Source organism: Paenibacillus pasadenensis, from assembly GCF_002864175.1.
Classification (GTDB): domain Bacteria; phylum Bacillota; class Bacilli; order Paenibacillales; family Paenibacillaceae; genus Paenibacillus_O; species Paenibacillus_O pasadenensis.
The window spans coordinates 1,744,045-1,801,715 of sequence record NZ_NFEZ01000004.1 but is presented as its reverse complement, the minus strand read 5'-3'; the positions used below and the strand labels follow the sequence as shown (position 1 = coordinate 1,801,715).

General features: G+C 69.6%; 36 protein-coding genes (2 of these 36 only partly in view). 3 read left to right on the top strand and 33 right to left on the bottom strand.

What is annotated here, in order from left to right:
- The 14 genes from hprK to B8V81_RS17285 form a co-directional block, all read right to left on the bottom strand.
- Nucleotides 1-205, bottom strand: the 5' portion of a protein-coding gene (hprK, locus tag B8V81_RS17350) for an HPr(Ser) kinase/phosphatase (RefSeq protein WP_028598153.1). It extends 710 nt beyond the left edge of the window; only the first 205 of its 915 coding nucleotides appear in the window; it begins with the start codon at nt 203-205; its stop codon lies off the left edge, out of view.
- Between the two features lie 2 nt (nt 206-207).
- Nucleotides 208-723, bottom strand: a complete 516-nt coding sequence (locus B8V81_RS17345) for a GNAT family N-acetyltransferase (RefSeq protein WP_084136888.1) — start codon at nt 721-723, stop codon at nt 208-210.
- 176 nt (nt 724-899) lie between these two features.
- On the bottom strand, nt 900-1,397 hold the full coding sequence (locus tag B8V81_RS17340; protein WP_028598155.1) for a hypothetical protein: 498 nt from the start codon (nt 1,395-1,397) through the stop codon (nt 900-902).
- Nucleotides 1,398-1,443: 46 nt separating this feature from the next.
- Nucleotides 1,444-2,373: a 5'-3' exonuclease gene (locus B8V81_RS17335; RefSeq protein ID WP_084136890.1), complete on the bottom strand. Its 930-nt coding sequence runs from the start codon at nt 2,371-2,373 to the stop codon at nt 1,444-1,446.
- Between the two features lie 3 nt (nt 2,374-2,376).
- Nucleotides 2,377-3,585: an aminotransferase class I/II-fold pyridoxal phosphate-dependent enzyme gene (locus B8V81_RS17330; RefSeq protein ID WP_028598157.1), complete on the bottom strand. Its 1,209-nt coding sequence runs from the start codon at nt 3,583-3,585 to the stop codon at nt 2,377-2,379.
- Entirely contained in the window at nt 3,578-3,952 is a 375-nt protein-coding gene (locus B8V81_RS17325) for an arsenate reductase family protein (protein WP_028598158.1), read from the bottom strand. The genes B8V81_RS17330 and B8V81_RS17325 overlap by 8 nt, the downstream gene beginning before the upstream one ends.
- 28 nt (nt 3,953-3,980) lie before the next feature.
- The gene (locus tag B8V81_RS17320; RefSeq protein ID WP_240478972.1) at nt 3,981-4,982 is read right to left on the bottom strand and encodes an RluA family pseudouridine synthase; all 1,002 of its coding nucleotides are present in this window, start codon (nt 4,980-4,982) and stop codon (nt 3,981-3,983) included.
- Nucleotides 4,969-5,541 carry a cob(I)yrinic acid a,c-diamide adenosyltransferase gene (locus B8V81_RS17315; protein WP_101808834.1) on the bottom strand — a complete coding sequence of 191 codons (573 nt, stop codon included), beginning with the start codon at nt 5,539-5,541 and terminating at the stop codon, nt 4,969-4,971. The genes B8V81_RS17320 and B8V81_RS17315 overlap by 14 nt, the downstream gene beginning before the upstream one ends.
- Before the next feature lie 1,846 nt (nt 5,542-7,387).
- The gene (locus B8V81_RS17310; protein ID WP_084137438.1) at nt 7,388-7,618 is read right to left on the bottom strand and encodes an aspartyl-phosphate phosphatase Spo0E family protein; all 231 of its coding nucleotides are present in this window, start codon (nt 7,616-7,618) and stop codon (nt 7,388-7,390) included.
- A 151-nt stretch (nt 7,619-7,769) separates the two neighbouring features.
- Complete coding sequence (locus tag B8V81_RS17305) at nt 7,770-8,984, bottom strand: aminotransferase class I/II-fold pyridoxal phosphate-dependent enzyme (RefSeq protein WP_028599882.1); 1,215 nt, start codon at nt 8,982-8,984, stop codon at nt 7,770-7,772.
- Nucleotides 8,985-8,999: 15 nt separating this feature from the next.
- Complete coding sequence (locus B8V81_RS17300; protein WP_028599883.1) at nt 9,000-9,491, bottom strand: Lrp/AsnC family transcriptional regulator; 492 nt, start codon at nt 9,489-9,491, stop codon at nt 9,000-9,002.
- A 204-nt stretch (nt 9,492-9,695) separates the two neighbouring features.
- Nucleotides 9,696-10,073 carry a spore coat protein gene (locus B8V81_RS17295; RefSeq protein WP_028599884.1) on the bottom strand — a complete coding sequence of 126 codons (378 nt, stop codon included), beginning with the start codon at nt 10,071-10,073 and terminating at the stop codon, nt 9,696-9,698.
- 28 nt (nt 10,074-10,101) lie between these two features.
- Nucleotides 10,102-10,326, bottom strand: coding sequence for a hypothetical protein (locus B8V81_RS17290; RefSeq protein ID WP_028599885.1), 225 nt, complete (start codon nt 10,324-10,326; stop codon nt 10,102-10,104).
- 101 nt (nt 10,327-10,427) lie between these two features.
- Nucleotides 10,428-11,117 (bottom strand): hypothetical protein, encoded by a 690-nt coding sequence (locus tag B8V81_RS17285; RefSeq protein WP_028599886.1) that lies wholly within the window; start codon nt 11,115-11,117, stop codon nt 10,428-10,430.
- Between the two features lie 223 nt (nt 11,118-11,340).
- Between B8V81_RS17285 and B8V81_RS17280 the strand changes: the two genes are divergently transcribed.
- Nucleotides 11,341-12,462 carry a CotH kinase family protein gene (locus B8V81_RS17280; RefSeq protein WP_052333442.1) on the top strand — a complete coding sequence of 374 codons (1,122 nt, stop codon included), beginning with the start codon at nt 11,341-11,343 and terminating at the stop codon, nt 12,460-12,462.
- Here the strand turns inward: B8V81_RS17280 and B8V81_RS17275 are convergent.
- The 4 genes from B8V81_RS17275 to B8V81_RS17260 all read right to left on the bottom strand — a co-directional run bounded on the left by B8V81_RS17275 (nt 12,412) and on the right by B8V81_RS17260 (nt 17,347).
- A complete protein-coding gene (locus B8V81_RS17275; RefSeq protein WP_164820154.1) occupies nt 12,412-13,689 on the bottom strand; it encodes an MFS transporter in 1,278 nt (425 codons plus the stop codon). The two genes, B8V81_RS17280 and B8V81_RS17275, sit on opposite strands and share 51 nt — an antisense overlap.
- Before the next feature lie 132 nt (nt 13,690-13,821).
- Nucleotides 13,822-14,412: a hypothetical protein gene (locus tag B8V81_RS17270; protein WP_052333444.1), complete on the bottom strand. Its 591-nt coding sequence runs from the start codon at nt 14,410-14,412 to the stop codon at nt 13,822-13,824.
- A gap of 133 nt (nt 14,413-14,545) precedes the next feature.
- Nucleotides 14,546-14,962, bottom strand: a complete 417-nt coding sequence (locus B8V81_RS17265; protein WP_028599888.1) for a DUF350 domain-containing protein — start codon at nt 14,960-14,962, stop codon at nt 14,546-14,548.
- A 21-nt stretch (nt 14,963-14,983) separates the two neighbouring features.
- A complete protein-coding gene (locus B8V81_RS17260) occupies nt 14,984-17,347 on the bottom strand; it encodes an endonuclease MutS2 (protein WP_028599889.1) in 2,364 nt (787 codons plus the stop codon).
- Between the two features lie 180 nt (nt 17,348-17,527).
- On the opposite strand from B8V81_RS17260, the gene B8V81_RS17255 reads away from it, so the two are divergent.
- Both B8V81_RS17255 and B8V81_RS17250 read left to right on the top strand, forming a co-directional pair.
- Nucleotides 17,528-17,884: a phage holin family protein gene (locus B8V81_RS17255; RefSeq protein WP_028599890.1), complete on the top strand. Its 357-nt coding sequence runs from the start codon at nt 17,528-17,530 to the stop codon at nt 17,882-17,884.
- 165 nt (nt 17,885-18,049) lie between these two features.
- On the top strand, nt 18,050-18,445 hold the full coding sequence (locus tag B8V81_RS17250; protein ID WP_052333445.1) for a cupredoxin domain-containing protein: 396 nt from the start codon (nt 18,050-18,052) through the stop codon (nt 18,443-18,445).
- Nucleotides 18,446-18,577: 132 nt separating this feature from the next.
- Here the strand turns inward: B8V81_RS17250 and B8V81_RS17245 are convergent, their stop codons facing one another.
- The 15 genes from B8V81_RS17245 to B8V81_RS17175 all read right to left on the bottom strand — a co-directional run.
- Nucleotides 18,578-19,294: a 4'-phosphopantetheinyl transferase family protein gene (locus B8V81_RS17245; RefSeq protein ID WP_101808833.1), complete on the bottom strand. Its 717-nt coding sequence runs from the start codon at nt 19,292-19,294 to the stop codon at nt 18,578-18,580.
- A complete protein-coding gene (locus B8V81_RS17240) occupies nt 19,291-20,544 on the bottom strand; it encodes an ACP S-malonyltransferase (RefSeq protein WP_052333447.1) in 1,254 nt (417 codons plus the stop codon). Before B8V81_RS17240 ends, B8V81_RS17245 begins: the two co-directional genes overlap by 4 nt.
- Nucleotides 20,541-21,362 (bottom strand): thioesterase II family protein, encoded by an 822-nt coding sequence (locus B8V81_RS17235; protein ID WP_052333448.1) that lies wholly within the window; start codon nt 21,360-21,362, stop codon nt 20,541-20,543. Before B8V81_RS17235 ends, B8V81_RS17240 begins: the two co-directional genes overlap by 4 nt.
- A complete protein-coding gene (locus tag B8V81_RS17230) occupies nt 21,335-22,315 on the bottom strand; it encodes a cysteine peptidase family C39 domain-containing protein (RefSeq protein ID WP_028599892.1) in 981 nt (326 codons plus the stop codon). Before B8V81_RS17230 ends, B8V81_RS17235 begins: the two co-directional genes overlap by 28 nt.
- A complete protein-coding gene (locus B8V81_RS17225) occupies nt 22,312-33,237 on the bottom strand; it encodes a non-ribosomal peptide synthetase (RefSeq protein WP_146000524.1) in 10,926 nt (3,641 codons plus the stop codon). The genes B8V81_RS17230 and B8V81_RS17225 overlap by 4 nt, the downstream gene beginning before the upstream one ends.
- A gap of 58 nt (nt 33,238-33,295) precedes the next feature.
- Nucleotides 33,296-34,084, bottom strand: a complete 789-nt coding sequence (locus tag B8V81_RS17220; protein WP_028599893.1) for a CPBP family intramembrane glutamic endopeptidase — start codon at nt 34,082-34,084, stop codon at nt 33,296-33,298.
- Nucleotides 34,081-34,884, bottom strand: a complete 804-nt coding sequence (locus B8V81_RS17215) for a CPBP family intramembrane glutamic endopeptidase (protein WP_028599894.1) — start codon at nt 34,882-34,884, stop codon at nt 34,081-34,083. Before B8V81_RS17215 ends, B8V81_RS17220 begins: the two co-directional genes overlap by 4 nt.
- Nucleotides 34,881-35,747: a CPBP family glutamic-type intramembrane protease gene (locus B8V81_RS17210; RefSeq protein WP_052333450.1), complete on the bottom strand. Its 867-nt coding sequence runs from the start codon at nt 35,745-35,747 to the stop codon at nt 34,881-34,883. The genes B8V81_RS17215 and B8V81_RS17210 overlap by 4 nt, the downstream gene beginning before the upstream one ends.
- Nucleotides 35,744-48,265 (bottom strand): non-ribosomal peptide synthetase, encoded by a 12,522-nt coding sequence (locus B8V81_RS17205; protein WP_101808831.1) that lies wholly within the window; start codon nt 48,263-48,265, stop codon nt 35,744-35,746. The genes B8V81_RS17210 and B8V81_RS17205 overlap by 4 nt, the downstream gene beginning before the upstream one ends.
- Nucleotides 48,266-48,279: 14 nt before the next feature.
- Nucleotides 48,280-48,663 (bottom strand): aspartate 1-decarboxylase, encoded by a 384-nt coding sequence (gene panD, locus B8V81_RS17200; protein ID WP_028599895.1) that lies wholly within the window; start codon nt 48,661-48,663, stop codon nt 48,280-48,282.
- 479 nt (nt 48,664-49,142) lie between these two features.
- Nucleotides 49,143-52,175 (bottom strand): cell division protein ZapA, encoded by a 3,033-nt coding sequence (gene zapA / locus B8V81_RS17195; RefSeq protein ID WP_146000523.1) that lies wholly within the window; start codon nt 52,173-52,175, stop codon nt 49,143-49,145.
- A gap of 200 nt (nt 52,176-52,375) precedes the next feature.
- On the bottom strand, nt 52,376-54,811 hold the full coding sequence (pheT, locus tag B8V81_RS17190; RefSeq protein WP_028599896.1) for a phenylalanine--tRNA ligase subunit beta: 2,436 nt from the start codon (nt 54,809-54,811) through the stop codon (nt 52,376-52,378).
- A gap of 22 nt (nt 54,812-54,833) precedes the next feature.
- Nucleotides 54,834-55,868: a phenylalanine--tRNA ligase subunit alpha gene (gene pheS / locus B8V81_RS17185; protein WP_028599897.1), complete on the bottom strand. Its 1,035-nt coding sequence runs from the start codon at nt 55,866-55,868 to the stop codon at nt 54,834-54,836.
- Between the two features lie 440 nt (nt 55,869-56,308).
- On the bottom strand, nt 56,309-57,055 hold the full coding sequence (locus B8V81_RS17180) for a YcnI family copper-binding membrane protein (protein ID WP_101808830.1): 747 nt from the start codon (nt 57,053-57,055) through the stop codon (nt 56,309-56,311).
- Between the two features lie 181 nt (nt 57,056-57,236).
- Nucleotides 57,237-57,671 carry the 3' portion of a response regulator gene (locus B8V81_RS17175; RefSeq protein WP_101808829.1) on the bottom strand. It continues 294 nt past the right edge of the window, so 435 of the gene's 729 nt are visible here — the last part of the coding sequence; its start codon lies off the right edge, out of view — the gene reads right to left on this strand; the stop codon is at nt 57,237-57,239.

Sequence of the window (57,671 nt, the reverse complement as noted above, 5' to 3'; positions counted from 1 at the left end):
GCTCGGTCAGCTTGTGCAGGTAGGTGATCTCCTTGATGCCGAGCACCTGCACCCTTTCCATCGGAAAATAATCGAAATAACCGACGAACTCAAGTCCCGGACGATGGCCGCCGGGCTTGGTCACCTGACGATCGAGCCGCTCCTCGGCCGCCAGCACCTCGAGCTTGAAATGCTCGGCCAGCGCGCGGACCGTCACCGCTCCCATGCTCATGTCCCGTCCTCCTTTGCGGCAGCCCCGTCCCGTCCGGCGGGCGGATCGAGGGGCTGCTTGCCGATGATGCGTTCATATACGGCGAATTGCCGTTCTTCCTCGTAGCCCTCGGATTCGTACAGGCTGCGCGCCGCCGCGTTGCCATGGGCGGTCGACAGCTGGATGTACGCCGCGCCGGTTTCCATGCCTAGCCGCTCGGCCTCCCGCAGCAGCCTGCGGGCGACGCCTCGGCCTCTCCAGTCCGGATCGACGAACAGATCGTTGAGGATCCAAGCCCGCTTCAGCGAGATCGAGGAGAAGACCGGATAAAGCTGCATGAAGCCGACTGCGGCGCCGTCGGCCAGAGCGGCGAACACAGCCGACTCGCCGCGCCGGAGCCGGTCGTCGAGAAAGGCTTCGGCAAGCGCGAGCTCCGTCTCCTGATCGGGATGGCCGTAAAACACCCGGTACCGGTGGAACAAAGGCGCAAGCTCCTTCGCCTGACCGGCGCCCGCCCTCGTGATTTCGATCATGGATGATCCCTCCTGCCGTTTTCCCCACTGTACTTCAAGCTCCCTTGGAAGCTCCATGGACAATCCGGCGAAAAGGATGGACGGCGGCGCGGCCATTTACTCTAGGCCCCTGCTCGATCCGCAGCCTGAACGCGGACAGACGTCCGCCATGCCGCGGACGCCTCTGGCCGGCAAGCTCAGCCCTCGGGGCGGAAGCCTTCCTCGCGCAGGTACTCCTCCGCCTCGTCGAACGACTCGAACGCCATCTCCAGGTTGAGGCCGGCGTACAGATACCACAGGTCGTCCTCGCTGCGCAGCTCGAGCGCGTTGCCGTCGCCGTCGAGCCAACGGCTCTTGGCCATCCGGCGGCGGCGCGCCGCGCGGCTCTGCCCCGGCTCGGCCGCCGGTCCGGACGGCGGGCGGGAAAGCGAGGCGATCGAGGCCGCCGTCAGCCGCCGCAGCTCGTCTTCGTCCAGGTCGCGGATGCTGACGTAGCCCTTCTCATCCGTTTCGTACCCGTCCAGCAGCGCCGCATAAACATATCCTCCGCCATTGGGATGCAGCCGGAAGACGACGTTTTTCTTCTCATGCAGGCTGCCCTCGAACTGGAAGTTGACGCGTCCCATCGACACGTCGCTGCGCGTCAGCTCGGGAAAGCTCTTGAACAGCTCTAGCTTTTCTTCAAACGATAACATAGGATCCTCCGTATCGGTCGCGTCGCCGCGTTAGTGGCTGGCCGGGTCAGCCGATCAGGCTCATCAGGCTGCGGAACTCGAGCTCCTCGAACTTGCGCTCGACCGCGTGGCGGTCGACCGCCCAGCAGCATTCGTGCATCGCCAGCAGCACCGGCGCCTCGCAGTGAATCGTCGCCAAGCGGCGGGACAGATGCAGCATGTCGAGATCGGCCTCGATCTTGGTCCGCACCGACGCCGACAGCGAGCCGAGATTGGCCAGGATGCCGTCGATCGAGCCGTGCTCCTGCACGAGCTTCAGCGCCGTCTTCTCGCCGATGCCCTTGACGCCGGGATAGTTGTCGCTCGCGTCGCCCATCAGCCCCTTGACGTCGATGATTTGCGGCGGCGTCAGTCCGCGCTCCTCCATGAGGCTTTCCGGCGTGTACACCATGTAGTTGCCGTGGCCCTTCTTCATGATGATGACGGAAACACGCTCGTCGACGAGCTGCAGCAGGTCATGGTCGCCGGTCAGCACGAGCACCTCGTGCTCCCGGCCATGCAGCCGCGCCAGCGTGCCGATGCAGTCGTCCGCCTCGTAGCCCGGCGCGCCGATGTTCGGCACGCCGAAGCTCGCGACGACCTCCTTGACGAGGTCGAACTGCGGGATCAGGTCGTCCGGCGCGTCCGGACGGTTCGCCTTGTACAGGGTGAACTCCTGCGTGCGGAACGTGCTGCTCCCGAGATCCCAGCAGACGGCCACATGCGTCGGCTCGAAGCGCCGCACCGCGTCCATGAAGTAGCGGACGAAGCCGTGCACCGCGTTCACTGGCAGCCCGAAGCTCGTGCGCCGCACGCTGCCGCCGTAAGCGGTCGCGAAGTAGGCGCGGAACAGGATCGCCATCCCGTCCACAAGCAGCAGCCGCGAGCGCTCCGGCAGCTCCGCCTCTCCCGCCGCCTCCGGCCGCGGCTTGTCCTCGTTCCATGTAAACAGATCCATCTCTCAGCCTCCCTCTTGCAAATAGTCCGGCAGCCAGCGCGCGATGCGCGCCGCCGCCTCGATCAGCCGCGCCTCGTCCTCGACGAGCGCGATCCGCACATAGCCCTCGCCTTCGCCGCCGAACGCGTCGCCCGGCACGACGGCGACGCCCGTCTCGGCGAGCAGCCGCTCGGCGAAGCGGCGGCTGCTCGTCCGCGCGCCATCGGCCGGCTGCGGCACGGCCGCCCACAGGAACATCGTCGCCTCCGGCGGCTCGACCGGCCAGCCCGCCTCGCCGAGCGCGCGCACGAGCGCGTCCCGGCGGCTTTCATAGATATGGCGGAAGCCGGAGTAGCCCGGCTCCATCGCTTCGTCCAGCGCCTCCGCGGCCGCCCGCTGCACGGCGCCGAACACGCCGTAGTCGATGTTCGCCTTCAGGCGGCGCAGCGCTCCGACCGCTTCCCGGCTGCCCGCGAGGAAGCCGAGCCGGCAGCCGGCCATGTGGAAGCTTTTGGACATGGAGTGGAACTCGACCGCCACGTCGAGCGCGCCGGGCACCGACAGCACGCTGATCGGCCGGTAGCCGCCGTAGCCCATTTCCGAATAGGCCAGATCATGCACGAGCACGACGCCGTGGCGGCGGCACTTGGCGACGAGCGCCTCCAGCAGCTCGCGGCTCGACGCCGCGCCGATCGGGTTGCCGGGCAGTCCGAGCAGGACGAAGCGCGCCCGCTCCCACGCCTCGTCCGGCACGAGGTCCGGATCGGGCAGGAAGCCGTTGCCCGCCTTCAGCGGCAGCAGGATCGGCTCCGCGCCGGCCAGCGCCAGCGAGGCCGCATAGACCGGATACCCCGGATCGGGCACGATCGCGGCGTCGCCCGGCTCGCACAGCGCCAGCGCCAGATGCGCGAGGCCGTCCTGCGAGCCCATGAGCGCAAGCAGCTCCTCGTCCGGATCGAGCTCGACGCCGAACCGATGCCGCATCCACTCAGCCGCCTTGCGGCGGAAAAGCTCGCTCCCATGCGAGGACGGATAGCGGTAGGAGGCCGGATCGAGCGCCGCCTCGCTCAGCGCCCGCATGACCCGCTCGCTTGGAGGAAGGTCCGGGCTGCCGATGCTCAGGTCGATGACGTCGATTCCGGACGCCTCCGCGCGGCTGCGCCACGAAGCGACCTCCGCGAACACGGAGGAGCCGAGGCGGCCGAGCTTGGCCGCTCCGACCGGCTTACTCATGATGCCAGACCGCCTTGTAGTCGTCCGGCTTGTAGCCGACGGTGGCGCGGCTGCCGTCCGTGACGATCGGCCGCTTGAGCAGCATGCCGTTCGAGGCGAGCAGCTCCAGCTGCTCGCGCTCGCTCATGCCGGCCAGCTTGTCCTTCAGGCCGAGCTCCTTGTACACCTCGCCGGAGGTGTTGAAAAACTTCTTCAGCGGCAGGCCGCTGCGCTTCACCAGCTCGGCGAGCTCGTCCGCCGTCGGCGGCTGCTCGCGGATCGGCAACCGCTCGAGCTCCCGGCCCGCCTGCTCCAGATCCTTGACCGCCAGCCGGCAGGTGCCGCATTTGCTGTATTCATAGATGGTCAATTTCTTCTTGTCGCCCATAAGTTCGATTCACGCCTTTCGTCGTTCGTCAGCCCGTCAAGTCGGCAGCAAGCAGCTCCCGCTCCAGCGCTTGCAGCTCCGGCGGGAGCGGAGCCTCGAAGCCCATCTCCCGCCCCGTCATCGGATGCACGAAGCTCAGCTCCGCCGCATGCAGCGCCTGCCTGCCGGCCGCCTCCTCCCAGGAGCCGTCTCCGCCGCCGTCCGCGGCCGGTCCGTACATCCGGTCGCCGATCAGCGGGCAGCCGATCCAGCCCAGATGGACGCGAATCTGGTGGGTGCGGCCGGTTTCCAGCCTCAGCCGCAGCTTGCAGGCCCGTCCACCGCCATAGGTCCGCTCCGTCTCGTAACGCGTCGCCGAGGCATAGCCCGCCGGCGTGACGATGCGATAATGCGGCGCGGCCGGATCGCGGTCGATCGGCGCGTCGATCCGGCCGAGCGCGATCGCCGGGCTTCCGTACGCGTAAGCGACATAGCCCTTGCGGATGCGGCCGTCGCCATGCTGCTCGGACAGCTGCTGGTGCACATACGGATTTTTGGCGATCAGCACGAGTCCGGACGTATCCTCGTCGAGCCGATGCACCGGTCGGAAGCGCACGTTCTCTCCGCGCTGCTGCCAGTGATGGACGGCCGCGTTGGCGAGCGTGCCCGTATAATGCCCGTGCGTCGGATGCACGACCATGCCGGCCGGCTTGGAGGCGAGCAGCAGCCAGTCGTCCTCGTAGACGATCTCCAGCGGCAGCGGCTGAGCCAGGATGTCCTCGGAGCGCTCCTGCTCCATGCGGATCTCGCAGACGTCGCCGGCCGCGACAGGATCGCCGGAGTAGGCCCGCGCGCCGTTGATCATGAGCCCTTTTTCCGTCAGCTTGAGGCGGGAGAGCAGCTTGCGCGAGACGCCGAGGCGGCGCTCCAGCAGCTTGGACAGGCGCCAGCCATGCTCGGCCTCGCCGGCGACGACGGCGATCGGCTCGTAATAGCCGTGCGGGGGGACAGACCCCTGCACGTAGCGCGGATCGGTCCTAGCGGTCGCCACGAAACACGTCCGCTCCCCGCGCATATTCCGCATCCGGCTGTCCGGCGCGGAAGTTGGCCGCTCTCGCAGCCGCGAAATAGTAGTCCGAGAGGCGGTTCAAGTAAGCTTGCACCGGCGGATGGACCGCCCTCTCCCCGGCCAGCGTCACGACTCGCCGCTCCGCCCTCCGGCAGACGGTGCGGCATACATGCAGCGCCGCCGCGAGCGGCGTTCCGCCCGGCAGGACGAAGCGCCGCAGCGGCGGGCACTCGCCGTCCAGCTCGTCGATCCACCGCTCCAGCCGCGCGGCCATCTCCTCGTTCGTCTTGAGCTGCTCCGGCCGCGGAGCGGCATAGCTCAGATCGGAGCCGCAGTCGAACAGCTCGTGCTGGATCTCCTCCAGCATGTCCGCCAGCCGCCGCATGGCGGGCTCGGCGAGCGCCGCCGCGCGGGCGGCTCCCGTGAAGGCGTTCAATTCGTCGATCGTTCCGTACGCCTCCACCTGGGCGTCGTCCTTGCCGACGCGGCCGCCGATCAGCGACGTCGATCCGTCGTCGCCGGTTCTCGTATACAGCTTCATCCGATCGTCCCTTTCTTCTCTTGTCGATAGGCACCATTATACCATACCGCAGCCTTCCGCCGATTCCCCTCCTCCTACCGCCGCATCAAAAAAACGGGACCGGATTGCCCAGCATGGAACGGCAATGGCTTTGGACCGAACCGCTTCGCGCGGTGATGAGGCCCGGGACCGGGCCGCTTCGCGTGGCGGTGAGGCCCAGGACCGCACCGCTTTGCGTGACGGTGAAGCCCGGGACCGGGCCGCTTCGCGCGGCGGTGAGGCCCAGGACCGCACCGCTTCGCGTGACGGGGACTCGTTCCGATCTCCCTGGAGCCCAGATTCCTTCGATTCCATTCCCCAGCAGGGGTGGAATCCGGCCTCCAAGGGAACCGCTGCCGCTTCTCCACGAGCTCCCCGCCCCGCTTCGCTTCGGGTCCCTGCATGATGCGCCGCTTCGCTGGCAGCTCAGCCAAGCCGTCGCTTCGCGGTCAGGTAACGTATCCAAGGAGAGTTGCAGGCCAGGGACGACACAGCCTGTTCGATTTGAAATGAAGTGTGACCACATCCCACACGCCAATGGCAACGAGACGAATTTACGCTCCCAAGGGCGTGGACTCATGCATGCTCGCTGCTTGGCCGCGCAACCGATCTCGTTCCACCTTACCCACGCCAGAGTTGCTCGGTTTTTCCGCGTAACTCCTCTTGTTCCACCGTACTCGTACCAGAGTTACTCGGTTTTTCCGCGTAGCTCCTCTCGCTCCACCGTCTACATGCCAGAGTTACTCGGTTTTTCCGCGCAACTCCTCTCGTTCCACCGTCTACATGCCAGAGTTACTCGGTTTTTCCGCGTAACTCCCCTCGTTCCACCGTACCCATGCCAGAGTTGCTCGGTTTTTCCGCGTAACTCCTCTTGTTCCACCGTCCACATGTCAGAGTTGCTCGGTTTTTCCGCGTAACTCCTCTTGTTCCACCTTACCCGTACCAGAGTTACTCGGTTTTTCCGCGTAACTCCCCTCTTTCCACCGTACCCATGCCAGAGCTGCTCGGTTTTTCCGCGTAACTCCCCTCTTTCCACCGTACCCATGCCAGAGTTGCTCGGTTTTTCCGCGTAACTCCCCTCGTTTCGCTGCCCCCACTTCAGAGTTACTCGGTTTTTCCGCGTAACTCCTCCTGCATGTCCTTCAAGTAACCTTCAACTCGATTTTTTCGACTTATGCCTTCACCCTGCAGCCTTGTCCAAGTGGCGGTACCAGCTAGCCAGCTAGCTGGAGTAGTCCCTTCGCTGTGTTGGCCTGCTATCCTGCTTGCTGGATCAGCCTGCTTGCTCGCTCCCTGCGTACGGTCGAGATGGATCGAACCGTACTCAGCACTGTCGTCTCCCAGGTATGCGGGAGACGGCCTCCTCCCCCCAAAAAAGGGGGAGGAGGAGAGCGGCGACAAGGCAAAGCGGAGCGAGACGATGCCTTTCGGAGAAGCGGCAGCGGTCCTCTTGGAAGACGGATGGCCTCCGCCTAAGAGGTCAAAAAATCAGGGCATCCGGCTTCCAGTGGAATCGGAGAAAGGCTCGGCTCGCGCAGCGGGCTTCTTGTCCATTGGACTTGCCGGCTCCCGCCGAGAAAGGCTCGGCTCGCGCAGCGGGCTTCTTGTCCATTGGACTTCCCGGCTCCTGCCGTGAAAGGCTCGGCTCGCGCAGCGGGCTTCTTGTCCATTGGACTTCCCGGCTCCCGCCGCGCAGCGGGCTTCTTGCCCCACTGATCCGGCTCGTTCCGGAGAAGAAAAGCATTGAAAAAAGCTTCCGGCCCGTTTCCGCCCGAAGGGGCGGGAAAACGGTCCGAAAGCCTTGTGCGCGCATCTGCCCGGATCGAGCTCAGCTCGGCCGGCAATGCAGGAACTCATTGATCTTGACGTCGAGCTTCTGGCTGATCGCGAGAAGATGCTCCGACTGGAAGCCGATCCCTTGCTCGTAGGTCTGCTCCATCTCGCGGCGCAACGCATCGATCTCGTCCGCAAGATCTCGCATCGTAGGGGTCCAGCTGCCGGGCGGCAATGGCTTCAGGCGTGCCTGGGACCATGCTCCGGTATCCGTTCCTGTCGTCATCCGGCATCCCTCCCGTTAAAACTCGGCTGCAGCCGCGTTCCAAACTTGCTCTTGCAGGAAATAACTATCAAATAATGGCAATCTAGTCAGCTTATTATAGCAAAGCTTGCCGTTATTGCCTACAAGAAAAGACGATTCACCATGAATAACGTTATGTTTTCAAGGTTTGAACGAACGCGCCAATGCGTTCGATCGCCTCCGTCAGCTGGGCGACGCTCGTCGCGTACGAGCAGCGCAGATGTCCCTCGCCGCCGAGGCCGAACACGTTGCCCGGCACGGCGGCGACGCCATGCTCCTGCACGAGCCGCTCGGCGAACGCCTCGGATGTGAGCCCGGTCGAGGCGATCGACGGGAACGCGTAGAACGCGCCTTGCGGCTCATGGCAGTCGAGGCCGATCTCGCGCAGCCCGCTGACGACGAGCCGGCGGCGCTGGTTGTACGACTCCATCATGCGGAGCATCTCGTCCATGCCGTTCGTCAGCGCCTCGTACGCCGCTACCTGCGCCATGTTGGAGGCGCACATGACCGTATACTGATGGATCTTGAGCATCGCGCCGATCAGCTCGTGATGGCCGCAGGCGTAGCCGATGCGCCAGCCGGTCATGGCGAACGCCTTGGAGAAGCCGCTGACGAGGATCGTCCGATCCTTCATGCCCGGCATCGAGGCGAAGCTCACATGGCGGCTGCCGTACGTCAGCTCGGCGTAGATCTCGTCGGAGATGACGATCAGGTCGCGCTCCTCCACCAGCTTGGCGATCGGCAGCCAGTCCTCGTAGGTCATGATGCCGCCGGTCGGATTGCTCGGATAGCTGAGCACGAGCACCTTGGAGCGCGGCGTGAGCGCGGCGCGCAGCGACTCGGCCTTGAGCTTGAAGGCGTCGCGGGCGAACGTCTCGATGCCGACGGAGACGCCGCCGGAGAGCGCCGTGATCGGCGAATACGAGATGTAGCTCGGCTCCGGGATCAGGATCTCGTCTCCGGGGCTGATGAGCGCGCGCAGCGCCAGGTCGATCGCCTCGCTGCCGCCGACCGTCACGAGAATCTCGCGGCCCGGGTCGTAGTCGAGGCCGAAGCCGTCGCTCAAATACTGTCCGATCGCGCCGCGCAGCTCCGGCGTGCCGGCGTTGGACGTGTACTGCGTCTTGCCCGCCTCGAGCGCCGCCACGCAAGCGTCGCGCACATGCCAGGGCGTGACGAAGTCGGGCTCGCCGACGCCGAGCGTGATGACATCCTTGCGGCTGCTCGCCAGATCGAAGAAGCGGCGGATGCCGGAAGGCTTGATCGCTCTCGCCTGCGGCGAGAGGTAGTCCGCCATGCTGCGGACGGCCGTGCGTTCGGGGCTAACGGATTCCTTGGATACGCTCATCTCGGACCACCCTCGTCACGGCGTGACCAGCAGCCGCTGATCGCCTTCGTTTTCTTCGAAAATGATGCCGTCCTGCTTGTATTTCTTGAGGATGAAAAACGTCTTGGTCGACAGCACCGAGTCGATCGTCGACAGCTTGCTCGAGACGAACGAGGCGACGTCGTTGAGCGTCCGGCCCTCGACCTCGACGAGCAGGTCGTAGGCGCCCGACATCAGGTACACCGTCTTGACCTCCGGGTACAGGTAGATGCGCTCGGCGATGCCCTCGAAGCCGCGTCCGCGCTCCGGCGTGATCTGCACTTCGATCAGGGCGGTCACTTTCTGGTCGTCCACTTTGCTCCAGTTGATGACGGGCGCGTATTTGACGATGACGTGCTCCTGTTCCATCTCCGCGATCGCCTGCTCCACCTCGTTCAGCGGTTGTCCAAGCATCGTCGCGATCAGCTGCGGGCTCCTGCGAGCGTCTTCCTTGAGCAGCTCGAGCACCTTGAGTTTCCTATCATCCATCGTCGTTTTTAACTCCCTTCCTGAAGCGGTATGATGAACATTTTACAACGTGAACAAGTCGTTTGGAAAGGAAAAAGGGAATCGTCCCCCTCTTTCCGCAAAAAGCGCCGGCGGCATCGATCCAGTATTTTCCAGAAAGCTCCGCAGGGCCGGCAAAGCAAAAAAGGCCGGATAGAGGCATCCGGCCTTTTTCGCGTTGCTCGATCAGCTGTAGGCAGGAGCGCCCTGCTGCTGGGCCTGCTGCATGAACGGAGCGGCCTGGCCGGCCATCCGCTGCTGGATGAACTGCTGCGTCTGCTGCTGCGTCTGCTGGTACGTCTGCAGCTGCTTCTGGATGTCCTGGCGCAGCGCCGGCGAGGACGTGTCGTACATGTTCGCCGCCTGCATCGCGTTGTACAGCTCGCCCTGCATCTGCAGGGTGCTGTTCGTCAGGTCGGTGAACAGCTTGCGGATTTCCGGACAGGTCGACTCCGTGGCGGCTGTCGCGTATTCGCGGACGACGCGCTTCAGGTCGGCGAGCACCGTGTACGCCCAGTCGGCGTCGGGCAGCTTCGGCTGCTGCATCTGGTTCTGCTGGTTCATCGTCAAGACCTCCCTGGTGAGATTCGGCTCAGTTCGTCTGCGGACTCGTCGGCGCCAGCTGCTGATGCTGCTGGAGCGTGCTCAGCAGCATCGCGTAGTTTTGCTGATGCGCGGACGCCATGCCGCTCAGCACCTGGCTGACGCCCGGCACGCTGATGCTCGTCGCGGCGCAGGCGCATTGCTTGGCGAGCAGGTCTTCATTGGACATGGAATCGGCGATGTATTCCATTTCCTTTCCGGTAATCGGCTGCATCGGATACCTCCATCGGTGAACAGGATGAGTTGCCCTGCCATAGAATGCCCTCCGCCGCGCGAGTTATGTATGCGGAGCGGGCTGCAAGCCCCTCCGCGCCCTTACAGGAACACGGCCCGCAGCGCCGAGACCGGCAGCAGCAGCCTGCCTCCGTCCGCTTCCGTGACCGGAACGAAGCCGTCCCGGACCGGGCCGAGCACGCCCGCCACATCCGGCAGGAAGCCCCGGCAGAGCACCGTCATCTCGCCCTCCAGCCGCTCCAGCTGCTGCTCGAAATGACGGGAGAGGCCGAGCGAGAGCGGGCGGATCGGAAACTGCTCCGGCTCCAGCCGGTACGGGGCCAGCCCCGCCGGATACGGCGAGAGCGCCTGCACATGCTGCAGCGGCAGCAGCACCGCCCCGTGCAGCGGCGTGCAGAACAGCGCGAAATCGTTCATCACGCCGGCGAGATAGCCGTGCAGCGCCTGCCGGGCGGACAGCCTCACCTCGGCGAACGTCCCCTTCGCCTCCAGCAGCATCGCCCGATAGCCCGTCGGCAGCGCCTCCGCTCCGTCCCCGTCGTCGTCCGGCTTCCCTCCGTCCGCCTGCGCCGACGGAACCGCGCCGCTCGCCCGGCTGCCTCCGGCCGGAACGGCCGGCTCCGCCGCAAACGCTCCCTTGAACCCCTTCACTTGATGCAGGGGGATGTAGATCCGCCTGCCGCGCAGCGGGTCGTCCGCGACAAGCAGATCCCTGCGCCTCGCCCGCACGAGCGCTTCGATCGCGCCATCCTCCAGCTGCACCGTCGTCAACCCGTTCCCTTCCAGCTCGATCCCCTCCCGCAGCGGGGCGTTGCCTCTGCCTTCGCCGCCGCCTTCCGCTCTGCTCTATCCTATGCGGCCTGTCTGCCACCCGCATGGGGACTCGCCGGGCTGTCCCGCCCGAAAGCCGCCCCGAACCAACCCGGCCGGATCGGAATACGGTATCCCATGGGCAAGAGCGGAGACGGAGCGGACAAAAAGGAGGCGGTGCGCGATGAGAGCCGGATTGGCGGTCCGATCCATTCGGATCAGCGCCCAGGCGCAAGCGGATCTCGCCAGCGACGTATGGAGCCGGAAGCATGTGCCGGTCCAGCTGACCACGGGCGGGAGGACGGACGGCGCCAGGCTTCGCTATCGGGGAGGGCATACGAGAGAGTATCCGAAGAAATCGTACGAGATTCGCCTCGACAGCGGGCTGGTGCTGCACTGGAACGCGGAAGCGGACGATCCGTCGATGATCCGCAACGCCCTCTCGTTCCGCTTCATGGAAGGCATCGGCGTGCCGGCGCCGCGCACCCGCCATGTATGGCTGGACGTGAACGGCGAATGCCGCGGCCTGTATCTGGAGATCGAGGCGGTCAATTCCCGCTTCTTCGCGCTCCGCGGCATCCCTTACCGGTCGCTTCTGTACGCCGCCAACGACTCCGCGAACTTCGAGCGCTCGCTCTCCGAGAGCGGACGCCGCAAGCGCGACCTGGCGGAGGGCTACGAATTCATCGAGGGCGACGGCGAGACGCTGCCCCGCCTCTGCTCCTTCATCCGCGGCATCCACCGGCTGAAAAACGCCAAGCTGCGGGAGCTGCTGGAGGAGCGCCTCGACGTGCCCGCTTATTTCCGCTGGCTGTCCGGCGCGGTGCTGACCGGAAACTTCGACGGCTTCGAGCAGAACTACGCGTTGTACGAGGAAGCGACCCGGCAGCAGTACGGCATCCTGCCCTGGGATTACGAGGGCACCTGGGGACGGAACTGCTACGGCAAGCTATGCCCCGCCGGCATGGTGCGGGTGCAGGGCTACAACGGGCTGACGCGCCGGCTGCTGCAGTTCGACGAGTGGAAGCGGGCGTACGCCGAAGGGCTCGAACGCATCCTTGAGGAAGACTTCACCGAGGAGCGGATCGGACGTCTCGTGGAGGAGCTGCACGGCGGCATCGCCGCGGCCGTCCGGCATGATGCCAGCCGCGCCGCCAATCGCGGGCTGTTCGGCGGAGAGCCCGAGGTCATCCTCCAGTACGTCCGGCAGCGCCGAGCGAGCGCGGCGAAGGAGCTTCGGCGCTGGACGCGCGGTTCATCCGCGCCTGCGGGCATGCCCGTCCGGATCCGCGGCACGGACGGCTGAGTCCTCCGGACGGAGCCGGTCGCGGATGAAGGCCCAGCCGGCGATCGGGGCGGCTCCGAGCGCCAGCAGCAGCCAGGCGAACGCCGGCGAGTCCGGGGCCGAGCGGCCGGCGATGTAGATGAAGGCCAGCACGCCGACGAGCCGGCCTGCGGTCAGCGCAAGCTCGCGCAGCACGGTCAGCTCGACGCGGCTGGCCGCCGCTTCCTCGCTGCGGCCCATCAGATCGAACACCGACGAGGTGATCGGGATGAGATAAAGCGGCGAGAACAGCGCCGTGCCGATGCCGACAAGCAGCAGGCTCGAGTAAGTCATGCCGCCGAGCAGAGGCAGCAGCACCGCGGCGAGCGCCAGCGTGCCGACGAGCATCCCCGCGCGGCGGCGCTCCGGTCCGAGCTTGCGGCCGCAAAGCCAAAAGGCGGCCATGCCGACAAGCGAGGTGACGAGATAATAAGTGCCGACCTTCTGCTCCGCTCCCGTCGAGGCGTAGATGGCGAGTCCAAGCACGAACAGGAATACGCCGTCGCGCAGCCCCTGCAGCACGATCGCCGGCGCGAAGCGCCGCCAAGGACTCGCCCGCTGACGCAGCTCGGCGGCCGGAAAGCTCCAGCGGTAGCGACCTTGCGGAGGCCGCTTCCGGATTTTGGCGCTGAGCAGGGCAGCCGCGCCGAACAGCGCGAGCGACACGCTGAAGATGACCGTGTAGCCCTTGTTGCCGCCGCTGCCTGCGATGACGAGTCCCGACAGGAACGGCGCCGCCATGCCGACCGCGGAGCCGAGCAGGCCCGCCATGCCGTTGTAGGCGTCGCGATTGTCCTTTTCCGTAATCTCGAAATAAAGCACGTTGTAGGCGAGCCAGTAGAAGCCTCCCGCCGTCCCGTTCAGCAGGCCGAGCGGAGCGGCCCAGGCCGCCGCTTTGCCGCCGAGCAGCAGCACGGCCATGTAGAAGCCGCCGGAGAGGGCGATTCCCGTGCGCAGGGAAGCGACGAGGCCCTTGCGCTTCACCCACGAGCCGGCCAGATAGACGCAGAGCCCGCCGGCGGCGTATTGGAGCAGCGAGAACCAGCCGACGAGCGCGTAGGATTGGTTGGCCTTGAACAGATAGACGGGCACGAAAACGCCGGACAGCGCGTTTGCGCCGTTGTACAGGGTCAGCACGGCGAGCAGCAGCAGCGGCTGGCCGTGCAGCGCTCCCTCGCGCGAGGGACGGAGCGCGCTTTCGCTTTTCACGGACATCACCTCCATGCGGAAATGGTTCCCTGCCGCGGAGGAGATGATTCGCAAGCGGCCGTCACGTCGGCCTGCTGGCGCCGAACGCAAACAGCCCTCCGCAAGACGGAGAGCTGTTCGCGTATCGCCGGATCAATCTTCCTGGTCGAGCCTTTCCGCCAGGAACGTCCGCGAGCCGAGGTCCAGCTTCGTGGATACCTCATGGCAATTCGGACAGACATACAGCTGCAGCCGGATCGAATCCGGGAGCAGCGGCTTTTTGAGCGAAGGCGGCTCGACCGGCGAGAACGAGCCCGCTCCGAGCGTGTTCGTGCCCGCATGCAGCATATACTCGCGGCAGGACGGGCATTCCGGCATCTCCTCCTGATCGTCGAGGATGCGCTGCACCTTTTCGTCGGCGCGCAGCCACGACTGCGGACGTCCCGCTCCGGCCCAGCCGGTATCGTCGCCCGCCTCCCAGTCGGCCTCCTCGTCCAAGCCTTCGACGCTGCGCGAGGCCGCTCCGGCCGTCCTAGCGGCAGCGCCGGCATGGCCGGCCGCCAAGCCGGCGCCCTCGTCCTCCTCTTCCGCCTGCGCCCCGCCTACGCTGAGCGTCCGGTACCCGCCCAGCTCATTGCTGCAATGCGGGCAGACTTCCTCGGGACCGATCTCCTCGTCCCAAACCAATTCGGAGTCGCACCACGGACAGATGTCCGCCGCGCCCTCCTGCTGCTGATGCTCCATCGCTGCAGCTCCTTTCCCAATCCTGCTGTCCGAACCCGATCATACCAGATATAAAATGCCGAGCACAAAGAACAGGACGGCCAGCACGGCCAAAGTGCCCCAAAGGTACTTCATGTCTACCTCCCCCAAGCCGTCAGATCGTCGCTCCGATGACATACGAGATCGACACCGAGATGATCAGCGCGATCAGGCCGACCGCGCGGTTGTCGCGCTGAATCTCGTCGTCGATGCGGAAAACGGGCGTCATGAACTCGAACAGGAAGTAAGCGAGCAGCAGCACGACGAAGCCGAACGCCCCCCAGATCAAGCTCCCGTAGATGGAATCGCCCGCATCGGCCGAGAACCGAAAAATGTTGCAGATGCCGAAAATCTTGCCGCCGGTAGCCATCGCCACCGCCACGTTGCCCTTGCGGATCTCGTCCCAGCACTTGTACTTGGCGACCCATTCGAACAAGGTCAGGAACAAGATGAGCGCCATGATCGTCACGGCGACATAAATCAGGGAAGAGGCATAGGCATTGCCCAACAGCCCGTCGATGATTCCGCTCACGCCAATCCCTTCCTCTCGGAATTACTTGAGCTCCGCGACCGTGACGCCCGCTCCCCCCTCGCCGTAGTTGCCAAGCCGATAGCTCTTCACATGGGAGTGGCGGCGGAGGAAATCCTGGATGCCGGCGCGCAGCACGCCGGTCCCCTTGCCGTGGATGATGTACACTTGCCCCATGCCGGCCAGGAAGGATTCGTCCAGGAAACGGTCCACCTCGATGATCGATTCGTCCAGGTTCGAGCCGCGAAGATCCAATTCCATCTTTACGTTGTCGTCGCGCGTGCGTTTCAACGTGGATGAAGCCGCTTTGGGAGCGGCCTTCGGCGCCGGCGCCGGCTTCAGCAGCTCGAGGTCGGCCAGCTTGACCTTCATCTTGAGGATGCCGAGCTGCACGGTCGCCTCCGAGCCGGACAGCTCGACGACGTGGCCGCGCTGGCCGAGGCTGTGCACCTTGACCTCGTCGCCGGGCTCGATCGCCCGCTCGGCCGCCGCCGGCCGCGCGCCCTGGCGTCCTTTGACCAGCTGCGGCGAAGCCTCCTCCAGCCGCTTGCGCGCCTCGGTCAGCTTATGGTCCTTGACCGCCGCGCCTTCCTCGCGCTGCAGCTGCCTCAGCTCCTGGATGATCTCGTCGGCCTCGCGGCGGGCTTTTTGCACCGCCTGCCGCGCTTCTTCCTGAGCCTTGGCGAGCAGCCGCTCGCGCTGCTCCTCGAAGCGGCGCAGCTCCTCCTCGTACAGGCTGCGCTCCTCCTCCAGCTCGCGGCGCAGCTGCTCGGCGCTGTCCCGCTCCTGCTCCGCGCGTTGGCGGTCGCGCTCGAGCGACTCGATCATGTTCTCGACGCGCAGGTCCTCCTCGCTGACTTCGCCGCGCGCCTGCTGGATGATCGCCTTGCTCAGTCCGAGCCGCTCGGCGATCGCGAACGCGTTGCTTCGTCCCGGCACGCCGACGAGCAGCCGGTACGTCGGACTGAGCGTCGCCACGTCGAACTCCATGCTGGCGTTGATCAGCCCGGGACGGTTGTAGGCATAGGCCTTGAGCTCGCTGTAGTGGGTCGTCGCCAGCAGCCGGCAGCCCGTGCGATGGATATGGTCGAGGATCGCGATCGCCAGCGCCGAGCCCTCCGCCGGATCGGTGCCCGCGCCGAGCTCGTCGAGCAGCACGAGGCTGCTCGGCGTCATGTCGCGCAGGATGCGGATGATGTTGGTCATATGGCTGGAGAACGTGCTGAGGCTCTGCTCGATGCTCTGCTCGTCGCCGATGTCCGCATAGATCGCGTCGAACACGCACAGCTCCGTGCCGTCGTCGGCGGGCACGAACAGGCCGGACATCGCCATCAGGCTGAGCAGGCCGACCGTCTTGAGCGCGACCGTCTTGCCGCCGGTGTTCGGGCCGGTGACGATGATGCCGCTATGCGACGAGCCGAGCTCGAGATGCAGCGGCACGGCCTTGGTCCGGTCGAGCAGCGGGTGGAAGCCGCGCTTCAGCACGATCCGGCCCTCGTCGTTCATGAGCGGCAGCTCGGCCTTCATCGCATGCGCGAGCTGCGCCTTGGCGAAGGCGAAATCGAGCTGGGCGAGGCCGTCATGGTTGATCGCCAGATCCTCGGCCGCCTCGGCCGCCAGCGCCGTCAGCTTCTGGAGGATGCGCTCGATCTCGCGCGCCTCGGCCGCCTTGACCTCGCGCAGCTTGTTGTTGAGCGCCACGACCGCCTCCGGCTCGATGAACAGCGTCGCCCCGGAATTCGACTGGTCGTGCACGATGCCGCCGAAATGGCTGCGGTACTCCTGCTTGACCGGGATGACGTACCGGTCGCCGCGCAGCGTGACGAGCGTATCCTGGAGCATCTTCTGCACGGACGAGGAGCGGAGCATCTGCTCCAGCTTCTCCCGCACGCGGCCTTCGCCTTGACGCAGCTCGCGGCGGATGCGGCCCAGCTCCACGCTGGCGCCGTCGAGCACCTCCGCGCTCTCGTCGATGCAGGCCAGAATCTCGTCCTCCAGCTCGCGCCGAGGATACATGCCCTCCGCCAGCAGCGCCAGCAGCGGCATCGGATGCTCTTCATGCAGGTGCAGCACATGGCTGCGCACCCGCCGCGCTCCGCGCGCCGTCAGCGCGACCTCGAGCAGCTCGCCGGGGCTCAGCGTGCCGCCGATCGCAGCCCGCTTCAGATGGGCGCGGATGTCCGCCACGCCGCGGAAGGGCGGATTCCCTTTGAGCCGGTAGGCGTTCGCCGCCTCGGCCGTCGCCTGCAGCGAGCGGACGACGTCCTCGAGCGCGGACGAAGGGGCGAGCTCCTCGGCCATCCGCAGGCCCATCGGAGTCGCTGTATGTTGAATCAATTGATGAATGATCTTGGAATATTCAAGCGTGCTTAAAATTTTGCTGTCCACGAACGGTCCACAGCTCCTCTCTAGGGCCATTATAACGGATGGGCACGGCAGGCGCACGGGTCGAGAACTCTTCCTACATGAAATGGCCCGATTCCGGCCATGCTAATGCCGTGCACCCGGCGAAACCGACGGCCTCGCGCCGCGCGGAAGACGGGAACAACTCGATTGGAGGGAACTTGCATGAACTTTCTCGGACATGTCGTCCGCTTCATCGTATCGGCGATCGTGCTGATGCTCGTCGGCTTCATCGTGCCCCAGTTCACGGTCGGCGGCTTCTGGAGCGCGCTGATGCTCGCGCTCGTCATCGCGCTGCTCGGCTGGGTGGTCGAAGGCATCTTCGGCAAGCGGGTGAGCCCGTTCGGCCGCGGCATCGTCGGCTTCGTCGCCAGCGTGATCGTCCTCTACATCGCCCAGTTCATCGTCGGCGGAGTCGCCGTCACCTGGCTCGGCGCCATTCTCGCCGCGCTCGTCATCGGGATCATCGACCTCTTCATCCCGACTCCGTTCGATGCGGCCAAGCGGAAGGAAAAGCACTGAGACCGGCGCCGTCAAGCTTCCCCTCGAAGCCTGGCGGCTTACATAGATTGTCATCATTTGTTCAACCCTTCCGCCGCCCGCCTCATTCCGATCGCAGCCGGGATTGGGGTATGATAGGGACAGCATGTCCGACCGGCTTCGCCCCCATTTGAAAGGAGACTGACTATGAACCGTTCCCTTTTCCGCCGCCTCCCGCTGATCGCCGCCGCAGCCGGCTTCCTGCTGATCTCCGCCGCATGCGGCAGCAGCTCCGCTCCGGCCTCGAACGGGCCTTCCGCAGCCGTCGAGACGACGGCCGAGCCGACGCAGGATCTCGTCATCAAGGCGACCAACTACAAGTTCGACCAAGAAAGCTACACGATCAAGAAAGGCGAGCCGCTGCGCATCAAGCTGGAAAGCGACGGCATCCACGGCATCCGCGTCGCCAACACCTCGGTCAAGATGAACGCCGGCGACGAGAAGGTGTATTCCTTCAGCGAGGCTGGCGAGTATCAGATCGAGTGCAGCATTCCTTGCGGTCCCGGCCATGAGAAGATGATCTCGGTGCTGAAGGTCGTCTAGCCAAAGTCCGAAACGAGCAAGGCCGTCCCCAGCCGCGCGCAAGCGGCGGGGGACGGCCTTTTTGTCGAGCTCGGTCGCGGAGACGGCCGATTCGGCCGGGACAGCCGGACCGGCGTCGCCGCCCGGAGCGGGTCAGCGCCTCGGCGCAGCGCGCTCGAGCAGCTGCTCGAACGTCCAGAATTCCGGACTCGACGGCAGGCTGCCGTCGATGGCGCAGCCGGCGAGGCGCATGTCCTCCGCCAGCGGATAGAGCCGCAGGCGGCAGTCCCCGTCCGGCGGAGCGAGAGCCGCTCCGCCTCCCTCCAGCGGCTGCACCGCGAACGAATGCAGCGGCAACGACAGCCCCATTCCTTTCGCCTTCACATAGCTTTCCTTGAGCGTCCACAGCTCGTAAAATGCCGCCAGCCGCTCCGGCTCGGGCAGGCGACGCCACCACCGGGCCTCGGCCGGATGCAGGCAGTCGACCGGGAACGGGGGCTGCAGCGGCTTGATCTGCTCGACGTCGACCCCGACCTCTCCTCCGCCGAGCAGCACCGCGACCCAGCGGCCGGCATGCGACACATTGAACCGCAGTCCGCCGCCGTCCGAGCGGCCATCCGCCCAGCAGGGCTTGCCGAATCGGTTCTCCGCCAGCCGCAGCTCGGCGCCGGGCCTGCCGGTCCGCCGCGACAGCGCGGCCCGCAGCAGCGCTTCGCCGGCCAGCGAGCGCAGCGCGTCCTCCCGCCGCCGAAAGCGCGAGCAGCGCTCCCGCCGCTCCGGCGACACGGCCGCCTCCAGCCGCTCGCAGGCGAGGCTGCCGGGGCTTTCCGGCAGGCGCAGCACGAGCAGCTCCGCCCGCACGCCCTTCATCGCGCCTCGGCCTCGACCGGCCGGCGGCCATGCGCGGCGGCGAGCCGGGACAGACGCTCCCGCCGTTCAGCCTCGGGCAGCCCTTTGCCCGCGAGCAGGCGGCCGAGCAGACTTTCGGCCTGCTCCAGCCGGGCTGCGTCGACAGGCGCGGACGGCTCCGCCTCGGCCGCCTGCAGCAGCTGCTCCAGCTCGCGGTACGGAGCCTCCACCTCCCGCCGGTAGACGAGCAGGTCGTCCTCCTCGCTGCGGGTGCCGACGGCGACGGCGAGGCAGCCTTCGAGATAGGAGATGCAGCGGCCGCGCCGCAGCGTCTCCTCCAGCTCTCCGAACGCCGCCTCCTCGTCCATCGCCAGCACGCGGATGCCGGAGCCAGCGGCGAGCCGCTGCAGCACGGCGCCCGGTCCGGCCTCGACCGCCGCTCGAGCTCCGAGCTCCGCCAGCTTCGCCATGACCGCCGTCCAACGCACCGGAGCGGTCAGCTGGCGCTGCAGCAGCTCCGCCAGCGCGGCCGCTGAGCCGGGCATGCGCCGGCCCGTGACGCCGGAGAGCACGGGCAGCAGCGGCGAGCCGAGCCGAGCCGCGCTCAGCTCCTCGCCGAACGCCGCGGCGGCCGAAGCCATGAGCGGGCTGTGGAACGCGCCTCCGACGGCGAGGCGGACCGTGCTGCCTCCCGCCTCGCGGACGAGGCGCGCCGCCTCCTCCAGCGCCGGGAAATGGCCGGACAGCACCGTCTGCGCGGCGGCGTTGTAGTTCGCCGGGACGACGACGCCGAACCGTCCGTCCGCCGCGATCTCGCGGCAGATCGCCTCGGCCCGCTCCGGCGCGATGCCGAGCGCGGCGGCCATGCCGCCCGGCTGCCGCCGCGCCGCCTCGGCCATGAGCCGGCCGCGCGCCTGCACGAGCCGGGCCGCGTCGCCGAGCGGCAGCGCGCCGGCGCAAGCCAAGGCGCTGAACTCGCCGAGGCTGTGCCCCGCCAGCCAGCCAGGCGGCGGCCCGCCGAGGCTGCCGCGGTAGACGCGGTACATCGCGACCGATACGGCGAGGATCGCCGGCTGCGCGATCTCGGTGCGCGTCAGCTCCTCCATCGAGCCGTCCCGCAGCAGACGGGCGAGGTCGGCTCCGATCGCGTCGCCGGCCTCCTCGACGGCCGCGCGGGCTTCGGCATGCCGCTCCAGCAGCGCCCGTCCCATGCCGGGACGCTGGGAGCCCTGGCCGGGAAACAGCAGCGCAGGCGCCGGTCTTTTTCTCATCGAGAATTCCTCCCTTCCTCTATGCCCCCAAGGCCGAGCCTGCCTCCGCCCGCGCCGGATGCCAGCGGCGCGAGCGCGGCTCCTCCCCTCTCCGGTGCGAGCCCGAGGATGTCCGCGATCCGCCGCAGCAGCTCGGGATGGCGCTCCTGCGCGTAGAAATGTCCGCCCTCAAACAGCTCCAGTCGGCAAGGAGCGGCGAACCAGCGCCGCCACTCGCCCAAAGACCCCGACAGCGTCCCGTCCGCGCGGCCGCCCATCACGACGCCCGGCGTCTCCAGCAGCGGCGCGTCCTGATGGCGGTACGTCTCCACGAGCCGAAAATCCGCGCGCAGCACGGGCAGGAACAGCCGCAGCAGCTCCGGCTGCTCGAACAGCTCGTCCGGGCAGCCGCCGAGACGGCGGATCCGCTCGATGAACAGGGCTTCGGGCAAGCCGTGAATCGGCGCTTCCCGGCGCTCCACCTGCGGAGCGTCCTTGGCCGACAGGAACGCCGCCTCCGGCTGCGGCCCGCCCGCGCGCTGCAGCAGCACGGCCAGCTCATAGGCGATCAGCGCGCCCATGCTGTGGCCGAACAGCGCGAAGCGGCCCTCCTCCCGCCGCTCCAGCACCTCGCCGAGCAGATCCTCCGCCGCCTCGCGGATGCCGAGATAAAACGGCTCGCCGAGCCGGACTCCCCGTCCGGCCAGCTCCAGCGGCGCCAGCTCCAGTCCCGGCGGAGCGGCGGCCGCCCAGCGCCGGTACAGCTGAGCCGAGCCGCCGGCATGCGGCAGGCAGAACAGCCGCAGCGGCCTCATGCCTCGGCCGCGAGCCGGCTCCACAGCTCGCGCTCCCGCGCCAGCAGGCGCTCGGCCAGCTCGGCGTCGCGCTCGCGCCGGAAGCTGCCGTCGGCGAAGCGCTGCTTGAGCGCCGCCCAGCCCTCGCGGATGCGGCCGAGCTGCTCGTCCAGCTCGTCCAGCAGCTCGTCCTCCAGCAGCTTTTTCAGGCGCAGCCGCTCGAGCAGTCCCGCGTTCGCCTCCTGGCGGTTGACGATGATGTTGATGCCGACGAGGCCGTACGTCAGCTGCTGCTCCCGCTTCTCCCCCTCCGCCTCGTCGACCCGCCACATGCCGTCCATGCCGAAGGCCTCCAGCTCCTGCGACAGCCGGTCCGCGTGCGCCGCGACCTCCTCCAGCCTCAGCTCGAACGGGACGATGTCCGGCTGCAGCTCATAGACGTAGCAGGCCGGGCCGGCATAGCCCGGATCGAGCTTGTATTCCGACTGCGCGAACGCCTCCCGCACCCGCTCCTCCGGCACCTCATGCTCCCCGTAGCCCGCCAGCGTGTCGTCGATGACGTAAAAGACGCCCTTCTCCTCGTCGAAGCCGTTGAACAGCGAGTAATGGTACCAATGGAACTTCTGCCACGCCATGCTGTCCGGCAGCCAGCCGAACAGATCGACGTTCAGGCTCAGATTGCGCCCGCTCCGCAGCACGTCGCGGATCTCGTCCAGCATGCGGCTCTCGTCGCGGAAATGCATCGGCACGATCCGGCGGATGACGCCGGTCAGCGGAAACTTCTCCCACTCCGTGTCGCTCAAATAATAGAGCGAGTCGATCGTCGGATAGCGGAACTCGCGGTCGGTCGCCGCCTCCCAGCGGAAATAGCGGTACAGATTGAGATACGCCGCATCGCGGTAGCTCGGATGGACCGACTGCGCGATGCTGAACGCCTGGTTCAGCATGCAGTTCATCCAGAAGTCGCCGAAAGGCTTGCGCTCCAGCGTCAGCTTCATCCCCATGCCTCCTCCGTCTCGACTTCGAAATCTTCGATGGCGCGCGCGCCATCGGCATCCGCGCACAGCTGGCGCAAGATCTCCTCGTAATGCCGGGCCAGCCGCTCGATCGTGTCCGGCTCGAACAGGTCGGCCGCATATTCGAACGTGACCGACAGCTCGCCGTCTCTCGCCGCCGCCTCCAGCGTCAGATCGAACTTGCTGACTCCCGGATCGAACGGCAGCGGCTCCAGCGCGAGTCCGCCGGCGCGGAACTCCGGATGCTCCATGTTCTGCAGGATGAACATCGTATCGAACAGCGGGTTGCGGCCGGCCTCCGCCTGCAGCCCCAGCCGCTCGACGAGCCGCTCGAACGGATAGTCCTGACGGTCGAGCGCGTCGACGAGATCGCGCTGCACGCCGCGCATGTAGTCGCCGCTCGCCAGCTCGCCCGCCGGCCGCAGCCGCAGCGCGACCGTGTTGACGAACATGCCGATCAGCGGCTCGACGTCGGGATGGCCGCGCCCGGCGACCGGCGTGCCGACGACGATGTCCTCTTCCCCGGCGTACTTCGCCAGCAGGATGCCGTAGGCGCCGAGCAGCACGGCGAACAGCGTCGCCCCTCGCGCCGCCGCCAGCCGCTCGGCGGCCGCCGTCAGCTCCCGGCCGAGGCGCCGCTCCAGCGTCGCCCCGCGGAAGCTCGGCGCGGCCGGACGCGGCCGGTCGAGCGGCAGCTCGAGCGCCGGCGGCAGCTCCTCGTAGAGGGCAAGCCAGTACGCCTCCTTTTCGCGCATCGCTTCCGACTCGAGCCGCTCCAGCTGCCAGACGGCGAAGTCGCGGCAGCCGATCGGCGGCTCCGGCAGCTCCTCGCCGGCATAGAGGGCGCCAAGCTCGCGAACGAGCAGCGACGTCGATACGCCGTCGGTCGCGATATGATGCAGGTCGAGCAGCAGCAGATGGCGCTCCGGACCGAGCTGCAGCAGCGCGGCTCGCGCCGGCGGCTCGCGATCGAGCGAGAACGGGCGGATGAACGCCTTCATCAGCCTCTGCACCGGCAGCCCGCCGCCGGACGCCAGCTCCTCCGCCGCGAGCCTGCCGAGCTCGGAAGCCTGCTCGAGCGCGAAGCCCGACGGCGGATGGATCTTCTGCCGGAACTCGCCGTCCTCGTAATGGAACGTCGTGCGCAGGCTCTCCTGACGCCGGGCCAGCTCCCCGAACGCCCGCTCGAGCCGCTCCGCGTCCAGAGCGCCGCGGATGTCGACCGCGAACGGCACATGGTACATCGCCGCCTCGCCGGCCATCCACTGCATCAGGTACAAGCGGCGCTGCGCGGGGGACATCGGATATCCCTCCTCCCGCTCCGGCTGGCGCGGGATCGGCTCGAACGCCGCGGCGGACATTCCGATCCGCTCCGCCATCGCGCTCAGCGTGGAATGCTGGAACAGCTCCCGCAGCGGGACGTCGGCTCCGAACTCGCGGGCGATGCGGCTCGCCAGCGTCGCCGCTTTGAGCGAGTGGCCGCCAAGCTCGAAAAATCCGTCCCGGCGGCCGATGCGCTCCTGGCCGAGCACGTCCCGCCACAGCCCGGCCAGCCGCCGCTCCAGCTCTCCCGCCGGCGGCTCGAACGCCGCCGCGCCGCGCGCCTGCGGCTTCGGCAGCGACTTGCGGTCGATCTTGCCGGTCGGCGTCAGCGGAATCCGCTCCAGCAGCATGAGATACGCGGGAATCATGTAGCCTGGCAGCCGCGCCGCCAAATACGTCCTCGTCCGCTCGTCCGCGCCGTCCTCCAGGCCGGGCTCCGCCACCGCATACAGGCACAGCGCCTGCTCTCCGTCCTCCTCGTCGAAGGCCGTCACGACCGCCTCGCGGATGCCGGGAGCCTCCTGCGCCAGCCGCTCCACCTCGCCGAGCTCGACCCGATGGCCGCGGATCTTCACCTGATGGTCGCGGCGACCGGCGTAGACGAACTGGCCGCTCGCGAGCCGCCGCCCGAGGTCGCCGGTCCGGTACAGGCGCTCGCCCGGCCGATAGGGATGCTCGGCAAATGCGCCCTCGCTCCACTCCGGATGGCCGAGATAGCCGCGCCCGACGCCTTCGCCGCCGATGCAGATCTCGCCGATGACCCCTGTCGGCGCGAGCTTGAGCTTGGCGCTGAGCACGACCATGTGGGCGCCTTCGATCGGCGTTCCGATCGTAATCGCCTCGTCCGCGGCCAGCTCCGTCACCTCCTGCACGGACGTCCATACCGTCGTCTCGGTTGGCCCGTACAGGTTGAAGATGCGCGCGTCCGTCGCCGCCTTGACCCGCTGCAGCAGCGACGGCGCGAGCGGCTCGGCTCCGATCAACAGCACGGACAGCCGCCGGAACGCGGCGGTCGCGCCTTGCTGCGCCGCCCACCACTTGAAGCGGCTCGGCGTCAGCTGCAGCACGTCGACTTCATGCCTTTCGACGAGCCGGCTCAGCGAATCGGCGTCGCCGCGCTCCTCCTCCCGGGCGAGCGCGACGCGCATGCCGAGCGTCAGCGGCAGCAGCGTCTCCACGAGGAAAATATCGAACGACACGGCGGCCATCGCCAGCACGCCCTGCCCGGCGGCGAACGGGAACCGCGCGGCGAACTGCCGCAGGAAGCTCGCCAGTCCGCGATGCTCGATCATCGCGCCCTTCGGACGGCCGGTCGAGCCGGACGTGTACAGCACATAGGCGAGATGCTCCGGCCGGCTGACCGGCTCCGGATCGCTCGCCGGCAGAAGCGCGGACGTCGCCTCCAGCTCCTCGAGCCGCCATTCCTCGGCGGCGCCGGCCGCGCGGCCGGCATAGGCGGCTTCGACGAGCGCCGGCGCCGCTCCGGCGTCCTCCAGCATCCAGCGGATCCGCTCCTCCGGATACGACGGATCGACCGCGAGGAACGCGCCGCCCGCCTTGAGCACGGCAAGCAGCGCCGCGAGCAGCCGCGGCGAGCGCGCCGCCATGACGACGACGAGCCTTTCCGGCCCGACGCCCTTCTCCCTCAGCGCATGGGCGAGCCGGTTCGCCCGCGCGTTCAGCTCCGCGTACGTCCACGTCTCCTCCCCGGCGTGCACGGCGGGAGCGTCCGGCCGCAGCCGGACCTGCTCCTCGAACTGCCGCATCATGCTGCACCAGCCGCTTTCCGTCCCGGCGCGCTCCGGTTCTGCCGCGCCCTCTATCTTGTTCATCGTCGCCTCTCCCTTCCGTTGACGGACCTCGCCGAGCAGCTCGCGCCGCTCCTCGCCGTCGATCAAGCCCAGCTCCTCCAGCGGCCGCGAAGCCGCGCCGGGCCGGAGCCATTCCTTCCACAGCTGCGCATAATGCCGGGCGATCCATGACGCGGTCGCGTCCGCGAACAGCTCCGTATCATATTCCAGCTGAAAATGCAGCCGCCCGTCCCGCTCCGCCGCCTCCAGCAGCAGATCGCACTTGGCCGTGCCGGCATCGAGCGGCAGCGTCTCGGCGGTCAGCCCGCCTCCCTCCAGAGCCGGCAGCTCCATGTTCTGCAGCGCGAACATGCAGTCGAACAGCGGCTGCCGTCCGTCCGCCGGCTGCGCTCCGAGCGCTTCGAGCAGCTCCTCGAACGGACGCTCCTGATGCTCCAGCGCCTCCAGCGCGTCCTGCTGCAGCGACTGCAGGAACTCGCCGAGCGGACGCTCGGCGGCCGGATAGCCGCGCAGGACGAGCGTATGGACGAACAGGCCGACGAGCCCGTCGGCGTCCGGATGCGAGCGGCCGGCCGCCGGCGACCCGACGCGAACCTCGGCCGCTCCGCCGTAGACGGCGAGCAGCCTCATATAAGCGCCGAGCAGCGCGGTGTAGAGCGTCACGCCCTCGCCGCGCGCGAAGCCGGCGATCGCGGCGCTCGTCGCCTCGTCGAAAACGAACTCCAGCCGCCTTCCCCGTCCGGAGCGCGCAGCCGGACGCGGACGGTCGAGCGGCAGCTCGAGCGGCGGCAGCTCGCCCGCTAGCCGCTCCAGCCAGCGCCCGGGCGGCGGCTCCGCCAGCCTCCGCTCCTGCCACAGCGCATAGTCCCGGTAGCGGATCGGCAGCGGCGGCAGCTCCCGGCCGTCGTACAGCGCGAGCAGCTCCCGCAGGACGATGGGCATGGACAGCCCGTCCGTCACGAGATGGTGGAAATCCAGCAGCAGCACATGGCGGTCGGCATCGCCTTCCAGCAGCCGCGCCCGCAGCAGCGGAGGAGCATCGAGCCGGAACGGACGGAGCAGCTCCGCCATCCGCCGGCGGACCGCTTGCGCGGCAGCCGCCCCTTGCGGACCGGAGCGCAGCCCCCGCCTCTCCTCCTCGTCGAGACGGCCAAGCTCCAGCTTGAACTCCGCCTCCGGCCGGATGATCTGCCGGAACTCCTCCCGCTCGTGGACGAACGCCGTGCGCAGCGTCTCATGACGGGCGATCAGGCCGTGGAACGCGCCTTCCAGCCGCGCCGCGTCCAGCGGACCGCGGATGAGCAGCGCGAGCGGCACATGGTAGGCGGCGCTGCCGCCGCCGAGCCACTCCAGCACATAGTGCCGCCGCTGCGTCCGCGACATCGGATAATAGGGACGCTCCTCCGCGCGCGGAATCGAATGGGCCGATCCGAGCGCTCGCTCCCCGGCGCGGCCGGCCTCCGCCGCCATGCCCCGCTCCGTGCCGGCGCCCGGCAGGCTCGCGGCCTGCGGCTCGATGCCCCAGGTCGCGGCGCTGCCTCCGCTTGCCGCCGTCTCCAGCCATGCCGCCATGCCCGCGACGGTCGGATGCTCGAATACTGCCCGCAGCGGCATTTCCGTTCCGAACGACTGGCGGATGCGGCCGGCCAGCGCGGCTGCCTTGAGCGAATGGCCGCCGAGCTCGAAAAAGCCGTCCGTGCGGCCGACCCGCTCGACTCCGAGCGTCTCCCGCCAAAGCGCGGCGATCCGCCGCTCGGTCTCGGTCGACGGAGCGGCGCTCGCGTCCGGCACGCCGCCGTGCGCCTGCGAGAGCGGCTCCGGGAGCGCCTGGCGGTCGACCTTGCCGCTGCGCGTCAGCGGGATGCGCGGCAGCTCGATCAGGAAGGAGGGCAGCATCGCCTCCGGCAGCAGCCGCTTCAGCTCGTCGCGCAGCCCGCTCGTCCCGCCCTCGCGGGAGAGCACGACATAAGCGCAGAGCTGCTTGTCTCCGTCCGGGAGGACGCGGGCGTCGACGACCGCCTCGCGCACGCCGTCCAGCTGCAGCAGCCTCGCCTCGATCTCGGCCGGCTCGATCCGCACCCCGCGGATCTTGAGCTGCCGGTCGATGCGGCCGGCGTACATCGCCTGGCCGTCCGGAAGCCAGCGCGCCAGGTCGCCGGTCCGGTACAGCAGCCGGTCCGGCCGGCGCGGGTCGGGCACGAAGCGCTCGGCGGTCAGCTCCGGCCGGCCGAGATAGCCGAGCGCCAGATGGCTGCCGGCGATGCACAGCTCGCCGAGCGCGCCCGGCGGCACCGGCGCGTTTCCGTAGCCGAGCAGCATGATGTCGGTCTCGTGCATCGGGCCGCCGATCGGCACGATCGCCTCCGGCGGGCCGCCGGGACGGAACACATGGGCGGTCGCGCAGACGGCCGCCTCGGTCGGCCCGTAGCCGTTGACGATCGCCATGCCCGGACGCAGCGCCGCGAAGCGCTCCAGCACGCCGCTGCGGATCGGCTCGACGCCGACGAGCAGCCGGGACAGCGCCAGCTCCGCCCCGGCTGCGGCGAGCCGCTCCAGCTCGCCGGCAACGTCGCCGAGCAGCGTCGGAGGCAGATAGGCGAACGTGACGCCCTCCTCGGCGATGACCCGGGCCATGCGCGGCGGATCGAGCAGCCGGTCGTCCGGATAGAGCACGATCGCCGCCCCCGCATGCAGCGGCAGGAACAGCTCGCAGACGCTGACGTCGAAGCCGAGGCTCGTCAGGCTGAGGCAGCGGTCGTCCGGACCGACGCCGCCGAGCAGCCGGCTCATCGAGGCGGCGAAGGCGTGGAACGCCCGATGCGGGACGACGACGCCCTTCGGCCGCCCGGTCGAGCCGGATGTGTAGATGACATACATCGGGTCCTCCGGCGAGAGCAGGCCGCCGTCCGCAGAGGCTTGCGGCAAGTGTTGCGGCAAGGCTTGCGGCAAGGCTTGCGGTAAGGCTTGCGGTAAGGCTTGCGGTAAGGCTTGCGGCAAAGCCTGCGGACTCGCCGATGCGGACGGGGAGAAGCGGTCCGCCGCCGGGGCTGGGCCTGCCTGATCCGCCCGGCTGCCGACGCCGCCGGCGCTCCAGCTGCTGGCTGCGCTCCTGCCGCTGGCTGCGCTCCTGCCGGCTGCGCCCGTCCCGCTGGCTGCGCTCCAGGCGCTGCCTGCATCTGCTTCCAGCAGCGCTGCGGACAGCCTCAGCTCCCTGGCTCCGGCAAGCGCCGCGCGCGCCGGCGCCTCCTCCGGCAGGTCCGTCAGCACGAGGCAGGCGCCGCTGTCCTGGAGCATGGAGGCGATCCGCTCCGGCGGCGCGGCGGGATCGAGCGGCAGGTAGGCGGCGCCGGCTTTGAGCGCGCCGACCATCGCCGCGACCATGGCAGGCGAGCGCTCGGCGAGCACGGCGACGATCGAGCCGCGTTCCGCTCCCTCGCGCCGCAGCAGCTCAGCCACCTGCTCCGCCTGCTCGTTCAGCTCGCGATACGTGAGCGCGCCATCCTTGCCGATGACGGCAACGCCGTCGGGCCGCTCCGCCGCCCAAGCCTCGACCAGCCGCTCGGCTCTTACGGGCGGCAGCCCGAGCTCCGGCCCCCGGCCGAAGCGCTCCAGCTGCTCCCGCTCCGCGGCGGACAGCATGTCAGCCTCGCCGAGCGTCCGCTCCGGATCGGCGAGGAAGGCGCCGAGCAGGCGGACATAACGGTCGAGCAGCGTGCGCGCGGTCTGCTCGCGGAACAGCGAGACCGCGTATTCGACGACGAGCCGCAGCCCGTCCGGCCGCTCGACCGCCTGGACCATCAGGTCGTACTTGGCCGTGCCATGCTCGTAGCGTCGATGAGTATAGGAAAGTCCCTTTTCGCCGCGATCCGGGATGCGCAGGTTCTGCATGATGAACATCGTGTCGAACAGCGGGCTGCGGCTCGGATCGCGGCGCCCGTCCATGCGGACCAGCTCCTCGAACGGCACGTCGCCGTGCGCGAACGCCTCGAGCACCGTCTCCCGCACTTCGGCGAGGAACGCCGCGAACGTCTTGGCGGCAGCCGGCTTCGCCCGCAGCGGCAGCGTGCCGACGAACATGCCGGCCAGCCGCTCCAGCTGCGGCGACGGCCGGCCAGCGGCGGGCGTGCCGACGACGATATCCTCGGCGCCCGCATGCTTGGCCAGCAGCGCCTGATAGGCGGCCAGCAGGACGACGAACGGCGTGCAGCCGCTCGCCGCCGCGAACCGCTTGACCGCCGCCGCCAGGCCGGGCTCGAGGTCGAGCTCGAACGTCGCCCCTTTGCCGTCCTTGATCGGCGGTCGGGGAAAATCGGCGGGCAGCTCCAGCAGCGGCCAGTCGTCCGCGATCCGCTCCCGCCAGTACCGGCGCTGCCCCTCCAGCCGCTCCGAGCCGAGGGTCCGCTGCTGCCAATCGGCATAATCGCGATAGCGCAGCGGCAGCGGCGGCAGCATGCCCCCGCCGTACAGCGTCAGCAGCTCCTCGAGCAGAATGCCCGCCGACATGCCGTCGGAGGCGATATGATGCAGGTCGAGGAACAGCAGCGGCGAATTCGAGCCGGTCGCGACGAGCGCCGCCCGCAGCAGCGGGACCTGCGAGAGCCGGAACGGCTGCGACAGCGCGCGGAGCGTCTCGTCCAGCCTTTCCGGCTCCGCCTCCAGCCGGCCGAGCCGAAACGGCGCGTCCGCATGGACGAACTGGCGGAGCTCGCCGTCGACGATCGCGAACGAGGAGCGCAGCGGCTCATGCCTGCGGATCAAGGCGCGGATCGCCTCCTCGAGCCGGTCCGCGTCGACCTCGCCGGACAGCTGGAGCAGCTCCGGCAGGTTGTAGCTGCGGTCCTCCGGCTGCGCCTGCTGCTGCAGGTACATCTGGCGCTGCGACGAGGACACCGCGTAATGCGGCTGCTCGGCGACGAGCGGAATCGGCGCCGCGGCGCCTTCCGCAGCGCCGGCCTCCAACTGCGGCAAAGGTTCGGCCGGCAGCGGGAAGCCCGGAAGCGGCGCTTCGCCCCCTGGCGGCGATCCGAGCGTCTGCGACGGATCGGACGACGCCGACGATGGCCTCTGCGGCGATCCGGCCGTCTGCGATGGATCGGACGACGCCGACGATGGCCTCTGCGGCGATCCGGCAGCCTGCGGCGGCTCTTGCCGCGAAGAACCGTCCGGCTCCGCGCTCGCCGGCGCTTCCAGCGCCGCCGCGGCCAGGCCGCCGCTGCCGGCTTCCCGCCGCGCCGCGCGGACCGCGTCCAGCCTCGCTTGCAGCATCGCCGCGAAGTCGCCGAGCACCGGCTGCCCCAGCAGCTCGTGCACGGCCACCTCGATTCCGAGACGCTTCGACAGCCGTCCGACCGTGCGCAGCGCGAGAATCGAGTCGCCTCCGAGCTCATAGTAGCTGGAGCGCACGCTCAGCTCCCCATAGCCGAGCGCCTCGCCCCAGGCGTCGGCAGCCGCCTGCAGCGCCTCCAGGCGAGAGCTGCCTGCGATGCCGGCCTCCGCTTCTCCATCAGCCGCGGCATCTGTCAGCCGGACCGCAGCGGCGGCTTGTTCCGTCATCTCCCTCCTTTCCATTTCTCGCGCATCCTGTCTCTCATTCCATCTATCATTCCATCTATCATTCCGTCTCTCATCCCGGCTCTCCTCCGAGCGGGCGCTCGGCGCGGGCTGCAGCCAGCAGCGGCGCAGCTCCAGCGGCGGACTCGGCAGCGGAGCCCGGCGCAGCGAGCCCGGCGGATGCAGGCGCGCCCAGCGCGGCATCCCCCCTTCGGCGTAATGCCGCGCGAGCTCGGCCGCCTCCTCGGCGTCGACAGCGGAGCCGGACGAGCGCCGCTCCGCTGGCCCCGCAGCCGCCTCGCCTCCGCTCCAAAGCGGCGATCCAGACGAGCTCGCATCCAAGCTCCGTCCGGCTGGAGGCAGCGCGCCGCAGAACACGGCCGTAGCGGCCTCCAGCCTCGACGAGCGCAGCCGCAGCGCCATGCCGTCGGCTTCCCAGCGGGCTTCGCCATTCGCGCCGAGCCGCGCGCCGCTTCCGTCAGCGCGCTCGGCGGCTTGCTCATCAGCTTGCTCGACAGCGCGCTCTGCCTCATTCCCGGCGTCGCCCTCGACGCCTGCCGCCGCGCCATCCAGCCCCGCCGCCAGCGCTTCCGCCAAGGCGAGCGCGAGCTGCTCCGCAGAGGCGCAGGCGATCGCCAGCCGATAGCGCTCATGGCTGCGGCCGAGCGCCGCCGTGCCGCAGATCGCATCCAGCCCGGCCGCCTGCGCGTCGTCCGTCGCCAGCCAGGCGAGCATCCGCTCCGCATAACCGGATAGCCCGGCGGCGGAGCGGGCCGAGAGGACGAGCAGGCCGGGCCTGCCGTCTCCCTCCGCAGACCGGACGGGCGCAGGCGCAGGGGCTTCCTCCAGCACGACATGGGCATTCGTGCCGCTCATGCCGAAGGCGCTGACGCCCATGCGGCGCGGACCGCCGCGGCGAGGCCACGGCGCCGGCTCGGCATTGACGTACAGCGGCGAGCCGATGAAGCCGATGCTGCGGTTCGGGCGCCGGAAATGCGCGTTCGGCGGCAGCTCGCCCCGCTTCATCGCCAGCAGTCCGCGCAGCAGGCCGGCGATGCCGGCCGCATGGTCGAGATGGCCGAGCTGGCTTTTGACGGAGGCGACCGCGCAGAACTGCCGCCTGTCGGTATAGCGCCGGAACGCCCTCGTCAAGCCTTCGATCTCGATCGGATCGCCGAGCGAGGTGCCGGTGCCGTGCGCTTCGACATAGGCGATCGACTCGGGATCGACCGCGGCGTCTTCCCAGGCGCGGACGACGACATCCTCCTGGGCGAGCGCGTTCGGAGCGGTGATGCCCGCGGAGCTGCCGTCCTGGCCGACCGCGCTGCCTTTGATGACGCCGTGGATGAAGTCGCCGTCGCGCAGCGCCCCGGAGAGCGGCTTGAGCAGCAGGGCGACGACGCCGTCGCCCATGCCGGTGCCGTCCGCCTCGTCGTCGAACGGACGCGCCCGTCCGTCCGAGGCTTCCATGCCGAGCCTCACGCCGCTGTCGAGCGGAAGCAGATTGATCTTGACGCTGCCTGCGACCGCCGCGTCGCAGTCGCCGGAGCGGATCGCCTGGCAGGCGAGATGCACGGCGACGAGCGACGAGGAGCAGGCGGTGTCCACCTGCAGCGCAGGCCCGTGCAGGTCGAGCAGGTACGCTACCCGCCCGGCGATCATCGAGCTGAGGTTGCCGGGCGCCGAGAAGCCGAGCTCCTCCGGACAGAGCGCCTCGATCATGCGCTTGTAGTCATGCTGGGCATCGGCGTTGTAGCCGACATAAACGCCCGTCCGCGAGCCGCCGAGCGCGCTCCCTCCATAGCCGGCCTGCTCGATCGCCTGCCGCGCCGCCATCAGGAACAGCCGCTGGTTCGGATTCATCAGCGACGCTTCCTTCGGCGACAGGCGGAACAGCTCCGGATCGAACGAGGAGATATCGTCGAGGAACGCGCCTTCGAAAAACTCCGCCTCCAACGGGTCCAGGCCGAGCCCCCGCAAATAAGGCTCCAGCTCCAGCCGGCGCGTCTCCGGCAGCGGACCGATGCGGTCGTCGGCCGCGCCGAGCAGCCGCGCCAGCTCCTCCGGCTCGCTCGCCGCGCCGATCCGCGCCGCGAAGCCGATGATCGCGATCTCGTGGCCGGCGGCCGCCTCCGCCGCGGACACGAGGCCGGCAGCCGGCTCCATGCCTGCGGCAGCAGCCGGAACGGCAGCGCCGCCGAGCTTGCTTAGGTCAAACATCGTATGGCCCCCTTTTTCCAGGCAGTTGACAACGAAGACGATGAACCGCGCCGCGGCATCAGCCGCGCGCCTCGAGCCGCGGAGCCGCCGCACGGCGGCCGCCTCCGAGCGTCAGCGCCAGATGCAGCGCAAGCGCCGCCGCGCTGCCCGCCGCGAGGATCAGCAGCAGGCTGGCCGGAGCGCCGCGCAGCAGGAGCGCCGCGGCATAAACGGAGGCGGTGCTGAGCAGATGCGCGCCGAGCGAGATCCAGAGCGAGCCGCCCGCCGCGCGCAGCAGGCCGTAGACGAGCGCGCCGAGCGCCGCGAACAGGCCGGTCTGGACATTCAGGAACACCGCGCCGAACAGCAGCGCCTGCAGCGCGACGGAGGCGGCAAGGCCGAAGCTGCGGCGGAACGCCCGCAGCAGCAGGCCGCGGAACAGCAGCTCCTCCAGCAAGGAGCCGAGCAGCAGGCTGCCGAGCAGGAAGACGAGCGGACTGCCGCCGGCCACGAAGCCGGCCAGTCCGGCGATCGCAGGCAGCTCCTCGCGGACGAGCGGCAGGCCGGTGAACGAGGCGATGAACAGCCCGAGCCAGACGCCCGACAGAGCCGGGGCCGCCCATCCGCGCGGGGGCCGGCCGAGGCCGAGCTCCGCCGCCCCGACGCGCTGCAGCCGCAGCAGCAGCGCATAGGCAAGCAGCACGGGCGGATTGACGAGCAGCAGCAGGCCGTTCGGATTGGCGGCGAGCCACTCGCGCAGGGCGGACGGCGAGCCGCTGCCGTACAGATAGCTGCTGGCGAGCGTCAGGATGGCGGCGTACAGGCCGACATAGAGCAGCGCCTCGGCGAACGCGCGCAGCGTTCTCATGCGCTCGCCGTCCTTCCGGCCGGCGCCTTTTCCGCCGGCCGCCTTTTGAACAGGAGCAGCACGCCCGCGGCGATCATCGCCAGCGAAGCGGCCATGATGACGGAGAGCGCCGATGCGCCGCCGAGATCCGGCGCGTAATGCCAAAGCGCGTACTGCAGCCCCTGGCAGGCGATCTGCGCGGCGATCGGGGCCCAGATCGAGTCGAGCCGGACGTAGAGCAGGCCGAACAGCACCGCTCCGAGAAAGCCGTAGAGCGACAGCGGCACGTCGCCGAGGAAAAACAGCGCGCCGTACAGCGCCCCCTGGAGCGCGATCGCCGCCCACACCGGCATGAGCCGGCGGAAGCTGTTCAGCAGCAGCCCGCGGAACAGCGTTTCCTTATACACGTTGCCGAGCAGCAGGAATCCGAGAAAGACATACCAGTCGGCGCGGTTGATGTAGTCGAACAGCGTCTGGAACTGGTAGTCCGACGAGCGGATGAGCGGCAGCTGCGAAAACGCGGCCGTGAACAGCCCGGCGCCGAGGCCGATCCAGACGCAGATCAGCACGGACGAAGGCTCGATCCGCCGGAAGCGGGCCTCGCGGAACAGATTCTGGCGGAACAGCAGCCAGATCGCGCCGATCATGAGCGGCAGGCCGACGATGTCGTTGAGCAGGATCGTGACGAGCGTATTTTTCTGGAACCAGGCCGTATCCCGGTACACATAGTCGAAGAACAGCGTCGTAACCGTGAAGAACCAGGCGAAATAGATGCCGATGATGACGACGGGACGCAGCAGGCCGTCTTTCCATTTGTTCATCCTTGGACCGTCCTTTCCCTCAAATTCGCGCGCTCGCCGGCGGCGTCCGCCAGCCGCTGCCGCGAGGCGTAGCGGAGCCGCAGCCATCCGGCGGCGGCGAGCATCAGCAGCAGGCTGCCCGCCGCGACCGACGCCGCGCCGGCCCCGCCCAGCGAGCCGACCGCCTCGTAGACGCCGGCCGGCTTGGCCGCGAAGATCAGGCTCATCGCCGTGATCTGCACGAGGATCGGCGCCCACAGCGAGTTCAGCGAGAGGCGCAGGTAGCCGTACAGCAGCCCCGAGCCGAAGCCGATGGCCGAGAGCGCCGGGCTCGGCTGGAAATAGGCGTATGCGAGCGCCTGCAGCAGCAGCGCCGCCGCGGCCGGCATCATGCCTCGCAGCTCCCGCAGGATGAGCCCGCGGAACAGCAGCTCCTCGTAAGCCGGAGCGACAAGTCCCGCTCCGAGGATGGCGAGCAGCAGATGATCGCCGCGCAGCAGGTCGTCCACGAGCGCCGGAATCGACGGATAGGCTTCCGCGACGGCGGGAATCTCGATCAGGCCGATGCTGAACAGGCAGCCGAGCACGCCGATGAGCGCGCAGCCGAGCGCGGCTCCAGCCGGCAGGCGGCGCAGTCCCGCCGCTTCGGCCAGCGAGGGCGATCCGCCGCGCGTCAGGCGGCGGACGCCTGCGAAGGCAAGCGCGTAGACAAGCGTGATCGACGCGAACAGCGTCGCCATGAACAAGGCCGGATTGCGGCCGAGCAGCTCGACGAACGGAGCGGTCCAGTCGATCCGGTACAGATGGTTCAGCCCGTACAGCAGGGCGTAGAACACGCCGAGATAAAACGCGATGCGGGCGATCGCGAAGGCGATCTTTTTCATGAGGAGATGATCCCCTTTCCTTGGTCTTGCTCGTCCGGCCGGCTCGCGGCGGCTTCCCGGTACAGAGCCGCCGCGCCGCGCAGCAGCTCGGCATAGCCGGAGGCCCAGCCTCGGACGAGCTCGGCCGGGAACTGCCGGGCGGCGTAGGTCCAGGAGCAGCGGAGCGGCAAGCCCGGCTCGCCGGCCCAGACGCTCAGCTGATGATCGAAGCGGTCGAGCAGCTCGCCTGCCGGCGGCAGCGGCGTCTCCGGCGATTCGAGCCGGAACAGCGGAGCGGCGCTCCAGCGGCCGGCGGACGGGCGGACGCGGCGGATGCGCTCCGCAGGGATGCCGACGCCGGAGGCCAGCGCCGCTTCGGCCGCGTCCAGCAGCTGCTCCATGCTTGCCAGCTCCCGAAAATCGGCGTTCCATACCGTAATCCGCCCCTGGCCGACCGTCGCGGCGACTCCGATGCGCTCGGCGCCAGCCGTCCGGCTCCAGTGGAGCAGGTACAGCCCGAGCAGCGCGCTTTCGAGCCGCGCGCCGCGCTCCTGCGCCATGGCGGCCAGAGGGGCGGCGGCGGCAGGCTCCAGCTCGATGTCGAGCCGGCCCTCCCTCGGTCCCGAGCGGACCGTCTGCGGCGGCTCGCCGGGAAGCGCCACGACCGGCCCTTCGAGGACGGCATCGTCCCCGGACCTGCTGTCGATGCGCGCGGCCAGCTTGCGGACCGTCGGGTAGCTGAACAGATCGGCGACCTGCAGCGCGCCGGGATAGCGCTCCTCCAGCCGCTGATGCAGCCGCAGCAGCAGCAGCGAGTCGCCGCCGGCTTCGAAGAAGCTGCGCCGGACGTCCGGCTCCCCGCCGCCGAGCAGCTCGCCCCACAGCGCCGACACCGTCCGCTCCGTCTCCGTCCCGGGCCGCTCGCGGACTTCGCCGGCCGGATCGGCCGGCTGCGGCTCCGGCAGCGCCCGCCGGTCGGTCTTGCCGCTCGGCGAGAGCGGCATGCGCTCCAGCCGGACGAACGCGGCCGGAATCATATAGTCGGGCAGCTCGCGGGCGAGCGCTTCGCGCAGCTCCCGCTCGGGCAGGATCGCTGCGGCCGTATAGTAAGCGCACAGATAATCGGCCCCTTCGTCTCCGGCGCGGCGGCGCAGCAGCACGGCCGCCTCGCCGATGCGGGGATCGCGCTGCAGCGCGGCCTCGATCTCGCCGCATTCGATCCGGTAGCCGCGCAGCTTGACCTGATGGTCGAGCCGTCCCAAGTATTCGAGCTGCCCGTCCGGCAGCCAGCGGGCCAGATCGCCGGTGCGGTACAGACGGCCGCCGCCGCGGAACGGGTTCGGCACGAACTTCTCTCGCGTCAGCTCGTCCCGTCCGAGATAGCCTCTGGCGAGGCCGATGCCGGCGATGCACAGCTCGCCCGGCACGCCGGGCGGCTGCATCCGCAGCCCCGGGCTCGCGACGTACAGCGCGGTCCGGTCGATCGGCCGGCCGATCGGCACGCCGCCGCCGCGCAAGCCTTCGCGGCTGCAGTTGTAGAAGGCGACGTCGACGGTCGCCTCCGTCGGACCGTACAGATTGACCAGCTCCGCCCCGCAGGCGCTGCGGATGCGGGCCTCGAACCGCTCGGCGAGGCTCGCGCCCAGCGCCTCGCCGCTCGCGAAGACGGTGCGCAGCGTCGCCAGCGAGCCGGCTCGCGCCGCCTGCCGCGCCGCCGCATCCTCCAGAAACAGATGCAGCATCGACGGCACGAAGTGCATCGTCGTCACTCCCGCCTCGGCGACCGCGCGCGCGATCGCAGACGGGTCCTTCTCGCCGCCCGGCTCCAGCAGATGCGCCGACGCTCCGGCGAAGCTCCACCACATCAGCTCCCAGACGGAGACGTCGAAGGTGACGGGCGTCTTTTGCAGGATGACGTCCTGCGGCGCCAGCGGATAGGCCCGCTGCATCCAGCGCAGCCGGTTCAGCACGGAGCGATGCTCGACCATGACGCCCTTCGGCCGTCCGGTCGAGCCGGAGGTGTAGAGCACATAGGCCAGGCTGCCTCCGCCGTGGCCGGCCGGCGGCGGCGCCGGATCGTCGTGGCGGCCGACCGCCTCCGCGACGTCGAGGCGCGTCGCCGCCGCCCCTTCCGGCAGCCGGACGTCCCCGGCCGTCAGCACGAGCGGCGCGCCGGAGTCCGCGAGCATGTAGGCGATACGCTCCGCCGGCAGCGACGGCGACAGCGGCACATAGGCGGCTCCCGCCTTGAGGATGCCGTAGATCGCGACGATCAGCTCCGGGCGGCGCTCCATGCAGACAGCGACGAGCGCCTCCGCTGCGACGCCGCGGGCCAGCAGCTCGCGGGCGAGCCGGTTCGACGCCTCGTCGAGCTGGCGGTAGGTGAGCGATCCGTGCGCGCTGCTCACGGCGAGCGCCTCCGGCGTCAGCCGCGCCTGCCGGCGCAGCACGCCGTCCAGCGTAGCCGGTCCCGCCGCTGCGGCGAAGACGGGCTCCGCCGGACCGATCGCGATCGCATCCGCCGGTTGGAAGCGCCGCTCCTGCTCGCGCTCCTCCGCCGCCGTCAGAAGCGGCAGCTCGGCGAGCGGCCGGCCGGCATCGGCGCAGGCCGCCTCGAGCAAGGCCACGTACCAGCCGGCCATGCGGCTGGCGTCCTCCTCCGTCAGCAGCGCCGACGCGTACTCGACCGTCAGCTCCACGCCGGCCTCGCGCTCCGCGAGCTCGAAGGTGAGGTCGAGCTTGGCGGCGTCCTGCCGCAGCCGGAACGGCTCGAGCCGCAGCCCGCCGGCCTCGCGGACTGGAGGCTCCATGTTCTGCCAGACGAACATCGTGTCGAACACCGGGTTGCGGCTCGGATCGCGGCCGGCGCCGAGCGAGGCGGCCAGCAGCTCGAACGGCAGCTGCCCGTGGTCCATCGCCTCGACGCTGGCGCGCCCCGCCGCCGCGACGAGCTCGCGGAAGCTCGACGCTCCCGCGGCGGGCAGGCGCAGCGGCAGCGTCTGCACGAACATGCCGACGACCGGCTGCAGATCGGGGTGGAAGCGCCCGCCTGCCGGCGTGCCGACGATCAGGTCCTCCTCCCCGGTCATCCGATAAAGCAGCGCGGCATATGCGGCCAGCAGCACCTGATACGGCGTCGCCTCCAGCTGCTCCGCGAGCCGCAGCGCCGAGCGGCGGACCGGCTCCGACAGCATCCGGGCGACGCGGCCGCCGCGCCCGTCCGGACGATCCGGACGCGGACTCGCCAGCGGCAGGTCGAGCGCCGGCAGCGGGCCGGCAAGCTTGCTTTTCCAGTAGCGCTCCTGCCGCTCCCGCTCCGGCGTCTCCAGCCAGCTCCGCTGCCAGACGGCGGCGTCGACGAGCCGCAGCGCCAGCGGCTCCGGCTCCCTGCCGTCATAAAACGCCGCGAAGTCCCGCGCCAGCGCGTTCAGGCTGAGGCCGTCGGAGACGATGTGGTGCATGTCGAGCAGCAGCGCCCCTCCGCGCTCGTCCCGCAGCAGGCCGGCGCGCAGCAGCGGCGCCTGCGTCAGATCGAACGGCCGCACGAAGCCGGCCGACGCTTCCTCCAGCGTCCCGGCAAGCCGCTCTGCCGTCAGGACGACATCGCGCTCGACAATCTGGACCGGATGGCCGTCGCTCCAGCCGAAGCGGGTGCGCAGCGCCTCGTGGCGCTCGACCAGCCGGCGCAGCGCTCGCTGCAGCCGCTCTTCATCGAGCTCTCCCTCCAGCCGGAGGCCGAGCGGCAGGTTGTAGGCGATGCCGTCCGGATCGAGCCGATGCAGGATGAACAGCCGGTTCTGGGCCGGCGTCAGCGGATAATGCCCGCGCTCTCCCGCCGACGGAAGAGGCGGCGATCCGGATGCTTCGGCCCGGCCGACCCGCAGCGCCATCTCCTCCAGCACGGGAGCCTCGAACACATCCCGCAAGGAGAACCGGACGCCGAACGTCCGCTCGATCGCTCCGGCCAGCTGCGCCGCGCGCAGCGAGTGGCCGCCGGCGCGGAAGAAATGCGTCTCCGCCGTCAAATCCCGGACGCCGAGCAGCTCCGTCCACAGCTCCGCCAGCCTCCGCTCGGCCTCGCCGGCCGGCTGCCTGCCCGTCGGCGCTCCCCCGCTCCAGTCCGGCGCCGGCAGCCGCTTGCGGTCGGTCTTGCCGCTCGGCGTCAGCGGAAACGACTCCAGCGCCACGAACCGCGCCGGCAGCATGTAATCGGGCAGCCGCCTGGCAAGCCGCTGCGGCAGCGTCCTCGCGGCCAGCTCGGCGCGCTCAGGCTCCGTCAGCCCGCAGGCGACGTAAAGGCATAGCTGCGGCTCGCCGAGCGGATCGTCCGCGAGCATCGCCACGGCGTCCAGGACGCCGGGAACGTCCATCGCGGCCTGCTCGATCTCGCCGCATTCGATCCGCTGGCCGCGCAGCTTGACCTGATGGTCGAAGCGGCCGCGGTATTCCAGCGATCCGTCCGCCAGCCAGCGCGCCTCGTCGCCCGTGCGGTAGACGCGCGTGCCGTCCGCCAGCGCGGCGAACTTCTCCGCCGTCAGCTCGGGCCGGTTCAAATAGCCGCGGGCAAGTCCGGCTCCGGCGATGCACAGCTCTCCCGGCGCGCCCGGCGGCAGCGGCTGCAGCCGCTCGTCCAGCACATGCAGGGCGATGTTGTCGATCGGGCGGCCGATCGGCAGCGGTCCGCCGCCGTACTCGGCGCAGTCGTAATGGCTGACGTCGACGGCCGCCTCCGTCGGGCCGTACAGATTGACGAGCCTCGGCAGCGGGCTGCCCGCAGGCCGCAGCTGCGCCAGCTGGGCGGCGTGGGCCGGCTTCAGCGCCTCGCCGCTTGCGAAGACGAGCCGCAGGCCGGCCAGCGGCCGGCTGCCGCCGAAGGCCGCCGCATACGGAAGGAACGTCCCCAGCATCGACGGCACGAAGTGCATCGTCGTAATGCCCTGCTCGCGGATCGCCCGCAGCAGGAGCGAGGGATCCTTTTCGCCGCCAGGCTCCAGCAGATGGACCGACGCCCCCGCGAGGCTCCACCAGAACAGCTCCCACACCGATACGTCGAAGGTGGCTGGCGTCTTGTGCAGGATGACGTCGTCCTCCGTCAGCGGATAGGCGCGCTGCATCCAGCTCAGCCGGTTGACGATCGCCCGGTGCTCGATCAGCACGCCCTTGGGGCGCCCGGTCGAGCCGGACGTGTAGATGACGTAGGCGAGCGATTCGGGCGACGCCTCGGCCGCAGCGTCGAGCTCCGGCAGGAGCTCGCCCGGCGCGGACGCCTCCGCGGCCAGCGCCTCCGCGACGAGCGTCTCCAGCTCCAGCCGCAGCCGCCTCGGCTCCGCGTCCGCCAGCTCCATGCAGGCGCCTCGCGAGGCGAGCAGCAGCCCGCAGCCGCTGTCGTCCGCGATGTCGCGCAGCCGCTCCGGCGGCTGGTCCGGGTCGATCGGCAAGTAGGCGGCCCCGGCCTTCAGCACGGCGAGCAGGCCGGCCATCATCGCCAGCGAGCGGCGCGCCGCAACGGCCACGATCGCGTCCCGGCCGGCGCCGGCAGCCCGCAGGCGGACGGCGATGCGGGAGGAGACGCGGTCGAGCTCGCGGTACGTCCAGACGCCTTCGGCGGAGCGGACCGCGGGACGGTCCGGGCTTCTCCGCGCCTGCTCGGCGAACAGGCCGTGCAGCGTGCTTCGATCCGGGTACGCGGCCGTCGTCGCGTTCCACTGTTCCAGCAGCCGCGCTTCCGAGCCGGTCAGCCGCATGAGGACGCCGAGCTCGGCATGCGGCTCGCGGACCGCCCGCCGCAGCAGCTCGATCCACGTCTCGGCCAGGCGCCGGACCGTCTGCGGCTGAAGCAGCGCCGCCGCGTACTCCAGCTCGCCGCGCAGCCCGTGCGGACCGTCGCCGTACAGGTCGAGCTTGAGATCGAGCTTGGCCGTGCCGGCGCCGCCCCAGCGCACCGGCTCCAGCGCGCAGCGGCTGCCGCGGACCGCCAGCTCGCCGCCGAACTGGCTGTGCAGGACGAGCATCGTGTCGAAAAGCGGATTGCGGGCCGGATCGAACGGGCCGCCCGCGAGCTCGAGCAGCCGCTCCAGCGGCAGCTCCTGATGCTCGATCGCGGACAGCAGCCGCTCCTGGACGTCCCGGGCCGCCCGCTCCAGCGGCAGCCCGCGCGGCAGCGCGACCCGGATCGGCAGGAACGAGTTGAACATGCCGATCATCGAGCCGGTGTCGGGATGGGAGCGGCCGGCGCCGAGCGCGCCGATCATCAGCTCCTCCGCCCCGGTCCAGCGGGCGAGCAGCGCGCCGTACAGCGTGAACAGCAGGCTGTTCAGCGTCACGCCGCAGCGCGCCGCGAGCGCTTCGAGGCCGTCCGTCAGCCCCTCGGGAAAATCGAACGCCAGCAGCCCGCCCTCGAAGGAGCGGCTCGCCCCGCGCGGCCGGTCGAGCGGCAGCTCCGGCTGCGGCAACGGAGCCGCGAGCTGCTCGCGCCACCAGGCGGCGCTCGCTTCGGAGCGCGCGGAGCTGCCGGCGTCCGGCAAGTCGCCGCTCGCCTCGGAGCGCGCGGAGCCGCCGGCGTCCGGCAAGTCGACGCTCGCCTCGGAGCGCGCGGAGCCGCCGGCGTCCGGCGAGTCGACGCTCGCTTCAGAGCGTGCGAAGCCGGCGTCCAACCAGGCGGCGTAGTCCTTGAATTGGACCGTCGGCGCGGGCTCGGGCAGGCCGCCCTCCAGGAGGCGGACGAGCTCCTCCAGCAGCAGGCCGACGGACACGCCGTCCACCGCGAGATGATGCAGGTTCAGCAGCAGGAAGCTTTCGCCCTGACCGCCTTCGGCATAACAGGCCGCAAGCGGCGGCGCGGCGTCCAGCGGCAGCGGACGGAGAAATGACTTCATCGCCCCCGGCAGAGCTTCCTCTCCGGCGATCCGCATGCGCTCCAGCCGGACCTCCGCCTGCGCCAGCACGAACGCGCGCGGCTCGCCGCCGGCATCCCGCACCTCGGTGCGCAGCGGCTCATGACGGTCGACGAGCGCCTGCAGCGCGGCGAGCACCGCTTCGGGGCCGGGCGATCCGACGAGCCGAAGCGCCAGCGGCACATGGTAGGCGAGACCGATGCCGCCCTGCCGCTCCAGCAGCGCGAGCCGCGCCTGGGCGGGATGGAGCGGGTAGCTCTCCGCCGGCGCCGCCGGAAGCAGCGGCTCCCTGCCGGAGCGCTCGGCTTTGTCGAGCCAAGTGGCCTGCTCGCGGATCGTCGGGCGGGCGAATACTTCCCGCACCGGCATCCGGACGCCGAGCCGGCGATGGATCAAGCCGGTCAGCGCGGCTGCAGTGAGCGAGTGCCCTCCAAGCTCGAAAAAGGAATCCAAAACGCCGACATCGGCCCGGCCCAGCGCCTCCCGCCACAGCTCCGCAAGCTCGCGCTCGCTCGCCGTCGCCGGCCGCTCGCGCTCGGCGCCCGCCGAGCCCGCCGCATCGCCCGGCTGCGGCAGCGGCAGCGCCTTGCGGTCGACCTTGCCGGTCGGGCCGAGCGGCAGGCGATCCAGACGGACGAGATGGGCCGGCAGCATGAACGGCGGCAGCCCGCCCGCCATCCAGCGGCGAAGCGATGCCGCGTCGAAGCGCTCCGGCGCGGCGACGACATAGGCGCACAGCTCCGCCCGGGGAGGCTCGCCGACGAGGCCGACATAAGCCTCCTCCGCCTGTCCGCTTGCCAGCAGCCTCGCCTCGATCTCGCCGAGCTCGATGCGGAAGCCGCGCAGCTTGACCTGCTGGTCGAGCCGGTCGAGGAACTCGAGGCTGCCGTCCCGGAGCCGCCGCACGAGGTCGCCGGTCCGGTACATGCGCTCGCCGGCGCGGAAAGGATGCGGCATGAACCGCGCCTCCGTCTCGCGCGGCAGCCCGACATAACCGGCCGCTACGCCGCCGCCTGCCACATGCAGCTCGCCGGGAACGAGATCGGGCGCGAGCCGTCCGCAAGCGTCGAGCACGAGCGCCTCCGTGCCGTCGACCGGCCAGCCGATCGGCAGCGAGGCCGCTCCCGGCGCCGGCGGCCGGACCGGCCAGGCGGTGGCGAACACGGTCGTTTCCGTCGGCCCGTACACATGCAGCAGCGAATCCGGGCCGAGCGCGGCAAGCGCCTTGAGCGCATGGGAGACGGAAGCCCGCTCGCCTCCGAACAGCAGCTTGCGCAGCCGCGGCAGCCCGTCCAGGCCGTAGGCCGCCAGCGTGTTGAACAGCGCCGTCGTGGCGAACAGCACCGTCACGCCTTCTTCCCGCAGCCGCCGGACGAGCGCCGGAGCGTCCATCGCCTCGTCGCTGCCTGCAAGCACGAGCCTCGCCCCGTTCGTCAGCGCCCCATAGATGTCGAACGTCGAGCCGTCGAACGCATAGCTCGACAGCTGCAGCAGCACGTCGTCCTGACCGATCTCCACATAGCCCGGCCGATCGACGACGCGCGCGACGTTGCGGTGGGTCGTACGAATTCCTTTCGGCCTGCCGGTCGAGCCGGAGGTGTAGAGGATGTAGGCCAGATCGTCGGGCGAAACGAAGCTCTCCGCGCGCTCCGCGGCTTCCCCGGCCGGGCCGGCGGAAGCCGTGCGCGGCAGCGGCGAGTCGGGCGAAGAGCTGGACGGACAGCGCCCGGCCAACGTCTCGGCCTCGATCAGCCGCACCGCACGTCCGCAGGCGGCGATCGCCTGCCGGCACAGCGGGAGCGCGGCTTCGTCGGCCAGCAGGATGTCGGCCTCGGCGTCGGCCAGCATGAATGCCGCGCGCTCCGCCGGATAGCCCGGATCGATCGGCACGTACGCGCCTCCGATCCGCAGGCTGGCGAGCAGCGCCGCCAGCTGCTGCGGCGAGCGGCCCATCGCGATCGCGATGCGGGAGCCGCGGCCGAGGCCGAGCGCGGAGAGAGCCGCCGCGACGCGTCCGGAAGCTTCCCACAGCCGGCCGTACGTCCAGCTGCCGCCTGCGAACGAGACGGCGATGCGCTCCGGCGACGCCAGCGCGTGCCGGCCGATCCGCTCCTGCAGCGGGACGGCGTCTTTTTCCGGCCAGCGGCTGAGGCCGCGCCGCAGCAGCAGCGCGCGCTCCTCCTCGTCCATCAAAGGGAGAGAAGCGGCGGGGCGCAGCGGATCGAGCGCCGCCTCGCGGGCCAGCTGCGCGTAATGGCGGAGCAGCTGCCGGGCCGTCTCGCCGTCGAACAAGTCCTCCGCATATTCCAGCCGGATCGACAGCCCTTCCGGACCGAGCTCGCATTCCCAGAACAGATCGAACTTGCAGGAGCCGGTCTCGATCATCGCAGGCCGCAGCGCCAGCTCCTCCGTGCGGAACTCCGGCAGCTCCACGTTCTGGAGCGTGAACGCCGTATCGAACAGCGCCGCGCGGCCCGGCTCGCGAGCCGCTCCGACGGCCTCGACGATCGCCTCGTAGCCGATCGCTCCGTGCTCGATCGCTTCGGCGGCCGCTTCACCGGCCGTCCGCACCCAGTCCAGCACGCTGCTCTCCCTGCTGCCGGTCAGCCGCAGCGGCAGCAGCGTCGCCAGCAGGCCGACGGTGCCGACCGTCTCGCGGCGGGTGCGGCGGGCGTACGCCGTGCCGACGACGGCGTCGTCTTCGCCCGCGTACCGCTCGAGCAGCACGCCGTAGACGGCGAGCAGCGCGCCGTACAGCGTCGTCCCGGCGCGGCGCGCGAGCCGGCCGAGGCCGTCCGTAAGCTCCGGACCGAGCGCGAGCCGCTCCGACCGTCCGCGGAAGGTCGGCCGTGCCGGGCGGAGCCGATCCGCCGGAAAAGCGGCGGCGGGCACGCCGGACAAGAACCGGTCCCGCCAGTAGCGCCGCGACCGCTCGGCAGCCGCGCCGCCCTCCTCCTCGCGCTCCCGCTCGGCGATGTCGCCGATGCCCGGAGCCGGCTCCGGCAGCGGCCGGCCATCGTACAGGGCGGCCAGCTCCTGCATGAGCACGCCCATCGAGCTGCCGTCCGTCACGAGATGATGCAGGTCGAGCAGCAGCCGGCGGCGCCCCTCCGGCAGGAGCAGCAGCTCCAGCCGCAGCAGCGGCGCCCGCTCCAGCTCCATCGGCCGGGGAAAGGCCCGCGCCCGCTCAGCCGCGGCCGCCTCGGCCTCCTGCGGCGCGAGCCCCGTCAGGTCGACGGTCGCAAGCGGCAGCTCCGCGCGGTCCGCGATCTCGGCGACGAGGACGCCGTCCTCCGCGACGCGGAACGAGGTGCGCAGCGCGTCATGACGGGCGAGCAGCTCCTGCCAGGCGCGCCGCAGCCGGTCATCGTCGAGCGGGCCGTCGACAGCGATCTCGTACGGCAGCTGATAGCTGAGCGAGCCCGGGTACAGCTGCTCGTGCACATGCAGCCGCCGCTGCGCAGGCGTTGCGGGATAGCCGGCGCGCATCCGCCTCCGGATCGGCTCGGCCGGCGGTTCGATCCGCGCCCCCTCCGCCTTGCGTTCCTCGATAAAGGCCGCCAGCGAGCGAGCCGTATCGTGCCGGAGCAGCTCCGTCAGCGGCAGCGGCGTCTCCAGCTCCTCCTGGATGCGGGCCGCCGCAAGGGCAGCGCGCAGCGAATTGCCTCCATGCTCGAGAAAGGAATCGTCCCGGCCGAGCCGCTCCGTGCCGAGCAGCTCCCGCCAGATCGCGAGCAGCCGGCGCTCTGTCGCCGTCTCCTCCTGCGACAGGCTTGGCGGCTGCTTGCCCGTCTCTCCGCGCGGCTCGCCTGCGCCGGCGCCTATCGCCGGAGCGGGCCGCTCCTCTTCCGCGGCCGTCTCCGCTGACGCGGACGGCGGCGCCCCCTTCGCAGGGGACGCATCCGCCGCTGCGAGGGACGCATCCGCCACTGCGAGGGACGCATCCGCCGCTGCGGAGGGCATATCCGCCGCCGCAGCCGCAAGCGCTGCCGCCTCCGCCGCCTCCAGCGCGGCGAGCGCCTCGTCGAAGCGGCCGGCGAGCAGCTCGTCCGCCAGCTCGAAGCGCTTGATTTTGCCCGAGGTCGTCTTGGGGATGCGCTTGACCGGAATGACGGGGCCGGCTTCAAGTCCGGCCCGGCGGCTCAGCAGGACGCGCACGCTGCGGCGGATGTCCAGAAACGACTCCGGCTTGCCGCGATGCTGCACGAATACCGCCGCGGCCTCGGAGCCGGACGCCGGGTCGGCGACGGCGCAGACCGCCGCCTTGCCCGCTGCGCATGCCGGCAGCTCGGCCAGCAGCTCCTCCAGATCATGCGGATAATAGTTCTGGCCGTTGACGAGCAGGATGTCCTTCACGCGGCCGGTCAGATAGAGCCGTCCTCCGTGGAAGAAGCCGATGTCGCCGGTGTTCAGCCAGCCGTCCCGGATCAGCGCTTCGTTGACGTCCGGACGGTTGTAGTAGCCTCCCGTCACGTTGAGGCCGCGGATGCAGACGAGCCCGGCCTCGTCCTCGCCAAGCCTGCGGCCCAGCTCGTCGAACAGCGCGGCCTCGCAGCCGGCGACGGACGAGCCGAGCTCCACGAGCTCCATCGCCTGCGGATCGCCGGCCGCCGCGAAAGGCACCGGCTCTCCGGGACGCAGCCGTCCGCGCCGGACATGGACCGTGCGCAGCCGCTCGTCCGGGTCGGGGAAGGTGACCGCCAGGCACGCCTCGGCGAGGCCGTAGACGGGAAAGAGAGCTTGCGGCCGCAGCCCGTAAGGCGCGAGCCGCTCCAGGAACGAGCGGCAGGCGTCCGCCGAGATCGGCTCGGCTCCGTTGAACAGCAGCCGCACGGCGGACAGATTCCAGCCCTCCGCCTGCTCCGGCTTGAAATGCTGGAGCAGATGAAGGAGGCCGAAGTTCGGCGAGGCGAGGCAGGTGATCCGCTCGCGGGAAGCGAGCTCCAGCCAGCTCATCGGCCGCAGCACGAACTGCGACGTCGGCATCAGCCACTGGGTCATGCCGGCCAGCAGCGGCGACAGATGGAAGCCGATGAGGCCCATGTCATGCGTCAGAGGGAGCCAGCTGAGCGAGGAATCTCCCGGCCCGGAACGGGCTCCGTCGACGATGCCCCGCATGTTGGCGAGCAGGTTGGCGTGCGTCAGCACGACTCCTTTCGGATCGCCTGTCGATCCCGAGGTGAATTGGATGAACGCGGGCTCGTCCGGATCGGCTCGATGCGGCTGAGTCGTCCCGCCGTCCGCCGCCGGCTCCAGCTCCGCGATCCGGATCACGTCCGCGCCGCCCGCCGCCTCGGCGAGATCGGCATCGGCAAGCACGAGCGGAGCGGGCAGCTGGGCGAGCACGGCCGCCAGCTTGCGGCGCTGCTCGTCCGTCCGCGCCGCCGCGAGCGGCACCGGCACGGCGCCTCCGAGCAGGCTGGCCCAGAACAGCTCCAGGAAGCTTGCGTTGCTTTCGGTCTGAAGCACGACATGCCGGCCGGGCCGCAGCCCGCGGCGGCGAAGGGAGACGAGACAGCCGAGCGCGCGGCTCTCCAGCTCGGCATAGGGGAGGAATCGTTCGCCGGACGGCTCGGCGAAGACGATGCCGGACGCATCGCGCCTTCTCGCGGCGAGCAGCCCGGTCAGCGTGAGGAAGGAGTCCATGATGTCGTCCTCCGCTAGATCGTCGTGGAATGGAGCTCGCGGTAGGAGGCGGACGCGATCCGGTTGTCCGCGTCGAGGACGATGACCTTGGGGACGTAGCCGCGGGCTTCCTCCTCGGCCATCATCGCGTAGGACATGATGATGACGAGGTCGCCGGGCTGCGCGTGCCGAGCGGCGGCTCCGTTCAGGCAGATGACGCCGGAGCCCCTCGGGCCGGGGATGACGTAGGTTTCGAGGCGGGCGCCGTTGTTGATGTTGACGACCTGCACCTTTTCGTTTTCCCAGATGTCGGTCGCATCGAGCAGGTCCTGGTCGATCGTGATGCTGCCGACATAGTGGAGGTTCGCCTCGGTGACGGCGGCGCGGTGGATTTTGGATTTGTGGATTTCTCTGAACATAAGGACACTCTCCTCTTGGGAATGGTAGCGATCGGTTCGGGAGTTCGGACGCAGCGCGGCCGGAGGCCGCAGGAGCGAGGGCACCGCCTTTCGTCAAGAGTGGATGGAAGCTCGCCGGCGAAACGGCTCGAAGGAAGTCGTGGTGGGGGGAATGAGCGAAGATGCGGCGCGCGCCGCGGGGACGCGCTGCAGGAGCAAAGGACCGGCATGCCGCAAGGCACGGGAACAAGCGAGGCAAGGCTGCCCGCAGCCCTAGGTCCAATCTCCTGATTCTCCTCATTGTCAAAGAGCTAAAATTGTCTATTTCACCTAAATACTAGAGGATATAGGGAAGCGGCGACAGGGAGAAAAGTGCTTGGGCACCGGGGGACTTTTCTATTCCAACTGCGCCTGTGGGAAATGAAAAAGCCTTGCGGGATGCCGTTTCCGGCCCGCAAGGCTCCTCTTTTGACCGCTCGAGACGGACACGCTTCAAGGCGTCAGCTCTGCTCGATCAGCTCGATCCATTCGTTATATTCCGTTTGCAGCTTGGAATATTCGGTACGCAGCAGCTCGAATTCCGTGCGCAGCTTGTCGTAGGCCGTCGTCAGCCGCTCGTTGTCGCGCTGCAGCTCGCCGAGATCCTGGCGGCTGTCCGTGCGCTCCTCCTCCAGCTGACGCATCGCATCCTCCAGACGCTCGACCGCGCTGCCGGAGACGGCGGCCTCCCGATGCGCGAGCTCCAGCTGGCGCCGCAGCTCCTCCTCGGCCTCGGCGCGGTCCGCCTCCAGCCGGGACTGCTGCTCGAGCCGCTCCTGCTGCTCGGCGACAAGACGGCTCAGGCGCTCGCGCTCGGCGGCCGCCTCGTCCAGCTGCCGCTGCCAGTCCCGCTCGGACTGCTCGCGCAGCGCCTCGGCCTGGCCTGTCATCTCGGACAGGCGGCGCTCCAGCGCTTCCCGGGCAGCCTCGGCTGCGGCCAGCCGCTCCCGCAGGGCGGCCTCGGCCTCGTCGCGGGAAGCGACCGCTTCCTGCAGGCGGCTCGCCGTCTCGCGCAGCCGGTCATCCAGCTCCGCCGTCCGCTGCCGGGACTGCTCCAGCTCCTCCTGCGTCGAGCGCAGCAGCCGCTGGGATTCTCCGAGCAGCCGGCCGCGGGCTTCCTCCTGCTCCATGACGAGCATCAGATGCTCCTCGGCATCCGCGATCCGCTTGGACCAGTCGTCGCGAGCCTCAGCCAGCTCGCGACGGGCGGCGTCGCGCTCCTGTTCCAGGCCGGACCGCTCCCGGGCCCACTGCTCGCCCTGCCCGGCGAGGCGGCTCTGCGCCTCCTCCGCCCGGCCGGCCTCGCCGGCCGCTCGCTCCTCCAGCTCGCGCAGACGCTCCGCGCCGCCGACGCGCTCGGCCTCGGCTGCAGCGCGAAGCCGCTCCAGCTCCTGCGCATGGGCGGCAGCGAGCCGCTCGCGCTCCTGCGCATGGGCGGCGGCGAGCCGCTCGCGCTCCTCCTGCGCGGCAAGCTGCGCGAGCTTCAGCTCCTCGCCCGCCTCGCGGCGCAGCCGCTCCGCCTCCTCGGCGGCGGACGCCTGCAGCGCCTCCGCGCGCCGCTCGGCCGCGCGCACCTGCTCGGCCGCCTCGGCCTGCGCCTGCTCGCGCGCATGGCCGATCTCGCCGGCCGCCCGCTCCAGCGCCTCGCGCAGCTCGCTCGCGGCCGCCTCGCGCTCGGCGGCGGACGCCGCGCGCAGCCGCTCCAGCTCCGCCTCCAGCGCGGCGGCGCGGCCGGCCTGCGCCTCCAGCTCGCGGCGCGACGCCTCGAGCTGCTCCTCGGCAAGGCCGAGCCGCTCGCGCGCTTCGGCCTCGCCGCGCTCCAGCGCCTCGGCCCGCTCTCCGGCCTCGGCGAACAGCCGCTCCGCCTCCTCGCGTCCGGTCCGCTCGGCGGCAAGCTTCAGCTCAAGCCGGCTGCCGCGCTCGCGCTCGGCCTGCAGCTGCTGCTGCTCGGCCTCCAGCTCCTGCTGGCGCTCCTGCAATTGCTGCCGCTCGGCCTCCAGCGCCTGCTGCTGCTCCTGGCGCAGCTCCTGCAGCACTTGCAGCTGCTCCTGCTGCAGCTCTTGCAGCTGCCGCTGCTGCTCCTGGCGCTGCTGCTGCAGCCGCTGCTCCAGCGCGGCGAGCTGCTGGCGAGCCTCCTCCAGCGCGGAAGCGCTCTCCGTCAGCTGCGACTGGAGCTCAGCCTCCGTCGCCTGCGCCAGCTCCAGCGCTTCGGCGAGCTGAAGCTCCTGCTCCGCGCGCAGCCGCTCCAGCTCGCCGCGATGCTCGGCCTCGCGGCCGGCAAGCGCGCCCTCGAGCTCCGCCCGCTGCTGCAGGCGGAGCTCGGCGAGGCTGCGCTCGCCCTGCTGCCGCGCCGCGAGCAGCTGCTCCTCCAGCTCGCCGACGCGCAGCAGATGACGAGCCTCGAGCGTCTCGAGCTCCGCCCGCTTCGATTCCAGCAGCGCCGCGCGTTCCTGCTCGCGCTCCCGGCACTCGGCCTCGTACAGCTGCTCCAGCTCCGCCCGCTCGCGCTCGCGCGCCTCGGCCTCGCCGGCATGCAGCGCCTGAAGCTCATGGATGCGCTCCAGCAAGCGCTCCTCCAGCTCCGCGAGCTGGACGGCGAACGCTTCCTCGCGCGCGGCCATCTCGGCCGCATGCGCCGCCGCGAGCTCCGCCCGCTCGCGCTCGAAGACGCCGGCCGCCTCGGCGCGCTCCTCCTCGAGCCGGCGCTCCAGCTCCGCGCGGCTCTCCTCCAGCTGCACCGCCAGCCGGCGCCGCTCCGTCTCGAGCTGCTCGCGGGCGGCGGCCTTTTCCGCCTCATGGCGCCGCTCCGCCTCCGCCATCGCCTCGGCAAGCCGCGACTCGCGCTCGTTCGCCTCCGCCTCGTAGAGCCGTTCCCACTCCTGCCGCTCCGCTTCCAGCATCTGCGCGGCCTCGGCGCGCTCCGCCTCATGCCGGCGCTCCAGCTCCTCGGCGCGGACGCGGTTCTCCTCGATCAGGCGCTCTCTTTCCTCCCGCCAGCGCCGCTCGAGCTCGGCCGCCGTCTCGGCGCTTTGGCGCTCCAGCCGCTGCGCCTCCTCCTTGACGGCCTCCTGCACGGCGGCCAGCCGCTCCTCGGCCTCGGCGCGCAGCGCGGCTTCCGCCGCCTCGCGCTCGCCGAGCAGCCGCTCCAGCTCCTCCGCCGCCCGCCGCTCGGACCGCGCGAGCTCCTCGCGCGCCTGCTCCGTCGCGGCCTGCGCCTTGTCCAGCTCGCCCATGAGCGTCTTGCGGATGCTCTGCTCCTCCTTGAGCAGCTCGCTGTCCTGCCGCAAGCGGAATACGTCCTCCGCCATATGCACGGCCGCAAGCACCGCCAGCCTCGGCATGTCCAGCCGCGGGTAGCCCTTGGCCAGCTTGTGCATGTTCTCGTCGACGACCTGCGCGACCCGGCGGATATAATCCGAGCTGCTATGACCCGTCAACCGGTATTGATGTCCGTATATATCGACCGTTACTCTCAAGCGATCGGCTTCCTTCAAGGCGGTATCCTCCCGTTGCTCGTTGAGCTGCTCTCCTGCTGCCCGTCTATTTCGATCGCCCGTCTCAGGGCGTCAAGATCCATGTGGATAAGAACGATCCAGAGGGCCTTCCGGCTTCGCCGCGCCCCTCCAGACAAGGAAAAGCCGCATCGGCAGCTCCCTCGCGGGATTACTTCGATGCGGCTTCCTGCGTTTCCTGCCTATTTCCTTAATTCCGCGGAGAAAGATTGCTCCAGCGCGGCGACCGCCGCGGCATGCGCCGCCGCGACCTCCTCGTCGGTCAGCGTGCGCTCCGCATGGCGGTACACGAGCGCCAGCGCGACGCTCTTGCGGCCGGCGCCGAGCTTTTCTCCGGTGTAGACGTCGAACACCCGCACCGACTCCAGCAGCTCGCCGGCCGCCTCGCGGACAGCGGCGGCCAGCGCGGCCGCCGGCACCGTCTCGTCGACCGTCACCGCGATGTCGCGGTCGGCCGCCGGATAGCGCGGCAGCGTGCGGTAGACGATCGAGCGGTCGGCCGCATCGTACAGCGCGCCCAGCTCCAGCTCGGCGACGAAGACGTCGTCAAGGCCGAGCTCCAGCTGCAGCTCCGGATGAAGCTGGCCGACGTAGCCGATCGTCTCCGCTCCGCGCTCGCCGTCCAGCTTGACGGCGGCCGTGCGGCCCGGATGCAGGCCGGACGGAGCGGCGGCCTCGTAGGAGACCGATCCGCTCAGGCCGAGCGCGGCGAAGATCGTCTCCAGCACGCCCTTGGCGTCGTAGAAGTCGGCCTTCTCCGCCTTGCGGTTCCACGCGGCGGAGCGGCTCGCTCCGGTCAGCAGCAGCGCGAAGCGATGCTTCTCCTGCGGCAGACGCGTCAGCGTCTCCTCGTCGGTGTGGAACACCGTGCCGATCTCGAACAGCGCGAGATCGTGGTTTTTGCGATTGCGGTTGTACGCCGCCGTCTCCAGCAGCTGCGGCAGCAGCGACGTGCGCAGCACGCTGCGCTCCTCGCTCATCGGCATCGCCAGGCGGATCGGCTTCGCGTCCTGAGCGAGGTCCGGGAACAGCCCCGCCCGCTCCGGCGCCGTGAACGAGTAGCTGATGACCTCGTGCAGGCCGGCGTCCGACAAGCGGCGGCGCAGCTCGCGGCGCACCGCCTGCGGCGCGGTCAGCGAGCCCGGCGTCGTCTCGCCGACGATCGGCGTCGCCTTGATGTTGTCGTAGCCGTACAGGCGGGCGATCTCCTCGATCAGGTCGACGTCGCGGGAGATGTCCCCGCGGCGCGTCGGCACCTGCACGCGGAGCGACCCGTCGCCGACCTCGGAGTCGAAGCCGAGGCGGCCGAAGATCGCCTGCGCCTCCAGCTTGGAGATGTCCGCGCCGAGATAGCCGGAGATCCGCTCCAGCGACACCTCGATGACGACCGGCTCGTACGTGCGCGCCACGTCCTCGGCGATGCCGTCGGTGACGAGGCCGCTGCCGAGCTTCGCGATCAGCGAAGCCGCGCGGTCGAGCGCCGGGATGACGCGCGCCGGATCGACTTCCTTCTCGAAGCGCAGGCTCGCCTCCGAGCGCAGGCCGAGCTGGCGGGACGTGCGCCGCACGACGGAGCCGTCGAACTTGGCGGATTCGAGGATGACGTTCGTCGTATCGCCGTCCACCTCGGAGTTCGCGCCGCCCATGACGCCGGCAAGGCCGATCGCCCGCTCGCCGTCGGCGATGACGAGCATATGCGGCTGCAGCTTGCGCAGCTGGCCGTCCAGCGTCTCCAGCTCCTCGCCTTCGCGGGCGAAGCGCACGACGATGCTGCCGCCGGCCACGCGGTCCGCGTCGAACGCATGGAGCGGCTGGCCGTATTCCAGCATGACGTAGTTCGTCACGTCGACGATGTTGTTGATCGGCCGGATGCCGGCCGCCATCAGCCGGTTCTGCAGCCAGAGCGGCGACGGCGCGACCTGCACGCCGCGGATGTAGCGGGCGCTGTAGTGCGCGCACGCCTCGCGGGCGTCGATGCGCACGGACAGGCGGTCCGCCGTCTTGTCCGCCGCGCCGAATACGGCGCTCTCCGGCAGCTTGACCGGACGGCCCGTGAGCGCGCCGATCTCGTAGGCGACGCCGAGGTAGCTGAGCGCGTCCGAGCGGTTCGGCGTCAGATCGAGCTCCAGCACATGGGCGCCGAGGTCGAGCACGTCGACGATCGGCCGGCCGAGCTCCAGCTTCGGCAGGACGAGGATGCCCTCCTGCAGCTCCTTCGGCAGCAGCTTGTCGTTCAGCCCGAGCTCGCGCGCGGAGCAGATCATGCCCTGCGACTCGACGCCGCGCAGCTTGGCGCGCTTGATCGCGAGGCCGCCCGGCAGCTTCGCGCCGACGGTCGCGACCGGCACATGCTGGCCGGCGTCCACGTTGGCCGCGCCGCAGACGATCTGCAGGTCCTCGCCGGCGCCGACGTCGACCTTGCAGACGTTCAGCTTGTCGGCGTCGGGATGCTTCGTCTTTTCCTTGACGTAGCCGACGACAACGCCGCTTACGCCTTTATCCATCGCCTCGACGGCGTCGATCTCGATGCCGCCGGACGTCATCTTCTCCGCGATCTCCTGCGGCGTCAGCCCTTCAAGGCTGATGTAGTCCGCCAGCCAGTTCGTCGATATTTTCATGGCGCTAGTCCCCTCTCTTTCCTTACATCCGCTCGAACTGGCTCAGGAAGCGCAGGTCGCCCGCGTAGAAATGGCGGATGTCGTCGATGCCGTATTTGAGCAGCGCGATCCGCTCGATGCCCATGCCGAAGGCGAAGCCGGTCACTTCCTCCGGATCGTAGCCGCCGGCCTCGAGCACCTTGGGATGCACCATGCCGCAGCCGAGAATCTCGAGCCAGCCGGTCTGCTTGCACATCCGGCAGCCGCTGCCGCCGCACTGCGAGCAGGTGACGTCGACCTCGGCGCTCGGCTCGGTGAACGGGAAGAAGCTCGGGCGCAGGCGGATGCGCGCCTGCTTGCCGAACATCTCCTGCACGAACTGCAGCAGCGTGCCCTTCAGGTCGCTCATGCGGATGCCTTTGCCGACGACGAGCCCCTCGACCTGGTTGAACTGGAACGAGTGCGTCGCATCGTCGTCGTCGCGGCGGTACACCTTGCCGGGGCAGATGACCTTGAGCGGCGACTTGCCGTTCATCGCCTTCATCGCGCGGATCTGCACGGGCGACGTCTGCGTGCGCATGAGGATCTCGTCGGTGATGTAGAACGAGTCCTGCATGTCGCGGGCCGGGTGGTCCTTGGGCAGGTTGAGCGCCTCGAAGTTGTAGTAGTCGGTCTCGACCTCGGGACCTTCGGCGATCGTGTAGCCGAGGCCGATGAAGATGTCCTCGATCTCCTGCGCGACCTTATTCAGCGGATGGACCGCTCCGGTCGGCAGCGCGCTGCCGGGCAGCGTCACGTCGATCGTCTCCGAGCGCAGCCGCAGCTCGGTCTCGGCGCGCCGGTAGACCGCCGCCTTTTCCTCGATGACGGCCTCGATCGCCCCGCGCACGCGGTTGGCGACCTCGCCGACGGCCGGACGCTCCTCGGCGCTGAGCGCGCCCATGCCGCGCAGAATTTCGGTGAGCGCGCCTTTTTTGCCCAAATACTTGATGCGAAGCTCGCCGAGCTCCTGCGGTCCGGCGACTCCTTGCAGCTCCTGCAGCGCTTCCGCCTGCAAAGCCTCCAAACGTTCCTTCATCGCTAACGCCTCCTTCGGACTTGGCTCCGGCTGCCGCCGCAAGCCGCTGTGAAAAAACAAAAAGGCCCTTTCTCCGCTAGGGACGAAAGGACCGTGGTACCACCCTGATTCCAGCCGCTGGGCGGGGCATCTCCTGGAGGCGGAAAACCCGCCGGAAAAGCCGCTCGTCCCTGGCGCGGATGCGCCGGGCTGCTTGAAGGCCGGATAACGGACGGCTGCCCGCGAGCCCCTACAGGCGTCCTCGCGGACGCGTTCAAGGCTCGAGCTCCGGAGTGAATTCGGCCGGCTGGCTGCCGGGGACCGCTCTCAATCGGCGGCGGTCCCTCCCTGTCGGGCCAGGCATGGCGTACTGGTCTCCATCGATGCTGGTGGATATCTTGGCTCATTATATCCAGAGCGAATGGAAAATGCAACTGAAGGGGCTCCGTCCGGCCGCCTGCTCAGTCCTTCGAGCCGCCGCGACGGGCGAACGCCGCGATGACGGCGACGACGCCGAGCGCCAGAGCGATGATCGAGAGGATCAGCGGCAGGCTGTCCTTCTCGGCAGCCGGCGCAAGCGGCTGATCGACAGCTGGGGCGTCGCTGGCGGCCGGGGCGGCGGACGCCTCCGGAGAAGCCGATGCGGCCGGAGACGCGCTTGGCGCCGGACTTGCGGCCGCGCCGTGGCCATGGCCGTCGCTCTCGGCCTCGCCGGCGCCTACGGCCGTGACCGGACCCGGATAGTCGGCGTCCGGCGCGCCGATCCACTCGACGACGCTGCTGTCGCTGTACGTCTGGTAAGCCTTCCACTTGAGCTCGGTCGCGTCCGCCTCCACCTTGCCCGACAGCTTGAACTCGGTAAAGTTCTCGACGGCCAGTCCCTGGCCTTCTTCCGCCGTCCAGGTGATGCGCTCGATCTTGCCGTCGGCCGAGCGCTCGAGCTCGGTCTTCCAGCCGGGCTGCGGCTGCGTGCGGGTGATGTTCACGCCCTCCGGCACGCGCACGGCGACCGCGGTCGTCAGCACGTCTTTCTTCTCGCTCGGCACCCGCACCGTGAACACCTCATACGAGTTCTGAGCGACCTCCTTGGGCCATACCGTCACATGGGCGCTCGCCATGCCGGCCATCAGGAACAGCGACAGCGCGGCGAGCAGAGCCGCGACGCTCCCTTTGCTGCGGGACAGCGCGCTTTTGCGGCGTTGATTCATGTCTTGTTTCCTCCTGTCGGACTGTTGGTCCCTTGCTTTTCTTTTACAAGTATAGGATCGCCGCTGGAAATGGACATGACCCGAAAGGGCTATGATCTTGACAAAAATGAGGACGACGGCCGGTCCGCCGTCCGCTCGGGAAGGTGGGACCGGCCGCCGTGCGGACCGCCCTCTCGCCGTCTCAGCCTCCGCCTGCGCCACGGTCCATGAGCCCGTTCTCGTAGGCGTAGCGCGCGAGCTGGACCCGGTTGTCGAGATGCAGCTTCTGCAGGATGTTCTTGAGATGGTTCTTGACCGTATTCTCCGAAATGCCGAGCGCCGACGCCGCCTCGCGATTGGAGTCGCCGCGCGCGACGCGCTCGAGGATCTCCTTCTCGCGCTCGGTGAGCGGAGACAGCGCAGGCGCCGCCATCCGCGGAGAGGAAGGGATCGCCGTCCGCGGATCCGCGGACGCGGAGGCCCGCCCTCCCGGCAGGAATTCCTGCAGGATGCGCGTGGCCAGCTCCCGGCTCATCGGCGCCTGGTCGAGCGAGACGGCCCGCAAATAGTCGAGCCAGGCGGACGGGGAAAGGTTTTTGAGCAGATAGCCCTGGGCTCCCCGCTTGATCGCCTCGAA

Excerpts from the sequence above, each read along its gene's own strand:
- B8V81_RS17205 (WP_101808831.1), bottom strand. The coding sequence starts at position 48,265 with ATGGACTCCTTCCTCACGCTGACCGGGCTGCTCGCCGCGAGAAGGCGC.
- B8V81_RS17335 (WP_084136890.1), bottom strand. The coding sequence starts at position 2,373 with ATGGATCTGTTTACATGGAACGAGGACAAGCCGCGGCCGGAGGCGGCG.
- B8V81_RS17240 (WP_052333447.1), bottom strand. The coding sequence starts at position 20,544 with ATGAGAAAAAGACCGGCGCCTGCGCTGCTGTTTCCCGGCCAGGGCTCC.
- B8V81_RS17295 (WP_028599884.1), bottom strand. The coding sequence starts at position 10,073 with ATGAACCAGCAGAACCAGATGCAGCAGCCGAAGCTGCCCGACGCCGAC.
- B8V81_RS17310 (WP_084137438.1), bottom strand. The coding sequence starts at position 7,618 with ATGACGACAGGAACGGATACCGGAGCATGGTCCCAGGCACGCCTGAAG.
- pheS (WP_028599897.1), bottom strand. The coding sequence starts at position 55,868 with ATGAAGGAACGTTTGGAGGCTTTGCAGGCGGAAGCGCTGCAGGAGCTG.
- pheT (WP_028599896.1), bottom strand. The coding sequence starts at position 54,811 with ATGAAAATATCGACGAACTGGCTGGCGGACTACATCAGCCTTGAAGGG.
- B8V81_RS17305 (WP_028599882.1), bottom strand. The coding sequence starts at position 8,984 with ATGAGCGTATCCAAGGAATCCGTTAGCCCCGAACGCACGGCCGTCCGC.
- B8V81_RS17225 (WP_146000524.1), bottom strand. The coding sequence starts at position 33,237 with ATGTTTGACCTAAGCAAGCTCGGCGGCGCTGCCGTTCCGGCTGCTGCC.
- B8V81_RS17330 (WP_028598157.1), bottom strand. The coding sequence starts at position 3,585 with ATGAGTAAGCCGGTCGGAGCGGCCAAGCTCGGCCGCCTCGGCTCCTCC.
- B8V81_RS17220 (WP_028599893.1), bottom strand. The coding sequence starts at position 34,084 with ATGAGAACGCTGCGCGCGTTCGCCGAGGCGCTGCTCTATGTCGGCCTG.
- B8V81_RS17230 (WP_028599892.1), bottom strand. The coding sequence starts at position 22,315 with ATGAAGCTGACGCTGGAGCGCAAGCCTTTCGGCGACTTCTGGATGAAC.
- B8V81_RS17245 (WP_101808833.1), bottom strand. The coding sequence starts at position 19,294 with ATGAAGGGCGTGCGGGCGGAGCTGCTCGTGCTGCGCCTGCCGGAAAGC.
- B8V81_RS17210 (WP_052333450.1), bottom strand. The coding sequence starts at position 35,747 with ATGAAAAAGATCGCCTTCGCGATCGCCCGCATCGCGTTTTATCTCGGC.
- B8V81_RS17325 (WP_028598158.1), bottom strand. The coding sequence starts at position 3,952 with ATGGGCGACAAGAAGAAATTGACCATCTATGAATACAGCAAATGCGGC.
- B8V81_RS17345 (WP_084136888.1), bottom strand. The coding sequence starts at position 723 with ATGATCGAAATCACGAGGGCGGGCGCCGGTCAGGCGAAGGAGCTTGCG.
- B8V81_RS17340 (WP_028598155.1), bottom strand. The coding sequence starts at position 1,397 with ATGTTATCGTTTGAAGAAAAGCTAGAGCTGTTCAAGAGCTTTCCCGAG.
- panD (WP_028599895.1), bottom strand. The coding sequence starts at position 48,663 with ATGTTCAGAGAAATCCACAAATCCAAAATCCACCGCGCCGCCGTCACC.
- B8V81_RS17255 (WP_028599890.1), top strand. The coding sequence starts at position 17,528 with ATGAACTTTCTCGGACATGTCGTCCGCTTCATCGTATCGGCGATCGTG.
- B8V81_RS17215 (WP_028599894.1), bottom strand. The coding sequence starts at position 34,884 with ATGAACAAATGGAAAGACGGCCTGCTGCGTCCCGTCGTCATCATCGGC.
- B8V81_RS17180 (WP_101808830.1), bottom strand. The coding sequence starts at position 57,055 with ATGAATCAACGCCGCAAAAGCGCGCTGTCCCGCAGCAAAGGGAGCGTC.
- B8V81_RS17280 (WP_052333442.1), top strand. The coding sequence starts at position 11,341 with ATGAGAGCCGGATTGGCGGTCCGATCCATTCGGATCAGCGCCCAGGCG.
- B8V81_RS17315 (WP_101808834.1), bottom strand. The coding sequence starts at position 5,541 with ATGAAGCTGTATACGAGAACCGGCGACGACGGATCGACGTCGCTGATC.
- B8V81_RS17250 (WP_052333445.1), top strand. The coding sequence starts at position 18,050 with ATGAACCGTTCCCTTTTCCGCCGCCTCCCGCTGATCGCCGCCGCAGCC.
- B8V81_RS17270 (WP_052333444.1), bottom strand. The coding sequence starts at position 14,412 with ATGGAGCATCAGCAGCAGGAGGGCGCGGCGGACATCTGTCCGTGGTGC.
- B8V81_RS17290 (WP_028599885.1), bottom strand. The coding sequence starts at position 10,326 with ATGCAGCCGATTACCGGAAAGGAAATGGAATACATCGCCGATTCCATG.
- B8V81_RS17300 (WP_028599883.1), bottom strand. The coding sequence starts at position 9,491 with ATGGATGATAGGAAACTCAAGGTGCTCGAGCTGCTCAAGGAAGACGCT.